Raw genomic sequence first — 42,329 nt, 5'->3', positions numbered from 1 at the left:
TGTCAATCCCCGACTTATATGAGTGTCATCGGTTCGTGGTCGGGTTTGCTCCCCGTAGCGTGCCGTAGCGGACCGGCGGTCTGACTCGTCAATCCCCTGTCACCGTTATCGGTTGACTCCTTCGAGGTGTGTCGCGCCGCCGGTCCGCGTTCGCGGCGTGACTGAAGAGAGGCATGACCACAAGGACGGGCTAGGTACTTGAAGTCGGGTTGTCCGCCGCGGATCCCCCATCCGGAACCGTGAGAAGGGACCCGTGCTCCATGATCGTCATCGGCATCGATCCGCACAAGCGCACCCACACCGCCACTGCTGTCGATCCGGTCAGCAACGCCGATCTCGGCTCGATCCGGATCGAGGCCACCCTCGACGGTTACAAGCGTCTGATCGCCTGGTCGAAGTCATGGCCGCAGCGTCGATGGGCAGTGGAGAATGCAGACGGACTGGGCCGGCATCTGGCGCGGTGGTTGCTCGGCGGCGGAGAAGCGGTGGTGGACGTGCCGGCCACGGCGACCGCGCGGGTGCGCCAGCTTTCCCGTGGAGGTCGCCGCAAAAACGACCGAATCGATGCCGCGGGCGCGGCGTGCGTCGCCGCGCTGCAAGGTGATTGCCGCCCGGTCGTCGGTAACGAGCACGCCGACGCGCTCAGCGTGCTCGATGAACGGCGAAACAACCTGTCTGTCAATAGGACTCGTACTGTCAACCAGCTGCATGCACTGCTGCGTGACCTGCTGGCCGGCGGTGCCCCGACCAGTCTGACCGCCACCAGTTCTGCTGCTGTGCTGCGCGAGTTCCGCCCCCGCACTGCATCGGATCGGGCTCGTGCGCAGGTGTGCAAGGACCTGATCGCCGACGTACGACGGCTCGACCAACAGCTGGCGGCCAACGAGAAAGAAGCCGAGACGCTGCTCGACGAGCACGGCACTCGGCTGCGCGATATCGATGGTGTCGGGCCGGTGCTGGCAGCTCGGCTGATCGGTCGCACGGGGACCCCTTCCCGGTTCCCGACCGCCGCCGCATTTGCCACCTATAACGGCACCGCACCGGTCGAGATCGCCAGCGCCGACCATCGGGTCCACCGGCTCAATCGATTTGGTGACCGGCAGCTCAATTCCGCGATTCACACCATCGCCATGGTTCAGATTCGCATGCCCGGCAGTGCCGGGCGCACCTACTACGACCGTCGTATTGCGGCCGGAGCCACGCCGCGGGCAGCAAGGCGCAACCTGAAACGTCACCTGTCCAATCACCTCTGGCGCACCATGATTCGCGACGAGAATCTACGACGATCAACACGACCAGACGAGACCGATTCCGGGGCTTGACAGACAGAGAGGCACCTCGAAGCGTGGAGGCTCCTTTATGCGGCCTTGTTTCGTGACATGGCCGCTGCCGAGGCCGCGCGGACGGCGGCCATGTGGATCTCGTAGTTGATCGGGGACATTCCACCGCACACGCTGTGGCGGCGGGTCGGGTTGTAGAAACCGGTGATCCAGGTGACGATCCGCAGCGCGGCCTCGGCGCGGGTGCGGAAGCGGTGCCGGTGGACGAACTCGACTTTCAGGGTGGAGTTGAACGATTCAGCCGGCGAGTTGTCCAGGGCCGAGGCCACCCGGCCCATCGACTGCACCACACCCAGGTGCCGGCACAAGGCGTTCGTGACCGCGGCGGTGTATTCGCCGCACAACAGTCCAGGGTCGTCGACATCGACGGACCCGAACGTGTTCCGAGGGCGGCAGTGCGCAGCAAACGCTGAGCCACAAGGATTTCCACCCGGACGGTATCCTCGCGCGTGCTCCAATGCGCCCTCGGGTTTGGGGTGATCTCGCCATCCAGCTTGGGGTGTGAGGTACCTGGTCGTCCGACTGTCGGGAATCGTAATGCTTTCTCGCAGAGCATTGTTCCAGTCAGGTGTATGCGTATCATGTTGACGCACTGCGATTTTCGTCGCACAATCGCCTTGTGTCCTCGATGCGGCCTGTCGTGCATCAGTGTGAGTACTGCTCTGAAGATGTTGTGTGGCTTGAGACTGCTTACGGCGGAAACCGTCTGTTCGACGCCCGCATGTATCCGGTTTCCGAGTCCGATCTCGGCAACCGGTTCGCGGCTCGTCGGAGCCGAAAGGTGATGAGTCTGGATGATATTCAGCCATGCCGCTGGCCCAAGGAGTGCCTGCATCTGCACATGTACTCATGCTTTGAGTACCACGAGGATGCGAAGGCTCGGATATGGACTGTCTCCAAGGCTCCTGGCCGAAACTCCCTGTAGTCGACTTCGGTCAGCTACAAGCTGAGCTACGACCTGCTGCTCGTGTGTGATTCTCCCGGTCGTCCCGCCGGTGTTCGCCGAGACCGGTGGGTGTTTTGGATCTGCACGTTCACCGTCGCTGAAGAGCTGTCGAGCTACTGGGTGCTCCGGGGTGGGATGGACCAACGTCGCGAGTACCGGTATCACACGCTGCGTGGGCATCGGCTCGCCGAGTGCGCGGCCGGAGGATCGAGCCGGTTCTCGAGACAACATGAGCGCACAGTGCATTACCCGGGTGAAACGGGCCCGCCGGGGCGAACGGTTCTCGCCAGGCTATTTCGCGACCGTCAGCAGCACCGCGGCATCCTCGATCGCTTCGAGACTGTGCCGGGCCTGCGGGACCACCAGCAGGTCACCGTGGCGGCCCTCCCACGACGCCTGCCCGGTGCGCAGCCGGACGCGGCCGCGCAGCACCAGCAGCGTCGCCTCGCCCGGGTTGTCGTGCTCGGCCAGCGCGGCACCGGCCGCCAAAGCGACCACGGTCTGGCGCAGCCGATGCTCGTGCCCGCCATACACCGTGGCTGCGGCACGGTGCGCCGGGACCGAAGCCGCTCGGTCCAGCAGTTCACGCGCCATCGCATCCACCGAGAACTTCTCCATCATCGCCCCTCGCTCGCGGTTCGGCATCGTGTCGAGCACAGTCTTGCAGCCTCATCGGATGCCCGAATCCGAGGCGGCGCTCACGGTGGCCTCGGCACACCCATCCCCTCACCCCCACAACGTCGAGGAGAGAACTGTCATGACGATCGCGGAACGCCCCGCCACCACCGTCTGGGAGGGGCCGCTGGCCGAAGGGCGCGGGGCTCGTGCACGCCGCCAGCGGCGCGTTCAGCCCGCTGCCGGTCAGGTGGGCCGCCCGTACGCAGCATCTGGACGGGGCAGACCAGTTCCGAAGAACTCGCCGCCGCCGCGCATTCGTCCTGTTGCGCGATGGCCCTGGCCCTGTGCCTGGACAACCACAACACCCCACCACAGCGCCTGGAGACCGCGGCCACCCTCACCCTGGACCGGGTGAACGCGGCACCGACGATCGTGTCCTCGGCGCCGCGGGCCCGGGCCCCGGTGCCTGGACTCGCACCCGCGGATTTCAAGACCATCGTCGACGAGGCCGCCGCCCTGTGCGCGGTGTCGCGGCTGTTCGCCGAGGTCGAGGTCACCGTCGATGCCGAACTCGACACCCAGTAACAGGCGCGCCGTGGCCAGGTGATGACCCGGCCACGGCTGCATCCGATATGGGCCCTGTGGAAGGAGATGCTCGTGTCCGACTCGTTGACCGCATTGACCGAGGCCGGGGTGTCGATCTGGCTCGATGACCTCAGCCGGCAGCGGCTGATCGACGGTAACTTGGCCCGCCTCGTGCACGATCAGCACGTGAGTGGGGTGACCACCAACCCGACCATCTTCGCCAGAGCCATCACCGGCAGCGACCACTACACCGACCAGATCCGCCGTCTGGCGTTGCGGCAGGTGGATGTCGACACCGCGCTGCGGGAGCTGACCACCTTCGATTGCTGCGCCCGGTCTACGACGCCACCGACGGCGTGGACGGGCGGGATAGAGAATCTCCACGACCTGCGCCGTCGGTCCCGGTGTCCGTTCCGGGGTCGACGCGACGCCCGCAGTTTGTCTATCACGAGGATGGCTCGGTGTCGGCATGCTATCGGGGCCAGGACTGGTCCGTGAGGGGCGCGACGCGGCAGGATCCGATCGACACGCTGATCGCCGAGCTCCAGCGCCGCCTTTGGGATCCGGCATGCCTGACCCGGTGGTGGCGCGATGACAACCCAACAGTGGACTGCGGCGATCAGGCGCAACCGCAGGCTCTCGGGGGAGACGAGGGGGATCGGAGCCGTATCCCCGGCTGTCGACGGTCATGCCCTTTATCGGGGACTCGGGCGGACTTCGGGGAGGTGTGGTAGTTCGATCGTGGGGTCGTCGAGGTCACGGCGCAGCCGGGTACAGAACGCCTCCAGTGATCCGTAGCGGGCCAGGATCTGCTCCATCAACCGCCACCCGGCCCCATCGGACCGGTCAGATGGTCTCGACTCCACCCGCTACCTCTCTCTGCGTGCATCGGCCGATCGGCGGGTGAACGAAGCTTGCGGGCGAGGAACTCCGCGCGGAACGGAACGGAATCCAGTCGCAAGCCCGCAGGGCGTGTCGAGCCCGCGCAGAGTCCTCGCTGTCCCACCGCGAGCAAGCCGAGTACCGGTCCGCGGTGGCGTCGATCACACTATCGCGCACTGTCGTTTTCCCAGAGGCGCCACGCCTGCTACCGGCCCGCGTCCATGCTGAGGCCGCTCGGGCTGCGAGCTGGCCGGACGACGACAGGCACATCGAAGTAGATCCCCTCGGGATCACCGCCCGTGCGGACGCGAGATGAAAGCCACAGGAATGGCCGACTTCTCGGAGAAGACTCGGTGGCAGCAGGCCCTGCTGCGCGAGACCCGCGCCGGCGTATGGATCGACTACCGCGATCAGCTCTGGCACGGTCGCGGCCTGTCGAACCTCACCGAGGAGGAGTTGGCCGCCCTGCGCGGCGATCGACCTTGATTGCGGCCCGCGATTCAAGGTCCTGTCCGTCATTCATTCGTCGGCCGATCCGGACTCGGTGACGTCGAGGAGTGTCGGCCGGTCGGGTTAGTCGTGTTTGTGGACCAGGATCCGGCGCAGCCAGCGTCCACGACAGTCGCCGTGACCCATTCGTGACATTGGGTGGGCGACCTGGCCGTAGGCGGGTAGCGTCCTGACCTGCGACAGCCCCCCGGCGACATCTTGGCGCCGCCGGGGGCTGTTGTCCAGTCCAGCCTGCGACTGCCTCACCAGGGTGAATTCGCATATCGACTCGGCCGATCCCCGACGAAGTAACAACTGTGTAGCCGTGGCGACGGCGTACGAGTTGCGTCGGCGAGGATACGGCGTGGAGGCGGGGCAGGTGCCGTTCCCGTTCGAGGCTGGGTTCGGGCACAGTATTACCGGGATTGCCTGGGCGCGCAGGTACACTGCAATGTTCGGGGTGTGTACTTTCGACAAAAGTCACGTTAAGCGGTTTCGCTATGACTGAGTAGGGCCGGCGGGGCGTGCGCCGGCCCGGCGTGGTGGCAGTGCGAGACGGAAGATCTTGAGCCATACCGATCCGATCTGTCTGCTCAGCGGTCCGGTGTTGTAGGGCAGCCGGTATTTTTCGCACAATGCCCGCACCTGTGGTGCGATTTCCGGATAGCGGTTGGCCGGTAGATCGGGGAACAGGTGGTGCTCGATTTGATGTGACAGGTTGCCGGACATGATGTGGAACAGCTTGCCGCCGTCGATGTTGGACGAGCCGAGCATCTGCCGCACGTACCATTCGCCGCGGGTCTCGTTCGCGGTTTCCTCCTCGGTGAAGGTTTGTACTCCGGAGGGGAAGTGTCCGCAGAAGATGATCGAGTGGGCCCAGATGTTGCGGACCAGGTTGGCGGTGGCGTTCCCGGCCAGGGTGGATAGGAACAGGGGGCCGCTGAGCAGTGGGAAGGCGATGTAGTCCTTGAGGATCTGTTGACGAGCTTTGCGCCATTGGCCCTCGAGTAGTGGTTTGATGTCCGACCATGTGCGTTTGCCCTGGATGATGTTGTCGAACTCCAGGTCGTGCAGCATCACACCCCACTCGAACAGCAGCATCGCCGCGACTGCGTATACCGGGTTGCCCAGGTAGTACGGATTCCATTGCTGGCCCTCGTCGATGCGGAGCACGCCGTAGCCGAGGTCGCGGTCGCGGCCGCGGATGTTGGTGTAGGTGTGGTGCACGTAGTTGTGCGAATGCTTCCACTGATCGGCGGGGCAGACGTTATCCCATTCGAACACACGCGAATTCAGGCCGGGTTCACGCATCCAGTCCCATTGGCCGTGCATGACGTTGTGGCCGATCTCCATATTGTCCAGGATCTTGGAAATGCTCAGTGCCGCGACGCCCGCCAGCCACAACGGTGGCAGGAAGCCCAGATACATCAGGCTGCGGCCGGCGATCTCGAAACCGCGCTGCGCGGTGATGATGGAGTAGATGTATTCACGATCGCGTTCGCCCAGGTCGGCGGTCAGGTGCTCGCGCAACTCGTCCAGCGCGCGCCCGAGTTCGGCCACCTGCTCGGCGGACAGCACGACCGGTCCGTTCTTCTCTTCGGTCACCATGGCCATGGGTCACTCCCTTCTCAGATTGCGCCTTTCTCAGATTGCGACCTCGACGTCGCCGACAGGAGCATTGATGCACAGCTGGATGGGCTGGTCGGGGTCGCTGTCGAGCCCGCCGGTGCGGATATTGCGGGTAGCGCCCGAGCGCCGGACCGCGGTGCAGGACAGACAGATCCCCATGCGGCAGCCGTATGCCGGCGTCAGTCCGGCGGATTCGGCCTGCTCGAGCAGGGTGGCGCCGGTGTTCTCGGCGGTGACACCGCTGCCGGAGAAGCGCACCGTCCCCCTGGCATCCGCCGGGTCCGCGGGGGCGGAGGTAACTGTGAATTCCTCGCTGTGCAGGCGGTCGTCGAGCTGTTCGGCCGTGTAGATGGTGCGTACCGCCGCCATCAGCGACGGTGGGCCGCACAGGTAGGTCTGTGCGTCGGCGAACCACGGCGCCACTCGTTGCAGCTCGTCGTAGCCGAAACGGCCGACGGCGGGCGCAGTGGCCGCGCAGGTCCACGGCGCAGCGCCGGCGGCCATCGGCTGCTGCGCTGTAGCATCCCGCGTGTAGCGCAGTGCGACACCGAAGCCGGCGTGCCGCCGCGTGAGTGCGTCGAGTTCGCCCCGATGCGGCACGACCTGCGGCGAGCGCGCGTAGTGCAGGAACACGACCTCACCGGCGTAGTCCTCGTCGGCCAGCGTGCGCAGCATGGACAGCACCGGGGTGATGCCGCTACCGCCGCTGATCAACAGGATCCGCTGCGGGCGTGGATCGGGCAGATGGAACACGCCCGCGGCAGGGGCGAGGTCGACCACCATTCCGGGCGTTGCATGACGATAAAGGTATCGTGACACCAGCCCGTTCGGGTGCGCCTTGACGGTGAGTTCGATGCGCCGGTCGCGGCGCGCTTGCGCGTTCACCGGCGAATAGCAGCGGGTGTGTTTGACGCCGTCGATCAGCACACCGATCTGCACGAACTGACCGGCCAGATGCCCGCTCCACTGCCGCGTCGGCCGCAGCACGAGGGTCACCGAGCCGGGAACCGGGCGGCGCACATCTGTGATTTCCGCACGCATGTCGCGCAGTGTGAAGGTCGGGCGCACCAACTCCAAGTACCGGTCCAGCGGATGCGGCGCTGTGAGGGTCTGCACCACATCGATGAGTCCCACCATACGATCGATTCTCCATATTGTACGGGCGGATCCACGGCATCGTCCGGGCCGCTGCGCGCTGATCGGCGTGTGGATGATCATCACTGCATCGGTTGGTCAGCGGCGATGTCCCCATCCCGCGACGATCGGGAGCAACGTGGTGGCCGGTGTACTCGCCCTGCTGCTCGGGCTGGGCTCGATTGTGCTCGGGATGCGGCGGACCGGATGAGCACGAACCGCCTTCCATAGTGCAAGCCGGACCGTCATCGGGTCCGGCTTGCACCTGACACTCCCGCGGACGAGGCAAACGCTCCCACACCTGCCGACCGTGTGGTCTCGAGATCTACGCGGTCCTCGAACCGCGGCTCGAGGACAAGGATTACCGAGCCGGGACAGGCCGATTCGACGGGATCGGCGACCGGCATGGACAGCGCCCTCCGCAGCCACCGGCCAGCGCGATGACCGGTTCGCCTCCGGCAGCCCACCAATCGGCTCGATCTCATTGCCCGGCTTGACATCCCGCACAACCCGCTGCGCGGCGTGCCGAAACCGCCCCGACTGCCGCTGACGCCGGCTGACATAGCCGAACCTGACCCGGCCGACGTGCCTGCTGTGCGAGTCCGCCTCTCTCGGTGACTTCGCCCGGTCGCCTGCATGGCGTCAGGTCGTGTCATCGGGTGCCCTCTTCGAGAGTGGTCAGGGCGGTGTCGAGGTGGTCCAGGAGGCGGTGAAGATCGGGGACGGTGCGGCGGCAGGCAACGACCCCGAAGTCGAGGTTGCCGCCGGTGCTGGTGACGGTGATGTTGAGGGCTTGGCCGTGGACGGGGATCGACAGCGGGTAGCTGGCGTCCAGGCGTGCACCGTTCCAGTAGCGGGGCTCGCGGTTGCCGGGAATGTTGGAGATGACGAGGTTGAATGGTGGGCGGGTCAGCGAAACCGCGGCCGCCGACAGCGTCAACGCCAGCGGGCTCAGCGTCAGTGCGGTCGCTGCGAACGCCTCGCGGTGGGACAGGCCGTCGTAGAGGGCTTTGCCGCGGCGCATCGCGGCACTGATGGTGGTGAGCCGGTCGGCGGGGTCGGGCAGGTGGGTGGCCAGCTGGCACAGCACCGCGGCGACCTTGTTGCCGGCGTCTGCGGGATCGTCATGATCGCGGACCGAGACGGGCACCATCGCGATCAGCGGGGTATCGGGCAGCGCGTCGCGGCTGTGCAGGTAGTCGCGCAGGGCGCCGGCGCACACGGCAAGGACGACGTCGTTGACTGTGGCGTCGGTGGCTTTGCCGATCTGTTTGATCCGTGCAAGCGGCCACGACCGCACACCACAGTGGCGGGCTTGCGCGATCGGTCCGTTGAAGACAGTGCGGGGGGCGGTGAACGGCAGCGCCTGCTGCTGGGCGCCCAGCACCATGCGCGCCACCCGCAGCACACTCGCCGCTGCAGCGGGCTGGGCCACGCCCCGCACGAGCGCGGTGACGCTGGGCGGGTGCGCTGGTTGGCGGGGGTCCGACGGCAGCTGCCAGGGCAGTGGTGGATGCTCGGTGTGTGGGTCGTCGGTGAGGGCGCGGTGCAGCAGGCGCTGGGCGCCGACGCCGTCGATGAGCGAGTGATGGATCTTGCCGTACAGGGCCACGCGCCCGTCGCGCAGGCCCTCGATGATGTGCATCTGCCACAGCGGGCGGTGCCGGTCCAGCAGGCCCGCGTGCATCCCGGACACCAACTCGAGCAGCCCGCCCAGCTCTCCCGGCGCGGGGACCGCCCAGTGCTGGACGTGGTGGCCCAGATCGACGGTGGCGTCGTGGGCCCACAGCAGTTGCGGGATCCCCAGCAGCCGCGACGGGCGTTTGCCGAACACCGGATGGATCACCTCGTCCGCGGACATCAGACGCTCATAGGCATGGCGGGCGAACTCGGCGCCACCGACGCCCTCGGGTGGTTCGAACAGCGCCAGCGTGCCCACATGCATCGGATGCTCACGCGATTCGGCGATCAGGAACAACGCATCCGCCGGAGAAATCAACTGCACGGTTACCTCCTGGAAACGAATCGGGTGACTCGCCCATACCGAGCGAACTCACCGAATGGGCCGTTACGGGCCGCCCGCACCCTGGGCTACGGTCTGGCGGCCCGAACCGGTGTGGTGACCGGCAGGCTGTGCCGGGCGGTGGATCGCGCGTGATCGCCGGGGTGCGCAAGAGAAGCAGGCCCGCGAGGCATCAGGGAACGGGCGGTACAACCGGTAAGTAGAGCGTCGTCGAACGTGTCATGCACAGACGCGCCGCCCAGGGCCTCGTGCGTGGCTGCCGGTGGGCCCTGGGCGGGCGATTTCACACCTTCATCCCGTCGGCAGCAACCAGGGGGAGGAACGGTTTGCCGACGATCTGACGTTAACACTGGACACTGGCGATTTCTCGTCGATCACATGCGATTTCTCTTCGATTACAGTGAGTTCCGAGAAATTGCTGGTGTCGCCCGCTGGGCATCGCAGCCCTGATCAACAGCCAGTCGATCATTGTCCGTAACCCGGACTCCCGCGGACTTTTCGCCCGGGTGGGTGTCTTCTATCATTGTTCCGGTCCGGTGGTCACCGGCTCGTGCGGCTGGTCACCGGTTGCGAGCGTGGTTCGGCGCGTCCTTTCGCCGGTTTACCTGGGGAGGCGGCGCAGTTCTCGGATTGTTTCCGGTGGTTCGTTCGTACTCACCCGTAGGAGGGTTCGATCATGGCCGTCAAGAGCAAACCGTCGCAGGACTGGACACTCGATAGCGGGGGCACCGCGTGGGCATACCTGGTCTCGGGACCACAGGTGAGCGCCCCGGTCGTTCTGGTTGCCGAACGCGGCCGGGACGCCGCATCCCTGGAAGCCTTCGCCGACACGGTGAACGGTCCCAACTATCTGCTCGGTACGAAACTCGCCGAGCGCGGCCGGGACACGATCCTGGTCAGCTACGGCCCCGTGGCGGATTGGGACACCGCGGCCAGCGTGGTCAGGTCCGCGGTGCTGGAAACGAAAAGACGCCGCTCGGGCGACAAGCCCGCCATCCTGGGCGGGCTCGGCCGGTCCGCGCTGGTGGCACGGTATGTGCTGGCGTATCTGGAGTACGAGGGATTCGACCACGGTGTCGGTGCCTACTTGTCCCTCGACAGCACGAGACCGACCCCGGCCGAACAGACCGCGCTCATCGACGTCGGCTTCATGCCCCGCATACCCAGGAACCTGAAGATCACCACCGCCAGCACCACCGACGTGGAAGGCCTCACCGCGCAAGATGATCCGGGCCTGTCGATGTTCGATGACGTGCTGTACACATCCACACCACCGGCGGAATCCTCATGGATAGGCCAAGAAGCTGGATGGTGGCTGCTGGACCGCCTTCCCTGACACCTCGACGGGGTGGGCGCGGCCGGACTCACGGGCCGCGCCCATTCCTGAACCCGGATGCGCCGGGGCCGTGGAATCGGTTGTGCCGCGTGCCGGACCGGCGTGTTCATCGGGCAGGTTCCTGTCAGCGACGAGGCATTCACCGTCGAGATGCCATGACGGCCGGGAGGGAACGGGGGTTTACCGTGCCGAGCTCCTGCTGCGGGCCCGGTATTCGGCCTAAGGTCAATCTCGGCCATCGGACCAGGAGTCGCGCAGATACCGAATACCGCTCCCGCGCCAGTTGGCGCGGTTTCCGTACTGTGGCCCTCACCGACGGATGGCCTTCCAAGAACACAACCGCCACCTGGTGTTCGAGGAGTTCCTCGCGCGACGACTTGCTGTTCGAGGGCGACGATCTGCTGCTGGAGCCGGTCGATGTCGGTGGGTGCGCCGAGTCCGGTTGCGCGCCAGGCTTGTTCAACGAGTAGTTCGGACAGTCGTGTTTCGAGTTGCTGGTTGCGGGCGGCCATGCGGGCGCAGCATCCTCGAGCGGCTGCTGTGGATGGCGTTATCGAGGACCGAGATCGGCGCTATCGTCGAGGAGATCCGCCGGGTACTGCGGCCCGGCGGCGTCCTGTTCGACACCATCCGCCACCCCGGCGACGCACACTACGGCGCCGGTATCGACCACGGCGATGACATCTACGGGCACGGTGGTTTCGCGGTGCACTTCTTCTCCCGCCGCTTGGTCGAGGACCTCGCCCACGGCTGGGACCTGCAGCACGTCGGCGAGTTCGAGGAAGGCGCGCTGCCGCGCCAGCTGTGGAGCGTGGTCAAATCCGCCGCTGACCACGCTGATCGCGCCTGCGGAACGGCGGTGACCGGGTAGCCTACCGGGCCGCGGTCCACGCGGCCCGCACGTGCTCGTGGTGGCGGGTGCGCGCAGCCTCGGGAATCCGTGGCATCGCAAGCCCTTTGGAGAACCTGGGGGTGTGGGGTCTGCCGGTGACAGCGGATGTTGCGCATGTCTTCAAAAGACGGACACCAGTACTAGATTTGCTATCGAGGAATTCATTCGATTTGCTCTGCGATGGTCATCGCGATCAACGACGGGGGAACCGAGGGTCCTCACCCATTACCTACGTGAAGAAGAAGGGAGGTGAATCCGTGAGCGACATTGAGCAGGAACGCCCCGAGGAGGCGGAGGCCGGCGCCGGCGAGCCCGAAGTGCCGACCCCCGAGGCGGCGGAACCGGAAGCGGCTGCCGAACAGGCAACGACTGAGGAGGCGGAGGCCGGTACCGGCGAGCCCGAAGTGCCGACCCCCGAGGCGGCGGAACCGGAAGCCACCGTGCGGATCGAGAGCGGTGCTGAAGAGTGATGCGACCCTGGCCGGCGGTTGCTGATCGTGACCGTCCCAAGGGTGCGTGTCTGTGCGGCAGTGGCACATCGATGATTGCCGTGTTCTGACTCAACCCCCAGGTCTGAACAATCGGTTTCGTGTGGGGTGGGCGGCGCTTACCGGCCCGCCCCGCCCCACGGTCGGCGGCCAGCGCGCAACTGGCCGATGACACTCCGCGGCCCGCGGAGGGTGTCTGCTCACTGGTACCAGAGGGGCCACTGCCGAGCCACTCGATCAGGTCACGGTCGTACGAGAAGACGTTCTCGGGAGCCAGGCCATACCGCACATGAGCTGGACCACGTCTTCGGGGGTGTAGGCGCGTTCGACCTCCACGTCGCGCACGGTGACGCGGCGCGACCCGTACATCAGGGGGTGCACGACGACCGCGTTGCAGTGTCCGCTGCAGCCGTGCCCGCGTCGACTACGCTACGGCGCATCACCGAAATTCCGCTGCAAGTGGCCGGGTCAGCACTTCAGCCCGGGTGCAGGGTCCCCAGGGGCCGAGGCGGCTGTGAGGCATCCTCGACATGACACCTCGACTCCGAAGCGAGGTGGGGCGAGGGTATCGCGGGTCGCCCGCTGCAAGGGGTTTCACCGACCGGTGTCGATCTGTCGGACTATCAGGCAGTTCGACGGGCGCCCGACGAATTCGAAGGCCCCCGCAAACCGCACACCGCGCGTCAATCACAGCAGGCGTACTTCCTCGGACAGATGTTTCACCATGCGCCGGCACCGCTGCGCGATGTGGTCCTGGACCGCACGCCGCTGCTGCAGAAAGTTGTGGGCGAGTCCAGCCCCCCGCGAGATCCTGACTCAAATAGACCTGATCGACAAGGTCGAGAACTTCTTCCGTGCCACCATTGAATAACCTCGGCGGCCTATCGCGGCGGCTTCACCTTACGAAGTAACCTCGAGTTTCTAAATAGATGACAAGTGGCCGCAGGTCAGACGGTGCCGTTGGTGTCGTGTCGTGCGGCCATGCATTCAGTCAGTAGATGGGTAACTCCATGTACTCGCATCGAACTAGCTTGCGGTTGGTGTGGTTGTCAAGGCTAGACGATGTTGAGTGTCGTTGGCCAGCTTGACCCCTGAGCTGCGACGATACCCAAAATATCACCCGGCCGAGTATGTGTTATGCAGCACTACCGTTGGTGCGCTTGGGTGCTGTTGGCTGACGTCAGTCATTAAATGGCGGAATAGATGACAACCCGGGCGGTTGATCGGTGTCGACGGAACGTGAAAACTGGATCTGGCACAAATTTCGTGATTCGTTCGATCGGGTTGTTCACTCGCTCAACAGGATTCGCTTTCGTAGGAGGTCGGTCTTCGCGCGCCCGAACATTTGGCGTTTGAGCATTTTGATGCGGTTGACATGGCCTTCGACCGGTCCGCTGCTCCAGGACATGCTCAGCCCGGCGGTCACCGCGTCTTGATCACGGCGCAGGCCGCGCACGAACGAGTGAAGTGCCGGTTGGTCGTCGGCGTCGACGGAGGTCATCCACCGTTCGAGATCCCGGCCGCGGCGCTGCACCATCATCTCGGCGAACTCACGGACGTGCCCGGCCAGCGCGGTCAGGTCAGGGCTGACGGCCAGGATCGCTTCGAGGCTCGCGCGGTGTTCGGCAGCGAGGGCGTCGGGGTTGGTCATGATCCAGCCGACAACCTGGCGGACGGTCGGCGGCTTCGGTGGTAGCGCGACCGGGACGTGCGTGAGGACGCGGAAGGGCTGCAGGTAGTTGCGCACCAGCTTCTCGCTGCCTCGGTAGCCGCGCGCCTTGATCTCTTCGAACAGCTGGGTCGCGTTGGTGCAGCCCTCGTTCCAGCGCCGATTCAAGTCGGGTTTGTAGGGCTCGAGAATGCTGACGCGGTATCCGGTGCGATTGCTGACCAGCAGCTCCTCGGGCGAAGCGGCGCGGGCGAAGCGGCGAGTGGTGCCACGAGCCAGCCCGAGCTCGCGGCCGATCGCAAGGATGCTCGCGCCCTGGGCCAGCAGCTCGTGGACCTCGCTCCAGCGCTGACGGGTCCGCACCGCGGTGCGATCCTGCCGTTGACCGGGTGCGACCGGCCCGCAATGTATCTCGGCGACGGCCGCGGTGATGTCGGGCCGCTCGGGCGGTGCGGGTTCGGTGGCCGCAGCAGACAGGCTGGCACGGTGGCGTGCCACAGTGCGTTCGACTGCCTCGCCGAGGTTGTGCCAGAGGTGCCAGCGATCGGCGACCTGCACCGCGTCCGGCGCTCCCGCCGCGGTGCCTTCGGCGTAAGCGCCGGCACGGTCGCGGCAGACGATTTCCACGCCCGGGTGAGCCCGCAACCACGCGGTAAGAGTGTCCGCGGTCCGGTCTTCGAGGACCTCGATCGGGCGGCGAGTCTGCATATCGATCAAGATCGTCCCGTAATGATGCCCGCGACGCAGCGCGAAATCATCGACTAATCCCGATCTCGGGATTAGTCGATGACTTCGGCATGCGCGAGCTGACCGCGCCCCAGGCCGACGACCTCTACGAACTCATCTCCGAACGATCGACCTCCGGCGGCTCCCTCGTCCTGACCTCGAAAGGATCACCCGTCGACTGGTACCCACTGTTCCCCAATCCCGTTGTCGCCGAATCACTTCTGGACCGGCTCATCAACACCAGCCACCAAGTGTTCATGAACGGACCCTCCTACCGGCCCAACAAACGACCCGGCGGCAAGGACCAACCCCAGACACAGAACAAGGAGGTCGGGTAGAACATCAACCAGGACCCACCACCTGCCCAATTACGTGAATTTCGGGCTGGGGAGAATCGTGAACGTCGACACTGTTGCGGACTGGCACCTTCACTCGCACGCCGATTGGAACTTACGGCTCGCTGGGCGGGGCAATAGCGTCTTTACCACACATCCACTCTTGATAGTGAAGGTAGGCAGATGACAGACGAGACGAGCCTCTACTACCGGCTGGGTGGCCTGGACACCGTCAAGTTCCTGGCACGGACCTTGGTGCAGCGGGCCATGCTGAATCCGACGATCGGCCACATTTGGAACCACAAAACGCAGGCCGAGGTGCAGGAGGAGATCGCAGGCTTCGTGGAGTTCCTCGGTGAGCACTGGGGTGGCCCGCATACATACACCGGCCCGGATATGGCCACAGCGCACCGTGGCATGGGCATCACCGAGGAATACTGGGATGCGCTCTTCGACGAGATCGTGACGCCTGCCTATACCGAGTTCAACCTGCCCGCGAGAGAGGCGAAGGAGATCGACGAGTTCCTCCGCTCGTTCAAGTCGGTGGTCGTCGGGAGCCCCTCGTTCAAAGACGTTCTGAAGGCCAACCCCGAGATGGACGTGATGGCGGGCATGGAGAGCGTCGGGGTCCACTGGCCGGCTCCCAAGAGCGCCGGCGCAGCCGGGTGAGCCTGATGACCGGACGTTGCCGGCGGGGGAGTCCCGGTTCGTCCAGTCGGGCTCCAATCCGGGCTCATGGGAGCCGTTTCTCGTCGGCGACGTGGTTGTGGGTGAACTCCACCACCTTCGGCAGTCGGGGTCCGATGGGAGCTCACTCGTGGTCGCGTTCCGGCGGTCGAAGCCGCAGACCTTCTCCTACACGTTCGACAGTGATGAGACGCTCTATCTGATCCTCGGCTCCGTCGAGGTCCAGTATCTCGACGGAGCCGTGGTGGAGATCCGGCCGGGTGAGGTCGTCTCCTTCAATCAAGGGGCGACAATGACCTGGCGGATCCTCGAGGACTCCCATGAGCTCTTCGTGGTCGCCAGCTGAGCCGGGTCCGGCAGCCCGCACATGCTGTGGGCGGCCGGACCGTTCGCTGTCGGGCCTATTCCTCGATCACTGAGATCGCTCCGACCGGGCAGTCGTCTGCGGCGTCCATGAGGAGCGCGGCGTGCTCGGCGTCGTGGACCAGGCCGGCCGTCGGCCGTGCGCGGACGCCGACGAACTCGAAGTGGCCGGGCGCCACCCCCAGACAGATCCCTGACGAGATGCAAGCCTTCGACACCTCCACATGCCACGTGGGGGAATCCTGGGCAGATTCGGTTTCGGTCATGTGTCTCCTTCTTCAGTCATCTCTCTTCTTCGGACCCCGCAGAACTTCCGCGAGTACGCGCACTGCTCCGGCCATGTGGGACGGTCTGACGCCGGCGTAGCCCAACAGCAGCGCGGGAGCCTGCCGGTTCTCGATCGCATGGGTCGACAGTGCCCAGGCGTGGATGCCGCGTGCCGCAGCCGCGTGTGATGCCGCAACGTCGTCATGGTCATTCGGGAGCCGGGCCACCAGATGAAGCCCGCCGTGCGAGGGCAGGACGGTGAGCTCCGGGAGAAGCCGTGCGAGCTCGGAGAGCAGGAGTCCTCTCCGCTCGCCGTGGACCTTGCGCAATCGCCGTAGGTGACGAGCGAAACCCCTGCGCGCCATGAACTCGGCCATGGCGACCTGATCTACGGTGCCGCGGTGGACGTCCGTGCTGAGCCGTACTGCGACGAACGCGTTCATCAACTCCGGCGGCAGCACGAGGTAGCCCAGCCGCAGGCCGGGAAACATCGTCCTGCTGAACGTTCCCACGTAGATGACGCGATGGTTTTCGTCGACGGACTTCAACGCGGCCAACGGGCGGCCCTCGTAGCGGAATTCGCAGTCCTGGTCGTCCTCGACGATCCAGGCTCCGGTCCGCGCCGCCCACTCGTGCAGCGCCAGCCGACGCTTCAGCGACATGGTGACACCCATCGGGAACTGGTGGGACGGCGTCACGAACGCCATCCGCGCGGTCGGCCTGCGTGCCATTCCGGTCGCGACGTCGATTCCGTCGGCGTCCACCGGGACGGGGACGATGTCGGCGCCGGCTGCTGCGAGAGCGGCCCGGGCGCCGAGGTCGCCGGGGTCCTCCAACCACACCGCGTCGCCGGGATCGAGTAGGACGCGCGCGGCCAAATCGAGGCCGTGCTGGGAGCCGCTCACGACCATCACCTGATCCGGGGAACAATCGATTCCCCTGACAGTGGCCAGATGGGCAGCGATCTCCTCACGCAAACGGCGATCGCCCAGCGGATCGTGGTAGCGCATCATCCGGACCGTCGGGTACCGCGCAGCGGCGGCATGGATGTCGGTCCATCCGACGACGGGGAACTCATCCAAGGCCGGCAATCCGATCCGGAAGGCGGTTCCCCCGGCGACCTCGACCGGCAGCTCGGCGATCGGCATCCGCGGCAGGTTGGTCAGGAGCCGTCCCCTCTCCGAAAGGCCGGTCGGGACCGGGGCGGCTCGGGGTGGGGGTGCGGAGAGCCGGGAGAGTTCGGCGTGGGTCGGCCAGAGGGTGGGGGCGATCCTGCGGGGCCTGGTGATGTGGTCCGGGATGGACCGGGCGACGTAGGTTCCCGATCCCTGCCTTGTCTCGACGTATCCCTCAGCGATCAGCTGGTCGTAGGCGGCCAGGGCGGTGTTGCGCGATACGCCCCGGTCCTCGGCCAACTGTCGACTCGACGGCAGCCTGCAGCCCGGCGACAGTTGGCCGTTGAGAATGGCCGAGCACAGCTGCTCGTAAAGCCGGACGTACTCCGGCTTGAACACGCTCCGGTCCTGAACCTCAGTGATCTTCCTGGCCTTTCCCATCGAGAACTGACGCTTCCGACTGTCAGGGAGCCGGCGCGATGCGTCAATGTCTGTAGACGCAATGACAAGAAAGGCAACCTCGAAGAAACACCGCGACGGAGGTCACATGGTTGACTCTTTATATGGACGTTGACACGCGTGTCGTCCCGGCCAACGAGCGATACGACTACTGGCACGAGAGCGTGTGTGATCACTTCGTGCCGCTGCTCGTCACGCCCGCGAGCCGCAACCTGCAGGGGCGCATCCAGGCCGTCAAGTTCGCCGATACCCACGTGCGTCGCATCGCCGGCACCGAACACCGATTCCAGCGCCGGGAGCAGGACATCCGGCGAGGCGGCGATCCCGAACAGCTCAACATCGTCTTCGTCACCCACGGGAGCACGGTGGTCGAGCAGGACGGTCGGAGCGCGGCGCTGCACGCCGGCAGCTTCGCCTTCTACGACAGCAGCCGCCCCTTCGACTTCCGCACGCGCGAGAACTTCGACTACACGATCGCGCTGCTGCCGAAGAACCGGCTGGATCTTCCGGAGGCCACCCTCCGCGGCTGCACCATCAGGCCACGGTCGGCCCGCACCGGTGTCGGCCGCGTCGCTCGACGACTGATCAGCTCCTTCGCAGTGCCCGGTCGTGAGGCACTGGGGCCGAGTCAAGCGAGCGCGATCCAGGATTCGCTGCTGGCCACCGTCCGGCCCCTGATCGCCGTCGACGAGCCGTCCATCGATGCATCCATGTTCCGCGTGATGGCGCGCGCCTACATCCAGCAACGTCTGGCCGATCCGGACCTTTCTCCCCGGGCGGTCGCCGCTGCCTGCGGGATTTCTCCGAGTTACCTGCATCGACTCTTCGATACCGAACCACAGACCGTGGCAGCGTTCATCCGCGAACAGCGACTGCGCACCGCGGCGGAGCTCCTCACCTCCCCGGCTCACCGGCGCGACTCCATCGCCAAGATCGGGGCCGCCTGCGGCATTGTCGATCCTGCGAGCTTCAGCCGGATGGTCCGCAGCCGGTTCGGTGCGTCGCCGCGCGAGCTGCGGCGAGGTGCTTCTGTTCGGTTCATCTGAGCACCGAACCCGGTCGCGAAGGCCGGATCGGTTGAGTTGCACCCGAATCTCGAAGCCGGGCCCACTCGCCCCGTCATGGCAAATATTCGAATCCGGCCACGACTTTCGGGAATTTGGAGAGTCTCACCGTCTCTGGTGGTTCATTCACTGGGCCGTAGCGGAAGGACTCTGTCTGTCGGCAAGTCCGGTCGATGAGCCAATCACTGCTCTGCGAGGTGATAGCCGTCTCCGGCTGCCTGGCCCACGTGGATTCGCTGACGCATGACTTGGGGACCGTTCGCTGATACGTGACCGCGTGGGAGGTCTGCGGTGACTCGCCGGAGGCTGCGAAGGATGTCGTCCTCGGCACGTGCGGCCGAGGCGTATAGGAGGATCGCTTCGTAGACGGCTTCGGAGAACGACGATATCGGAGGTGCCCAGCGGCCGTAGGTATCTCGATACCGGCGGGTGAGGTCGTGGTTGGACTGTGAATCGAGGGTGTTGAAGTAGCCGAATGCGGTCCAGATGCCGTTGGCGGCCGGTGCGCCTATGCGTTCGCGGGTGGAATCTTCCAGGACGAGAGACAGAACCGAGCAGCGTTCACGCAGTCCTGATTGCCACAGTTGGCGTTCGAAGGACACCTCGTCCGCGCCGACCAGGGAGGACAGGACCCGGCTGGCGTCGCTGGCCCGGATCTTGTCGATGAGTGGTGCGAAGTCGGTTGTGCCGAGCGGGGTGAAGGCGTACCGCAGGATGCTGCCGCCATCCTCCTCGATCACCTGGGTGGCTGCTCGGTGCGCGCCGTGCGACCAGGAGTAGTCGTTTCCGATGTGGAACCAATTCGGTCCCGTGCCTTCGCGTGTCAGCGACGGTGCGGCGGCGCGCATCTGGGCGAATGGGCGCTCGCCCCAGCGGAAGACGTTGGGCTCGCCGCGCCCGCCTTCGTTGAGTACGGGGTGGATCAGCGGAAGACCGGCCGTGGCGACCGTGCGCCGGACGGCCTCGAAACTGGCGCTCGTGACGCTGGCAATGATTGCGCGGCAGCCGGATTGGACCATTCGCCGGGCTTCGAGCGCGGCGCGCCCACTGTCGGTGGCATCGTCGTGGATGACCAATTCGACGCGACGTCCGGTGATTCCGCCGTCGGCATTGATTTGTTCGACGGCCAGGCGAGCGAGGTATTCGCAGGTGACGGCGAAGATGGCGCCCGGGCCGGTCTTGCTGGTCAGCAGTCCGACCCGGTGAGTCCCGGGGTCCGCGACCGCAGTGGTGTTCCAGCCGCGTTGCTCCATCCACCAGGCCAATCCGGCGTCGTCCAGCTCTGCGCTGACGCGTAGCCGTGAACCTCCTGGTTCGTTGGTGAAGCGCAGATGGATACGGCCTCGCCACGGCTGGTCGTGGGTGATGGTGATCTTGGAGCCGGGCACGCAGCTGCTGATTCGCCCGAGCAGCACCACATCGGCGCTGTCGGATCCGAGTGGGATGCTTGCGGAGACCGTGGCACCCGGGCGTACGGCATCGCAGGTGGCTCCCAGTAGCCAGCCACCGGTGGCGCCGCAACCGAAGGAGGCGAAGAGTTCCTCGGCGGGGATGGGGTAGTGCTCGCCTGCTATGAGAACCACAGTCTGCATTGCGTAGTACTTCCGACGGATTTACGCGACGTCGCGGGTGGTGAGGTTTACGAGGCGCGGTGCGATCGATCACGGGGGGCTTCGTCCGCCCGTCCCGGAGTTGGTACCTCGGTGACGCGATCACGATCCGGCTCGCCTACATCACTGCGAACCAGCCCCTGAGCGAGGATCGACTGGAGGAAACCGAGCGCATCCTGCACCGGGCCGTCCGGGTGCAGCGAATAGTACCGGAATCGCCCTTCGCGCCGCTCGATGACGAGATCCGCGTTACGCAACACCCGGAGATGACTGGAAACCGCGGTGCGCCCGACCTCGGCGATCGCATCGGCGAGGGCGCCGGCAGTGGTTTCCTCGCACTCGGACAGCAGATGCAGGATTCGCCGACGGGTGGGATCCGAGAGCGCTTCGAATGCCGACTGGGCGGCGCTTCTGCTCATTCCCTGCCCTCCACGTCGCCGAATGTGTCACCGATTCTTGACATGTTAACACGCTGGCTTGCCACATGCGGGCTCTGGAAGTGGTCGTCCATGAGGTGTCGCTCCGTGTTTCGCCGATATTGCGCACCGTTACGCGTCCGAGTCGATTTCGGCTCACCTCTTGACGTGATCCGCGCCACCGGTCCATCCTTCAATACGCCAACACTGATTGACATATTGGAGGATTGACATGGTGCAACCCTCGCGGCGGGCCGTCGAGGACATCGCCGACGAGTTGCGGCTCGGCATTTCCGCGGAAGACCTGGACGCGTACCACTCGGCGGCATCGGGACTGCTCGGCTCCTGGAAGGTGGTCGACGAGCTGTATGCGCGTGACGCGGCTCCGAGAGCGCCCGTGCGGCGGTGGTCCGAGCCGTCGGACAATCCGCTCGGTGCCTGGTACGTGACCACCGATCTGTCCGCCGGTGTCGACGGGCCGCTCTCGGGCCGCCGCGTCGCGATCAAGGACAATGTCGCGGTCGCCGGCATTCCGATGATGAACGGTTCGGAGACCGTCCGCGGCTTCGTTCCCAGCGCGGATGCCACCGTGGTGGCTCGCCTCCTGGACGCGGGAGCGACCATTGCGGGCAAGGCGGTCTGTGAAGACCTCTGCTTTTCCGGTGCCTCCCACACCTCCAAGACGGGTCCGGTCCGGAATCCGTGGGATCGCGAGCGCACGACGGGCGGATCCTCGAGTGGCAGCGCCGCCCTCGTCGCCTCAGGTTCTGTCGACTTCGCGATCGGTGGTGACCAAGGGGGATCCATTCGAATCCCGGCCTCGTTCTGTGGCGTCGTCGGGTTCAAGCCCACGTTCGGGTTGGTGCCGTATACGGGAGCGTTTCCCATCGAACAGTCGCTGGATCACCTCGGACCGATCGCATCGACCGTCGCCGATGCCGCGGCGATGCTGACGGTGATCGCGGGCGCGGATGGTAAGGACCCTCGCCAGCCCGCCGGCATCGCCGGCACGGACTACATCGCCGCACTCGAGCAGGTCGATCGCGGTCTGCGGATTGCTGTGGTCTCCGAGGGGTTCGAGCAGTCCAACTCGGATGCGGGCGTGAACTCCGTTGTGCGCCAAGCGATCGAGAAGCTGACCGCTGCGGGCCACCAGGCAGAGGAAGTCTCCGTCCCGTGGCACAAGCACGGTGCCGCGCTGTGGGACGTCATCTCGGTGGAGGGCGCGACCTGGCAGATGGTGCATGGCAACGCGTACGGCCTGAATTGGAAGGGCGCTTACGATCCGCAGCAGATGGCGTTCTACGGGCGGCAGTGGCGGCGCGACCCCTCGGCGTTCCCCGAAACCGTGAAGCTGGTCGCCATCGGCGGAACCTATGCTCTGCGTGAGGGGTTCGGCGCCGGTTATGCCAAGGCGCGCAATCTGGAGGGCGTTCTGGCTGCCGCGTACGACTGCGTGCTGGACTCCTACGACGTCCTGGTGATGCCCACACTGCCGATCACTGCCAGCAAGATCCCGCCTGCGGACGCTCCGGTCGAGGAGATCCTGGGCCGCGCCCTGGAGATGCTGTCCAATACATCGCCCTTCGATGTCACCGGCCACCCTGCCTGCACGATCCCGGCCGGGCTCAGCGCGGGCCTGCCCGTCGGGCTGATGGTCATCGGCAAGAGGTTCGACGACGCGGCGGTATTGCGCGCCGCCCATGTTTTCGAGCAGACGCTCGGAACGCTCACCGCACCCGACTACAACAAGGAGCTCACCGCATGAATGGAGTGTTCGATCTCGCCGGTACCGATGGTGTCGGCCCGGTCATCGTCCCGGACCAGGAGCCGGTCTTCCGCGCCGAGTGGGAGAAGGCGGTATTCCCGATGTTCGCCATGTGCTTCCGGGCAGGCTTCTTCGGTGTCGACGAATTCCGCCACGGCATCGAACTGATCGACCCGGCCGTCTACCTCAGGTCACCGTATTACGAGCATTGGGTCCACACGGTCGAGCATTACGGTGCGAAGCTGGGCAAGCTCGACATGGCCGAACTCGACCGGCGCACCGAGTTCTACCTGGCCAACCCCGAGGCCCCGCTGCCGCAGCACGAGTCGGACCCTGAACTGCTCGCCTTCGTCGAAGCCGTCGTTCCGGCCGGCGCCACCGCCGAACGAGAGTCCGACAAGGTGGCCCGCTTCGGCGTCGGGGACATCGTGCGCGTTGACCGCTCGGCCCCGAAGGGGCATACCCGCCGCGCGCGGTACATCCGGGGCGCGGTCGGGGAAATCGTGCTGGCCCACGGCACTTTCATCTATCCCGACACGGCCGGCAACGGCCTGGGTGAGAACCCCGAACACGTCTACACCGTCCGTTTCACCAGCACCGAACTGTGGGGTGCGGACTACGCCGAACCCAACCAATCCGTCTATTTCGACGTCTGGGACCCCTACATCGAGCTCGTCACCCCCACCGCCACCACCGAAGGAGCCCCCGCGTGAGCGCGAAAATCCGCACCCAGGAAGAAATCGCCGCCCGAGTCAAGGCCCTGGAGTCCATGCTCATCGAGCAGGGCGTCATGACCACCCAGGCCATCGACCGCATGGTGGAAATCTACGAGCATGAAGTCGGGCCGCAGCTCGGCGCAAAGGTTGTCGCCAAGGCCTGGAGCGACCCGGAATTCAAGGCTCGCCTGGTCGAAAACGCGAGCGCGGCCTGCAAAGAGCTGGGAATCAGCGGTTTGCAGGGCGAGGACATGGTGGTCGTGGAGAACACCGACACCGTGCACAACATCATCGTGTGCACACTGTGCTCTTGCTACCCGTGGCCCGTGCTCGGCCTCCCACCGAACTGGTACAAGGACCCGCAATATCGCGCCGCCATCACCCGGGAACCGCGCAGGGTTCTGCGCGAAGCCTTCGGCTTCACCGTGCCCGAGACCGTCGAGGTCCGCGTATGGGACTCCAGCAGCGAAATGCGGTACTGGGTGCTCCCGCAGCGTCCGGCCGGTACCGAGGGTTGGTCGCAGGAGCAACTCGTCGGACTGATCACCCGCGACTCGATGATCGGCGTCGGGACGGTCGGGAGCGTCGCGTCATGACCGGCTCGATCGTGCTCCCAGCCCCCTATACCAGCTCGTCAGACCTCGCTCGCGCTCGTCATGAGGTCGAGGAATTGGTCTGTGGCATGCCTGGGGCTGATCCCGCTCAGCTGGGATTCGAACACCCCTGGGAGATCCGGGCATTCGCGATGGCGGTCACGGCACACAACCAGCTGGGGTTCGACTGGTCCCGATTCCAGGCCGCGCTCATCGCGTCCATTCAGCAGTGGGAGGGCGCAGACGATACACCGTGGTCCTACTACCAGCACTGGGTCGCGGCGCTCGAGGCTGTCCTGACCGACCACGGCGTGCTGAGCGGAGAGGCGGTGGACCGGCAGACCCGGGACGTGCTCGCCCTCCCGCCGAATCGCAACCACCACCAGGCGCACACCGAGCCGATCGCGATCGATCGGGCCCGCGCCTGAACCCGGATCACGCTGAGAAGGAACCCTATGGAATCTGCCATCGATACCCACCTACAGTGCCCGCGCACTCTGTCCCGCCGCGTCCCGGACGACTACGAGCCACCGTTCCCGATGTTCGTGGCCCGCGCCGACGAATCTCTGGAGCAGGTCGTCATGGCCTATCTCGGCGTCCAACACGCCCAGCAGTCGCAACGTCCTGCCGCACTCGCGGCTCTGCGTGACATCGTGGGCAGTTTCGAGAGCCCGGACGGCCCGATCCAGCACGACCTGACCCACCACATCGACAACCAGGACCACCACAACCTCATGGTGGTCGCCTACTGGGCCGACGCGGCCGCGTTCTGCCGCTGGCTGCGCTCGGACGCGGTCACCGGCTGGTGGGAATCCGAGGATCGCCTCACCGAGGGCCTCGGCTACTTCCGGGAAATCCTCGCCCCGAGGGCCGAGCAGCTCGAGACGCTGTACGCATTCACCGAAGACTTCCCCGGTGTGGGCGGCATCATGCGGGAAAGCAGCGGCGAGATCAGTGAACACGGCTACTGGGGGTCCATGCGCGACCGCATCCCCCTGTCGCAAACCGACTGGCTCAAACCCACCGACGAACTTAGTCGTCTCGGGCGATCCGGCCCAGGGCGGTCGCGTGATCATCCGTGGCCACGACAACATCGCGCTGATCCGATCCGGTCAGGACTGGCGCGCAGCCGAGGCCACCGAGCGCGCACTGTACTTCGAGGAGATCCTGCCGACTCTGCAAGCAGGTATGGACTTCCTGCGTGACAACGGCGAGTCCGTCGGTTGCTACAGCAATCGTTTCGTCCGCAGCATCGACCTGGACGGCAACGAACTCGACGAGAGTTACGACATCGGGCACTGGCGCTCGCTCGACCTGCTCGAACGATGGGCCGAATCGCACCCGACCCACCTGCGGATCTTCGTCACCTTCTTCCGCGTCGTCACCGGGCTCGAGAAGCTGCGGCTCTATCACGAGGTCTCCGTGTCCGACAGCAAGCACCAGATCTTCGAGTACATCAACTGCCACCAGCACACCGGGATGATGCGCGACGCGCGAGTTTCCTCACCGGTCTGATCCGAACTGCGCGAGCGGACGCGCTGCTGAAGACCTGCCGGGTCGAGATTCCCTTCAGCCTCTCGGCCCGGCAGAAACCAATGACACCAACGCATTTCGACCTTTCGGAGAAAGCTCACGATGAGTGCCCCCACAGCGGCCTTGCGGGCCGCGCGCGACCACCTGCAGTTCACGCGCACTTCGTACGAAGAGGCGCTGGCTACGTTCGCATGGCCCGAAGTCGGGGCAACGTTCAACTTCGCGCACGACTGGTTCGACTCGTTCGCGCGCGGCAACGACCGGCCCGCGTTGGTCATCGTCGAAGAAGACGGTGCCCGCGGCTGCCACAGTTTCGATGAGATGGTGACTCGCTCCGAGCAGGTCGCCGCCCACCTGGCCGCGCACGGAATCGGGCGTGGCGACAGCGTCGTGGTCATGCTCGGTAATCAGGTCGAGCTGTGGGAGAGCATGCTCGCGCTCATCCGGCTCGGTGCGGTACTGATGCCCACCACCACAGCGGTCGGAACCGCAGAGTTGATCGACCGGCTCGAGCGAGGCTCGGCCAAGGCGGTGATCTGCAACGCCACCGATGCGCCCAAGCTCGACGGTGTCCCGGGCGGCTACCTGCGCTTCGCAGTGGGCAATGCCGCGACACCTCAGGGCTGGCTCGACTATGTTGCCGCGTACGACATCTCACCCACTGCAGCCCGCATCGCGACCCCCCATCCGGCAAACGCGAGTTCCGATCGGCTGCTGCTCTATTTCACCTCCGGCACCACGAGCCGACCGAAACTCGTCGAGCACACGCACCTGTCCTACCCCGTCGGACATCTTTCGACGATGTACTGGCTGGGACTGCGACCGGGTGATGTGCACCTGAACATCTCGAGTCCCGGATGGGCGAAGCATGCCTGGTCGAACTTCTTCGCACCCTGGCTGGCCGAAGCGACGGTGTTCGTCTACAACTACACCCGGTTCGATGCCCGCGCACTGCTCGAGCAGATCCGCACCGAAAGTGTGACCACCTTCTGCGCACCTCCCACGGTGTGGCGAATGCTGATCAACGCCGACCTCGGCGCCGGCCCGGGCGCCTTGCGCGAGGCGATCGCCGCCGGCGAACCACTCAACCCCGAAGTGATCAATCAGGTCCAGCAGCGCTGGGGCCTGACCATCCGCGATGGGTTCGGGCAAACCGAAATGACCGCCGGCATCGCGAACACACCGGGACAACCCGTCAAGCCCGGGTCCATGGGACGCCCGCTGCCCGGAGTGCCGGTAGTACTCATCGACCCGGACGGAGCAACCGTTCACGGCCCGGGCGAGGGCGAAATCTGTATCGACCTACAGGCAGCTCCGCTGAGCCTGATGACCGGCTACCAGGGCGACCCCGACCGCAACGCCGCCGCCATGGCAGATGGCGTCTACCACACCGGTGATGTCGCTGCCCGCGACGATGCCGGCTACATCACCTACATCGGCCGCACCGACGACGTCTTCAAAGCCTCGGACTACAAGGTCAGCCCATTCGAACTCGAGTCGGTGCTGATCGAGCACCCCGCGGTCGCCGAGGCCGCCGTCGTCCCGGCGCCCGACCCCGTCCGGCTCGCGGTGCCCAAGGCCTACATCGCCCTCGTCGACGGGTACGAACCCGACCCCGATACCGCGCGAGCGATCCTGCTGTACGCCCGCGAGCACCTCGCACCGTACCTACGCGTGCGCCGCCTCGAATTCTTCGAGCTACCGAAGACCATTTCCGGCAAAATCCGGCGCGTCGAGTTACGTCGGCGCGAGGACGAGTTCGAGGGGCACCGACCGGCCGGGGAATTTCGTGACGACGACTTCCTGGAGCGCTGACCCCATGACCGAAACCATCCTTCCCGCGATCGATGTCGTGACCGCGGCACCTGAGACCCGGCGGCGGCGTCACGAGGACGCCTGGCGTACAGCCGGTCTCATCGCCCTGATCACAGCTTTGCATCTGATCGCATTCGGAATCCTGGCGATACTCGTTGCGCCGCACCACTTTCGGGTCGGCACCCAGGTCTTCGGGCTCGGCTTGGGCATCACCGCATACACTCTCGGAGCTCGGCACGCCTTCGACGCGGATCACATCGCCGCTATCGATAACACCACCCGCAAGTTCATGGCACAAGGCAAGCGGGCGGTCTCGGTCGGGTTCTGGTTCGCCCTGGGGCATTCCACGATCGTGATACTGCTGGCCGCGGGCATAGCCTCGGGCATCAGGTTCGCCACGACGCTGACCAGCGGTGGTTCCTCGGCGCGCCAGCGGCTGGAGATCACCTCGACGCTGGCCTCGGGAGGTTTCCTGTATGTCATCGCCGCGGTGAATCTGGTTTCGCTGGCCGGCATCTGGCGCGTGTTCCGCGCCATGCAGGCGGGACATTTCGATGAATCCGAACTGGAGCGGCACCTCGACAGCCGAGGCTTCATGAACCGCATTCTCGGGCGGCTCACCCGATCGATCCGGCGCCCCGGGCAGATGTATGTCGTCGGCTTCCTCTTCGGCGTCGGGTTCGACACCGCGACCGAGGTCACCCTCATGGTAATGGCCGGATCGGGAGCCGCGGCCGGTCTACCCTGGTATGCCATCGTATGTCTGCCACTGCTGTTCGCGTCCGGCATGAGCCTGTTCGACACACTGGACGGCACCTTCATGAACGTCGCCTATCGCTGGGCGTTCTCGAACCCGGTTCGGAAGGTCTACTACAACTTCACGATCACGGGTCTGTCCATCGCGGTCGCGTTCCTGATCGGAAGCATCGAACTCACTGGACTGATCCACCACCAATGGAACCTCAGTGATCCTGTGACCACCTGGATCTCGAACATCAGCCTCGACAACATGGGCTTCGTCATCGTCGGCCTGTTCGTGCTCGTCTGGGCGATCGCGATCACCTACTGGCGGATGGCAGGAGTCGGCCGAACCCATCCCCATCCAATCCAGCGGGCGAATTGACAACAACGCGCCCCATCATTTCCCAAGGGGATACCCGCTGGCACTCACCGCGAGGTTGTCAACTCCTCGCCCTGCCGGCCAGCATGGCAAGTCCTCGGTGGGCGTGGTGCAGGAATGTTGCAAGTCGTTGCCCTTGGAGCAGTAGGTCGTTCAGCGACGAGTCATCAGTTCTTCAGGGGCAGAACAGCTGTGGCGGAGCTGCGTCAGCTGCGCTCCTGCATCGACTGCGAGCGTGCAGGCGATGCACGGAAAGGCTTGATATAGCCGACACCGGGCCGGGACGAATAGCGCTCTCCCGCAGTGGCGCGGTCACAGGCTCTCGCACATGCTGTAACGGCCCCGTCCCTCCGCGGCTGGTGCCAGCTCGGTGCTGCCGCGACGTCGAACCCGCACAGGTGTGTCGGTGTAAGCCTCTATCGTCGAGTCGTGGCGATGGCAGACATAACGGCTGATGATGTTTTGCGGGCGATTCAGGAATACGACCTGCTCGGCCAGTCCGGCTTCCTCGCGAAATACCGGTTCGGTCCGGCCCGCAGTTACCGGCTGTCCTCCGGTGGCCGCCTCTACGATTCGAAGGCCATCCTCGGTGTTGCCCACGGCTTGGCAACCGGGACCTTCTGGACCGCAAGTGATTTCACAGGCGGGCAGGCATCGGTGGGTCGGGTTCTGACTCGCTTGGGATTCGTTGTCACCGTCGATGGCCAGCCCTCCGAACCAGGTTCGGTCGACGAATGGCTCGACGCGCTGCGGGGGCTACGGGTTGCTGTCTACAACGGTGAGCGGGCTCCGTATCAATACGTAGTGCTGCTCTGGGCGATCGCACGGGCTCAGAGCCACGAGGACCGGATGATGACTCTTGCAGACGCCCGCAACGAACTTGCGACGCTGCTGGCTCCGTTCAGCCTCGGGAGCAGCAGGCCGGACCCACGGGATCCGTGGTTCGCGCTCGACAACTCGCCATGGTGGCACCTGGATACCCAAACCGACTTGACCAAGGCCGATATCGACATGAACACGGTCGTCCTGCCCGAATGGGATCAGCGCGGCGGCCTGGCCGTCGAGGCCTACGAACGAATCGCCGTCGACGCCGCCTTCACGACTCACGCTATCGATACCATCACACAAATTATCGGCCATCATCCAGCCTATCCTGATTTACTGACGAAACTGAAGCTGACAGTCGAAAATTCTGTCGGTTCCGGAATTGTCATCCAGCGCCCCGTCGAACGTAGGATAGCGTCGAAATTTTCCGTCGGAAACACCCCCGATGAGACTCGAGAACGACAGCGACGCGAATCCGAGCTACAGAACGCGTACCACAAATACCTGATCTCGATCGGTCGTAACGTCTGTCGGTACAGTATATTTCTGAAGGAAACTCCAGCAAGCATACTGTGGACAGATCTGCATGACATCACGGATGACGAGCTCATCGAGGTCAAGGCGTCCTCCGATCGTGAAACTGTACGCCTGGCCCTCGGGCAACTGCTCGACTACGCCCGCTACGTACCCCATGCAACGAAAGCCGTATTATTTCCAATCCGCCCAATCGACGATCTCATCGGCCTCCTTGTCGCGCATGGTATTTCTGTGATCTGGCAGACTTCCGACCGAGTATTCGATCGCATAAACGCATCCACTTGAGCGTTGGCTGCAAAGAATCGAAGGTTCGAGGCATAGATGATATTCTGGCTAATCTCCGCGGACATCAAGAGCATCACGGAGCCTGCCTAACCTAAGAACGGGCCAACGCCGCAGCGGGTCCTCTTGCGCGACGCAACGCCAATCCCTTGTGCCAACTGGTCAAACCGTCGCAGTTCGTCTTGGGCCACATGCCGTGCCGTAACGATTGGGCATCATCGAGCCGGAGCGCCTCCGGTCCTTGTGTCGGCTCGTAGCCAGCGCTTGTTGGCACGGCTTCTCAACCGGCACGAAACGGGTGCTTGTCGGTGGGCGATGTTGTACTGAGATGGCAAGTCGCTCAGGACAAGGGGGATCGAGTGGCCGAGGTGACCGCAGAACAGCTTTTCCACGAGTTCCGCACGAACGCAGTAGCGGACGTCTCGTTGTCTCTGTTGCGGTCGAGGTATGCGCTGGTCGATCTAGCTCTGATGGCGGCGCATCTGGGAGACGGGCAGATCGTCGAGGGGCAGACGCTTACCGCCGCGATGGACGCCGATCTGCCTGTGCTGCTGCGAAGTTGTCCTGCTGACGATCGCGACGATGAACTCGCGTCGTCGGCAGGTGCGGACGCGGTGCTGACCAGATGGCGAAAGAAGAAGTGGGTGCATCGAAGTGCTGATCCTCGTGATCCGCGGATCGAGCGGTACCAGTTGACGTCGGGAGCTCACTCGGCAGTGCGTCAAGTGCGTGATCTGCGGCGGCGTACCTCGATCGCGACTGGTTCGGCTCTGACGATCGTCATGTCGGAGTTGCATCACATCGCTACCGAGGCGAATCCGGATCGCGTTGCCCGGCGGCAAGCCATCGACGACCGTATTGCGGTGCTGGTCGCCCAACGCGACGCACTGGACGGTGGCGAGGATCTGGAGGTGGACCACGGCGAATTGGTGGATAAGGTTGCTACGCTCGCCGAGCTCATCGATCGGATTCCTGCCGACGTCGCAGGCTACGGCGAGCGGATGCACGCCAATACCGCCGCCTTGCTGAGGCAAAGCCTCTCTGATGACGCGATGGAGTTCGCCGAGTCCCTGCAGCGGATGTTCGACGGTCACGATGTGATCGCCGAATCGCCTGAAGGACAGGCATTCCGGGCGTTCGCTACGCTCATTGCGACGCCCTCGCAGCGTGCGCAGCTCGAACGCGACATCACCGAGATCGTGGATCGGGTCGAGGGCCTGCCCGCGCATCTGAAGGGATCGCTCATAGGTTTCATCGACGCGATGTGGCAGCGGGTGCGTGAGGTCGAAGAGATCCGTGGCGTCGCATTCCGCCGGATGAGCAATTTCGTACGCGGCGGTGACCTCACCCATTACCGCAGTATGCGCACGCGGATCAGCGAGGCACAGGCTTCTGCGGCCCTCGCTTTCCAACACACACACGCCAGCCGTGACATCGGTTTCGTGGTACCGATGAGCGGGGTGGACACGAACTCGGTCGGCCGGCTTCGGCTCGATCAGGGCACGGCCACAGTCCCAGCACAGGTGCAGGACACCAGTGCGGAGTTCGCTATCGACCCAGCCACGCTGGTGGGTCGTGAATCGATCGATTGGAATGCCTTACGCGAGGCCGTGCACGCGGCGATGGACGCGCATTCGGGTTTCGCCACCCTGTCCGAGGTGCTGGAAATGCTGCCGGCGCCACGCACGGGTGACATCATCGGTTTATGGTCGCTGGCAACACGTTACGGCGAAGTCGACGACGACGCGACCGCCTCGGTGTGGGCGGCAACTGCTCGCGGCTATCGCGAAATCGACGTCCCCTATGCGATATTCGGTGAGCGCATCCCCGCTCCGGCCGCACCTTCTCGTGGGCCCCGCAGTCTTGACCGGCAGCTGACCCTGACCGAGGAGCTGGGTGATGAGTGACGCGACTGACCCGATGTTCGCAGAGGTGTTCGGCGACGAGGTTTCCGCCGAGGACGGGAGCATGGTGTTGCATCGCGACACCGTGCGGCTCACTCCGGAGACAGTGTTCACCGGTGACGATGACACCGTCGGCGCTCACCTGGACGATGGTGACCAGACGGCGCGTTTCGACGGCGACACCAGTGAACTGCCACCCGAATTATGCTGGACGCTACAAGAGTTGGTGTCCGCGCCGCACATCACGGAGAAATCCAGAAGCTGGCCGGTGGTCCTGCAGTATGAGCAACGGTTGCGATCACGGTTGTCGGAGCTGGGCCTGCTGCTCGAGGTGAATCGCGAGTTCCGATACGCGTTCACGCGCCAGGCCGACGATCCCAGTCCGCGCAGCCGAACGATCCTGCGCGCCAAGACGCTCAGCCTGGCGGCCAGCGCGCTGGCGCTGTACTTGTACCGGCTGTACGTGGTCTCACCCGACGCCCCAATCGTGGATCGCGCCGACATGATCGATCACATGATGGCCTACCGACCGGCTGACGACACCGACGAAGTTCGGTTTCGGGACAGGATCAATGCAGCGATAAAGTCGCTGGACGACACCGCGATCATCAAGCCCATCAAGGGAAACAACGATCGATTCACGATCTATGGAGTGATCACGGCCATCCTCACCGCTGATCAGGTGACAGCTCTCGAGGCGAGGTATCGGGCGATCGCGTTGGGTGAGTCGGCGGCGGTGGACCGCACCGACATGGGGGAGGGGATGGCCGAATGACTCGGTCCACGGCTCGTTCTGTGCATATTGGGCAGTTCCGTCTGACGCGGCTGCAGGTGGTGAACTGGGGAACGTTCTGCGGTTACAAGGACTTTCGCATCGATGATCGTGGTGTGCTACTGACCGGTCCGTCGGGATCCGGTAAGTCCTCGCTGATGGATGCGCATTCGCTCGTGCTGCTGCCGACCTACGACCAGCGGTTCAACGCCTCGGCGGATCTCACCGCGCGCGGGTCGAAACGAAATACTCGCACCGTCGCGGACTACGTGCGGGGCGCGTGGTCGGAGACGAACGACGAGAATGAACACTCGCAGGTCCGCTACCTGCGTGGTGGTGAACCGACGTGGTCGGCGGTCGGGGCAACCTACGAAGACGGTCGCGGAGCGATCACCACGGCCGTGGTCGTGAAATGGTTCACTGGCGTCGAGAACGACGGAGCCGGGATGAGCACCCTGCACCAGTTGAATGACGGAGCCTTCGATCTCCATGAGCTCAACGCCTGGGCAGAACGCAAATTCGACACCCGATGGTGGAAGCAGACGCATCCGGCAGCGCAATACCCTGGGACACAAGAGCAGTACATGCGGGAGTTGGCCAAGCGCATCGGCTTGAGCAAATCGCGAACCGCCCTAGCGTTGCTGGGCAAGGCCAAGGCGATGAAAAATGTCGGCGACCTCAACCTCTTCATACGCGACAACATGCTCGACCGGCCGGACACATTCGACGACGCTCAGCAGATGCTCGCCGCGTTCACTCCACTCAACGAGGCATACGAGACCGCAAAACGAGCCAACGCACAAGCGCAGGTGCTGCGCGATCTTCCCGAAAGCTGGCGCACCTACCAGGAATCCGGACAAACGATCGACCGGGCGACCGAAGTACGAGGACCAGCGCTCGACAGCTACGTGCGAAATCTGCATCTTTCAGCGATCGGGCGCGAACTCGACGCGATCGACGACGAGGTAGGGCGCCTCGATGCGGCGATCGGTGGTCAAAAGGCGCGCAGTGATGCGGCCAAGGACGACCTGCTCAAATTGGAGATACAGCTCGAGAACGAAAATCAGAGCCTGCACGGGCTGGAGCAACGCCGTGACGCGCTGAACACCCGAGCCGAGGCTGCACAACAGTTGCACCGCCGGTACAGCGGATCCGTAATGAAGCTAGGGGAAACCTGTCCGCAGGACGCGGACGCCTTCGAAAATCTGCGTGGTCGTCTGCCGGCCCTGCGGTCGGCGGCCGCTGCTCGTTCGGAAGAGCTCACTCCGAAAACCCATGCCGCAACCGCCGCCGAGTACGCGGCCGCGGCGACGCACCGGGAACGCGAGGCCGAACTCATCCGGCTCCGTTCCGCGAGATCGCTGATACCCGGTCCAGCAATCGACCGGCGAGCCTGGATCAGCGGCGAGACCGGAGTCCCCGTCGTCGAGCTTCCTTACGCCGCGGAGTTGATCGATATGGCCGAGGGGCACGAACGCTGGCGGCCGGCGGCGGAGAAGGTGCTGCGCGGTTACGGCATGCGGATGCTGGTCCCGGAACGCCACAAGGAGGTCGTGCGCCGGTTCATCGACCAGCACGATATGCGCGGCGTGCTCGAATACAGTATTGTCACAACAGTTTCCGCGTACGGGCCCCGTCCGATGCCGAACACGCTGGCAGGAAAGCTGGACGTGGATCGCGAGCATCCGCACGGTGGATGGCTGGCCGATCAGCTGACCCGGCGCTTTACCCACGTTTGTGTCGAGTCCGCACGGGAGTTGGACGATCATTCGGTGGCGGTCACGGTCAACGGCACCGTAAAGCTGCGGGGGAACCACTATCGCAAGGATGACCGCCCCGAGCTGACCAGCAAGTCGACGTACATTCTCGGCGCCAATACCGTTGCCAAACGCAAAGCGCTGGAAGCAGAGGTCCAGCAACTCGCGGAACAGAAGAAGATCACTGCCGACGCCGCTCTGCAACTGCGAGATCATCTGGACGAGGCCCGAAGGCATCTCGACGCGACAGCGCAGATCGCCGACTTCGCCAGATGGGATGAAGTGGACTACTGGACGCCGGGCCACGCTGCGCGTGAGTTGGACGAACGGATCCAGGAGATCCGGTCGGGAAACACCGACTTGCAGCGCCTCGAGGCGAAAAGAGACGAGGCAGAAGCCGAATTCCAAAAGGCCTACGGAGTTTGGCACGGAACCGCGCAACGCATCGCGGAAGTGACACAGCGTCAGACGATGCTGGTCGACCTGCAGTCTGATGAAGAGCAGCGCCCGCACACGCCACCGCCTGATGACAAGGACTACCTCGACGCCGTGTTCGTATCCATCGGCGCCACCGTCACGGTCGATGCCGTGGGAAGCCTTCGGCATCAACTGGATTCGGCTCTCGACAAGCGTGTTGTCACCGCCCACGGCGACCGGCGAGCCGCACACGAGAAGGTCCGATCAGCAATCACACGGTTCCTCGACCAGTGGCGCGACAGTGCACCCGACGACAGCGGAGATGTAGATCGCAGCGGCCAGGACTTCGCCGATCTGCATGCCGAAATCGTTCGACGTCGGCTGCCGGAGGCGATGCAGAGGTTCGAGAAGATGATCAGTGAGGACATGGTCCCCTCGATTGCGATGCTGCAGCGCAGTATCGAGAACGCGGCGAACGAGATCGAGCGGCGTATCAAGATGGTCAACGCAGGCTTGCAGCGGGTCGAATTCAATGCCGGTACTCACCTGCAGATCTCGCACACAGCCAGCCAGTCCGCCGACATCAAGACGTTCCGCTCCAGCGTCGACACTTTGATGCGCAAGGCCGCCCAGCTGGGGGACGATCCCGAGAGGTATGTCGAGCAGTTCAAACGGGTCAAAGCGCTCATGGCCCAGTTCACCGCGACCGACCCGGCAGCCGAACGGTGGCGCCGCAACGTTCTCGACGTCCGCAACGGGTACGTCTTCTACGGACGGGAGGTCGAGGGCGAGATCACCAGGCACACCTACCGCAACACAGCATCCAATTCAGGTGGGGAACAGGAGAAACTGGTGGCCTTCTGCCTCGCCGCAGCACTGAGCTACAACCTGGCCGACGATGAAACCGACGCTCGCCCACGCTTCGGAACCCTCATGCTCGACGAAGCATTCAGCAAATCCGACGAAAACTTCTCCGCACAAGCCCTGTCGGCATTCGACGAGTTCGGATTCCAGCTCCTGATCGCAGCACCCATCCGGCTCTCCGGCATCGTCGAGCCCTATATCGGCCAGGCCATCCTCGTCGAAAAGCGAACGTTTCCAGACGGCACCCGATCGCATGGCCGGTCGGCAACCTTCGGGGAACTCGCCGCTCAGCGATTCGCCGAAAACGACGGGGCTACTCGTGCTTCGGCCTGACGAGGTTCTCGACCGACTCCACCGGCGCTTCGCTGACCACTACTCGGACTGGGCTCGCGGCAAAGGCACATGGCCGCTACGAATCTCGCTGCGGCCACCGAGTACGGCTGAGCGGTCCGGATCGCCGATCGCCTGCCATGAATGGGCCCGGCACTGGGCCACCTACGCCGGCCCCGGCACACTCGAGTACGCGAACCTGCGGTTTCCCACCGGTACTCACCGCATGCCGAATTCGCTGGTGCTCGGCCGCCCTGGTGAGGTAGCCGCGGCACACCCCGACGACCTGGAGGTATGGCAGCGATGCGGGCGGCGACTCACATTCCTGCAGAACGAGTTTCCCGGGGCACGCTTCACCGGCCTGATTCGCCGCATCACCGGACTTGCCGAGGCCGACTATGAGCGCCTGACCCGCACCGTGCAGTGGCTACGGGCCAATCCCACGTCGGGATTGTTTGTCCGACAGCTGCCGATCGAGGGAATCGACACGAAGTGGTTGGGAGCTCACTCAAACCTGGTGCTGGCACTACTCGGCAGCGATGCCGACACCGAATCTCCCGACAGTGAGCCCTCCAGATCCAGGAAGCGGACTCTGCACAGTCGTCTCGGCCTCAAAGTCGTCCCGGAACTTGTACAAGTGACAGTCTGTGATCCGCTCCTGCGCGAGCAGCTGGCCGGCATGCGCCACCTCGCGGCAACAGTCGAGGATCTCAATCGCTGGCCACAGCATCCCACCGCCGTTGTGATCCTGGAAAACAAGGAAACCGCTTTCGCGGTCACCAACGACCATCCTGGAACGGTCATCCTGCACGGCCATGGCTTCTTCGTCGACCAGTACGCGCGAATCACGTGGGTGCAGAAAGCGAATCGAGTGATCTACTGGGGCGACATCGACACGGCCGGCCTGCAATTCGTCAGCGACCTGCGCAGACACGGCATCCCTGCAGCCACGATACTCACCGACACCGAAACCTTCGAACGGTACAGACACTTGGCCGTCGAAGGTGCAGTGCCGCAGCGCAAATCGATTCCGCCGCACCTGACAGATCCCGAACAGCAGCTCTACCACCAACTCGCCGAGCACGTTGCCGACACTGGAGCGGGAGTGCTGCTCGAGCAGGAACGAATCCCATGGGAATCGGCCTATCCGCAGTTAATAGACGCTCTTGCGCCGGCTGCGGATGAGTAGAGAGGCTGCGGCTGTCTCCGATTTGGAACAAACGGGCCTGAAGAACGCTTCCGTGGTGGATTCAGTCCTTAATCGGTTCTTGTCTGAACCGGAAAATCCCGAAACTGGGTGAGCGGCACGAGCCTTCCGCCAGCCTGAGTCTTCCCGAGCCACTCGACCACCTGGTCGGACTCCCCGGGAGCGAGGCCGACCTCTCGGCACTTGGCGTGCGGCGAAGGGGCTGAGACCCGGTGGATACCGGTTACGAATGTTCATCATGTGCGCGTTGGTCTTGCCCTGTTCGTTCCACTCCAGGTGTCCGTTTGCCGCTCAAGCCTTGCCAATGTAGTCCATGATGTCCGGGCTGCTGCACGATCAGATGTGGTGTGACCTGCCCCGCTGGAGAGTTCTAACGTGATCTCACGTGGGCGCCTACAGACCGTCGGCGAGGCCTGCTTCTACCGGTTCCTTCTCGCTGGCTGGGCATCAGCCGGCGAGCTGTCCATCAGTTGTCGGTGTCCCGCAGGACGTCATCGAAGGCTTCGTCGACGACGGCCGGTGCGGTGCCGTGCGGTCCGGAGTGACCGGACCGCTTCGGATTGTGTTCTGCCGGTTGGGGTCACATCAGTGCCTGGAGGCCGCTGGTCAGGTCCGAGTTCACCAGTTCGTCTCGTTCGGCGGCGGTGAGCCAGTGCGCGGTGGATCCGGTTGTCTCGCGTTGAACCCACAGGACGTCGTCGACGGCTTCGGCAACTGCGTGGAGGTGGCTGACGACCATGACGAGGCGGTCGCTGCCGGCCTGGGTACGAAGGATGTCCAGGGCCGAGTCGAGGGCATCGGTGTCGAGGGTGGCGAAGCCTTCGTCGAGGAACAGCGATCCGAGGCGGGGGCCATTGCGCGAGTGCAGTTCCGCCAGAGACAAGGCCAAGGCCAAGGACGCGAGGAATTTCTCGCCACCGGAGAGTCGGCCCGCGCTGTGCGCGATACCGCTGCCGCGGCTGACGATGTCGAAATTTTCGGCGAAGCCGAATCGGTCGCCGGTTAGCTTGCCCAGCAGGTCGCTGGCTATACCCAGCAGCGCGCGGGTGTTGTGGGTGATGAGGTGGCTGAGGAATTTGGCATCGACGAGGTGGACTCGTAGTATCTCGACCGCGTCACGACGGGCCGTTCCGGCGGCGATGGCGAAGTCGAGGTCGGCGGCGGGCCGTACCTGAGCCTGCGCGGCCGACTCGGTGATGCGCATTTCCTGGGCTTGTCGGCTCGCGGTCGTTTTGGCTGCGACCAACGGATGCAAGGCGTTCGGAGTGGTCAGATCAGCTGACGGGTCGAACCCGTCGACATCGCCGAGCGCGCCGGCGACCTCACGCAGCTGCCTGGCGGCGGCGTCGGCGGCGTGCTGGTGCCCGGTGCTGATTTCGGTCAGCTCGCGGGTCACGGTGTCGGTGAGCTGTGCCAGTGCGACAGCGAATGCCCGGATGCCGGTGGTGTCCTGTTTCGCCGGTTGGTCCGGAACCTGAAGGTTGAGGTGATGTTCGGTGAGGGTGGATGCGACGGTGTCCTCCCATACGCGTAGGCCTCGGTACACCTCGGCCAACGGACTGTCGATCTGGGTGCGGATTGCCTGGTCGAGAATCCTTTGCTCGGAAAGGATTTCGTTGATCTCTTTGCGGGCCTCCTCATGCTGCCGGACGAGTTGCTGCACCTGAGAGAGTCTGTCCGCGATCGCTGCTGCTGCCGCGGTCGTCTGCTCTGGCCCGATATCGCCGATCTCGGCGGGCAGGTGCACACGGAGGTGGCTCGGCAGTGCTTTGATGTCGGCCGCGGTGCGTTCGAGAGCTGCCGTGAGGCGCTGGGAATTCTTCTCGGCCAGCTCGTGTCCATACGCGGGCGGCAACGGTCGCTCACCCAGGCGCAATTCCAACCCGATCCGCTGCAGAGCCGTAGCGTTCGCTGTCCCGACGCTGGCGTACCGGTGAGTCCATTGCACGTCGGCGTTCCATGCCGAGGCGGGAACGCCTGGCAGCGCGGGAGCAAGTTGGGGGAGATCCGAACTCGCCCGCGGATCCGGTGGCGTCACAACAGTCGCCCGAACCGGGCCGATATAGGATTCGAAGCGCGAGTCCAACACGTCGTAATCGACCCAGATATGGCGTGGCAATTGGTATTCAGCGGACACGATGACCACGGATCCTCCAGTGCGTGCGGGTATGCGAAGCCTTCCAGAATACGAATCTTCGCAACCGGATTTTCCTTGGCCAGAGCGAGATACAGCAGGTGCAGCCACACCCACCACCCCGCGGCCTGCAGCATCAACTGAATCTGGATCGAATTGTCAACAGCACGCGAACCCGGACCATCTGACGGAATCTCAATTTGGACCATCTGGTCGGCTGGGTTTGATGGTTCATTCTTCAGTTGTGCCGGCGGCGGGGACGCGGCCGAGGTCGCGGTTCTTGAGCCGGTAGCTGTCGCCTTTGAGGGCGATGACCTCGGCGTGGTGGACGAGGCGGTCGATCATCGCGGCGGCGACGACGTCGTCGCCGAAGACCTCGCCCCAGCGAACTGGGGTGGATGTTGCTGGTCACCGCGATGGAACGACGCTCGTATGCGGCATCGATGACGCGGTAGAACGCCTCGGCGGCTTCGGGGCCGACGGGCAGCATGCCGATGTCGTCGCAGACGATCAGGTCGCAGGAACAGATGCGGGCGACCGCGCGGGCGATCGATCCGTCGGCTTTGGCTTTCCCGATCGTGTTGGCGAGAGATTCGAGGGTGAACCACGAGACTCGCAGGTCGTTCTCGATTGCCGAATGCGCGAGCGCTTCGACGAAGTGGCTCTTGCCAGTGCCGGAGGCTCCTGCGACCACCAGATTCTCGTGTCGCCCAACCCATTCCAGCGTCGATAGGGCGTTCTGAGTGGGCTCGGGAATGGTCGATTCCTCCGGCAGCCAGGACGAAAACGTCTTGCCGGTGGGGAAATTCGCGGTCTTGCGCCGCTGGCGCCGCGTCGCGGAATCGCGGCCGGAGACTTCTTCGGACAGCAGCACCCGTAGCACCTCGGCGGGGTCCCAGCGTTGGGCCCGCGCGGTCGCGAGCACGTCGGGCGCGGCTTTGCGCAGATAGGGCAGCCGCATTCGGCGGCAGATCTTGTCCAGCTCTTCCGGCAGGACCGGGGCTTTCGGGGAACTCATGCGCCGAACCTCTCCCAGCCGGCGGTGCCCGGCTGGACCGAGTGCGCCTCGTCGGCGCGCACGACCTCGGCCAAGTGCGAGAACCGCGCAAGGTGATCGAGGATCGAGGCCAGATCACCGTCATCGAAACGGCCCGCGACCGCAGCGACACCGAGCGCCTCCTCGACCGCGTCCGCGCCGGTCAACGCCGCGAGCTCGAGCGCGCGGGTCATCTTCGCCCGAATCCGCGACACCCCCGCCGCGGACGCCTCGGTCAGCCAGCGGCGAGCGCCCTCACCGAGATCGAGGAACGCGATCTCCTCGACCGTCCGCGGCCGTAGTTTGCGCACCCGCGGCAGATCCCCACCCTCGTGATGGGGGTAGTGCTCGTCGAGGATGCGCGGATTGCCCGGCGTCGAGAGCGCATGGCGGGCAATCTCGGCCAGCCCCAACGGATTTGCTCCGGTCACCACCAGTTCCTCACCGGCGACACGGCACCACACCTTCTGCCCCTGATATCCGTCCGGGGTCGAATACCGCACCGATCCCCACCGGATCGTCTGATCGTCACCGACCAGGCGTTCCTCACCCAGGGCGATCGCATGCGGCTGCGCGGGCAGCACATGCAGATGTTCACGCTCGAGGCCGAGCCGCACGATCGGCGCGACACCGGTTTCGCGATGCGGGCGCGAGTTGACCCGCTCGCACCACGACCAGCACGCGTCAGCCAGCTCGGCGAACGAGGAATACTCCGGCAGCAGGTTCGCCGTCGTGGGCACCAGATCGGCTTTCGCGATCTTCACCGTGTGCTCGGCGCCGCCCTTGGACTCCGGGTCGAACGGCTCACACGTTTCCACCTTGCAGCCGTAATGCCGCCCCGCGGCAACGATTTCCGGATGCCGCACCGGCAACCCGGCGATCCGGTCCACCGTCACCGTTTTCGCGTTGTCGGTCAGCACATACGTTGGCGCGCCACCGATCCGACGCAACGTCACATCGATGCCCAGTACGAGCGAACCCAGGGTTTGATCCCACGACGGGATCACCACCCGATACCGCGACCACGACAGCCACCCACAGAACAACTGCGTCCGGCGACCATTCACCCGCGGGCCTTCGCCCCAATCGAATTGCAGCCACATGCCCGGCTCGGGCAGCCACGGCCGATATTTCCTGCGGCGCCCGGCCCTCCATACCGCCTTCGCTTCGGCGACCGCGCGCCGCGTCGAGCGGTCAGTCCCGCCGAATCCCATCGCCACGAGGCGCTGATGCACCACATCAGCGCGGATCTTGCCCTGGGACTTGTCCACCAATTCCTCGATCTTGCCCATGAACGGGTCGATCGACCGCGCCCGGCGCTGCCGGGCCAGCGGATCACACCCCTCGTCGCGGATCGCGACATACCGGGCCACTGTCTTCTCATCCACCCCGGACAACACCGCGGCCGAATGCGCGCAGCGTGTCAGATCGAATGCTTCCAGAATCTCCATGATCTTCCTGTCAGACTTGGTCAACGGGAGCCCTTCGACGCAGTTGACGAGCGATCACACACCGCCAGCCAACTCGCCCGAAGGGGTCCCGTTTCGCATTTATTCAGGCGTGTCCCGGAGATCCAGATGTCCACCGATCCGGAGAAATCATGTCCGCCAGCCCGGAGCCACATGTCCGCCCAGCCGGATTATCAC

Annotated in this window: 35 protein-coding genes and 4 pseudogenes; 24 read left to right on the top strand and 15 right to left on the bottom strand. The window is 64.8% G+C overall.

Annotated elements, in window-relative coordinates:
* The first annotated feature begins 260 nt into the window (after positions 1-260).
* Positions 261-1,322 (top strand): IS110 family RNA-guided transposase, encoded by a 1,062-nt coding sequence (locus NM2_RS41655; protein ID WP_067681853.1) that lies wholly within the window; start codon positions 261-263, stop codon positions 1,320-1,322.
* A 35-nt stretch (positions 1,323-1,357) separates the two neighbouring features.
* Here NM2_RS41655 and NM2_RS49835 read toward each other — a convergent pair whose 3' ends face one another.
* Both NM2_RS49835 and NM2_RS41645 read right to left on the bottom strand, forming a co-directional pair.
* Positions 1,358-1,684, bottom strand: a complete 327-nt coding sequence (locus tag NM2_RS49835; protein WP_157121752.1) for an integrase core domain-containing protein — start codon at positions 1,682-1,684, stop codon at positions 1,358-1,360.
* Between the two features lie 893 nt (positions 1,685-2,577).
* The gene (locus NM2_RS41645; protein WP_439956977.1) at positions 2,578-2,907 is read right to left on the bottom strand and encodes a cupin domain-containing protein; all 330 of its coding nucleotides are present in this window, start codon (positions 2,905-2,907) and stop codon (positions 2,578-2,580) included.
* A 327-nt stretch (positions 2,908-3,234) separates the two neighbouring features.
* On the opposite strand from NM2_RS41645, the gene NM2_RS52235 reads away from it, so the two are divergent.
* On the top strand, positions 3,235-3,489 hold the full coding sequence (locus tag NM2_RS52235) for a hypothetical protein (RefSeq protein ID WP_245718496.1): 255 nt from the start codon (positions 3,235-3,237) through the stop codon (positions 3,487-3,489).
* A 72-nt stretch (positions 3,490-3,561) separates the two neighbouring features.
* A complete protein-coding gene (locus NM2_RS51110) occupies positions 3,562-3,987 on the top strand; it encodes a transaldolase family protein (protein ID WP_218026097.1) in 426 nt (141 codons plus the stop codon).
* 197 nt (positions 3,988-4,184) lie between these two features.
* On the opposite strand, the gene NM2_RS52750 is transcribed toward NM2_RS51110, so the two are convergent.
* Positions 4,185-4,307 carry a hypothetical protein gene (locus tag NM2_RS52750; RefSeq protein WP_281182827.1) on the bottom strand — a complete coding sequence of 41 codons (123 nt, stop codon included), beginning with the start codon at positions 4,305-4,307 and terminating at the stop codon, positions 4,185-4,187.
* A gap of 376 nt (positions 4,308-4,683) precedes the next feature.
* On the opposite strand from NM2_RS52750, the gene NM2_RS49830 reads away from it, so the two are divergent.
* Positions 4,684-4,857: a hypothetical protein gene (locus NM2_RS49830; RefSeq protein ID WP_157121750.1), complete on the top strand. Its 174-nt coding sequence runs from the start codon at positions 4,684-4,686 to the stop codon at positions 4,855-4,857.
* A 501-nt stretch (positions 4,858-5,358) separates the two neighbouring features.
* On the opposite strand, the gene NM2_RS41625 is transcribed toward NM2_RS49830, so the two are convergent.
* From NM2_RS41625 to NM2_RS41615, 3 genes are all read right to left on the bottom strand, one after another.
* Positions 5,359-6,474 carry a fatty acid desaturase family protein gene (locus NM2_RS41625; RefSeq protein WP_067681844.1) on the bottom strand — a complete coding sequence of 372 codons (1,116 nt, stop codon included), beginning with the start codon at positions 6,472-6,474 and terminating at the stop codon, positions 5,359-5,361.
* 30 nt (positions 6,475-6,504) lie between these two features.
* Complete coding sequence (locus tag NM2_RS41620) at positions 6,505-7,626, bottom strand: ferredoxin reductase (RefSeq protein WP_067681841.1); 1,122 nt, start codon at positions 7,624-7,626, stop codon at positions 6,505-6,507.
* Positions 7,627-8,275: 649 nt separating this feature from the next.
* Complete coding sequence (locus NM2_RS41615; protein WP_067681838.1) at positions 8,276-9,628, bottom strand: WS/DGAT/MGAT family O-acyltransferase; 1,353 nt, start codon at positions 9,626-9,628, stop codon at positions 8,276-8,278.
* Between the two features lie 694 nt (positions 9,629-10,322).
* On the opposite strand from NM2_RS41615, the gene NM2_RS41610 reads away from it, so the two are divergent.
* The 3 genes from NM2_RS41610 to NM2_RS41600 all read left to right on the top strand — a co-directional run bounded on the left by NM2_RS41610 (position 10,323) and on the right by NM2_RS41600 (position 12,344).
* Positions 10,323-10,982, top strand: a complete 660-nt coding sequence (locus NM2_RS41610) for a hypothetical protein (RefSeq protein ID WP_067681835.1) — start codon at positions 10,323-10,325, stop codon at positions 10,980-10,982.
* Positions 10,983-11,526: 544 nt separating this feature from the next.
* Positions 11,527-11,853: a hypothetical protein gene (locus NM2_RS41605; RefSeq protein WP_174575745.1), complete on the top strand. Its 327-nt coding sequence runs from the start codon at positions 11,527-11,529 to the stop codon at positions 11,851-11,853.
* 278 nt (positions 11,854-12,131) lie between these two features.
* Positions 12,132-12,344, top strand: coding sequence for a hypothetical protein (locus tag NM2_RS41600; protein ID WP_157121748.1), 213 nt, complete (start codon positions 12,132-12,134; stop codon positions 12,342-12,344).
* A 255-nt stretch (positions 12,345-12,599) separates the two neighbouring features.
* Here NM2_RS41600 and NM2_RS49825 read toward each other — a convergent pair whose 3' ends face one another.
* Positions 12,600-12,743 (bottom strand): hypothetical protein, encoded by a 144-nt coding sequence (locus NM2_RS49825; RefSeq protein WP_157121746.1) that lies wholly within the window; start codon positions 12,741-12,743, stop codon positions 12,600-12,602.
* A gap of 907 nt (positions 12,744-13,650) precedes the next feature.
* On the bottom strand, positions 13,651-14,811 hold the full coding sequence (locus NM2_RS41595; RefSeq protein WP_067681828.1) for an ISL3 family transposase: 1,161 nt from the start codon (positions 14,809-14,811) through the stop codon (positions 13,651-13,653).
* Between NM2_RS41595 and NM2_RS41590 the strand changes: the two are divergent.
* The 3 genes and pseudogenes from NM2_RS41590 to NM2_RS50500 all read left to right on the top strand — a co-directional run.
* Positions 14,811-15,095 (top strand): annotated as a pseudogene (locus NM2_RS41590) (ATP-binding protein); the annotation flags it as partial. The gene NM2_RS41595 and the pseudogene NM2_RS41590 sit on opposite strands and share 1 nt — an antisense overlap.
* Positions 15,096-15,275: 180 nt before the next feature.
* Positions 15,276-15,761, top strand: coding sequence for a group I truncated hemoglobin (locus NM2_RS41585; protein ID WP_040831238.1), 486 nt, complete (start codon positions 15,276-15,278; stop codon positions 15,759-15,761).
* Between the two features lie 91 nt (positions 15,762-15,852).
* Positions 15,853-16,125 carry a cupin domain-containing protein gene (locus tag NM2_RS50500; protein ID WP_369690364.1) on the top strand — a complete coding sequence of 91 codons (273 nt, stop codon included), beginning with the start codon at positions 15,853-15,855 and terminating at the stop codon, positions 16,123-16,125.
* A 55-nt stretch (positions 16,126-16,180) separates the two neighbouring features.
* Here NM2_RS50500 and NM2_RS41575 read toward each other — a convergent pair whose 3' ends face one another.
* Both NM2_RS41575 and pdxR read right to left on the bottom strand, forming a co-directional pair.
* Positions 16,181-16,408 (bottom strand): ferredoxin, encoded by a 228-nt coding sequence (locus NM2_RS41575; RefSeq protein ID WP_067681817.1) that lies wholly within the window; start codon positions 16,406-16,408, stop codon positions 16,181-16,183.
* Between the two features lie 12 nt (positions 16,409-16,420).
* Positions 16,421-17,923, bottom strand: coding sequence for a MocR-like pyridoxine biosynthesis transcription factor PdxR (gene pdxR / locus NM2_RS41570; protein WP_245718494.1), 1,503 nt, complete (start codon positions 17,921-17,923; stop codon positions 16,421-16,423).
* Positions 17,924-18,087: 164 nt separating this feature from the next.
* Between pdxR and NM2_RS41565 the strand changes: the two genes are divergently transcribed.
* A complete protein-coding gene (locus NM2_RS41565; RefSeq protein ID WP_067681812.1) occupies positions 18,088-19,029 on the top strand; it encodes a helix-turn-helix domain-containing protein in 942 nt (313 codons plus the stop codon).
* A 200-nt stretch (positions 19,030-19,229) separates the two neighbouring features.
* Here NM2_RS41565 and NM2_RS41560 read toward each other — a convergent pair whose 3' ends face one another.
* Complete coding sequence (locus tag NM2_RS41560) at positions 19,230-20,639, bottom strand: substrate-binding protein (protein WP_067681809.1); 1,410 nt, start codon at positions 20,637-20,639, stop codon at positions 19,230-19,232.
* Between the two features lie 47 nt (positions 20,640-20,686).
* Positions 20,687-21,076 (bottom strand): ArsR/SmtB family transcription factor, encoded by a 390-nt coding sequence (locus NM2_RS41555; protein WP_067681807.1) that lies wholly within the window; start codon positions 21,074-21,076, stop codon positions 20,687-20,689.
* 229 nt (positions 21,077-21,305) lie between these two features.
* Here NM2_RS41555 and NM2_RS41550 point away from each other — a divergent pair, with 229 nt between their 5' ends.
* The 13 genes and pseudogenes from NM2_RS41550 to NM2_RS41495 all read left to right on the top strand — a co-directional run bounded on the left by NM2_RS41550 (position 21,306) and on the right by NM2_RS41495 (position 37,495).
* On the top strand, positions 21,306-22,841 hold the full coding sequence (locus NM2_RS41550; protein ID WP_067681804.1) for an amidase: 1,536 nt from the start codon (positions 21,306-21,308) through the stop codon (positions 22,839-22,841).
* On the top strand, positions 22,838-23,554 hold the full coding sequence (gene nthB, locus NM2_RS41545) for a nitrile hydratase subunit beta (RefSeq protein ID WP_067681801.1): 717 nt from the start codon (positions 22,838-22,840) through the stop codon (positions 23,552-23,554). The genes NM2_RS41550 and nthB overlap by 4 nt, the downstream gene beginning before the upstream one ends.
* A complete protein-coding gene (gene nthA, locus NM2_RS41540) occupies positions 23,551-24,153 on the top strand; it encodes a nitrile hydratase subunit alpha (RefSeq protein WP_040831246.1) in 603 nt (200 codons plus the stop codon). The genes nthB and nthA overlap by 4 nt, the downstream gene beginning before the upstream one ends.
* A gap of 86 nt (positions 24,154-24,239) precedes the next feature.
* Positions 24,240-24,578 carry a nitrile hydratase accessory protein gene (locus tag NM2_RS41535; protein ID WP_245718493.1) on the top strand — a complete coding sequence of 113 codons (339 nt, stop codon included), beginning with the start codon at positions 24,240-24,242 and terminating at the stop codon, positions 24,576-24,578.
* A 27-nt stretch (positions 24,579-24,605) separates the two neighbouring features.
* A pseudogene (gene oxdA / locus NM2_RS52745) lies at positions 24,606-25,665 on the top strand (aliphatic aldoxime dehydratase).
* A 120-nt stretch (positions 25,666-25,785) separates the two neighbouring features.
* Positions 25,786-27,498, top strand: a complete 1,713-nt coding sequence (locus tag NM2_RS41525; RefSeq protein WP_067681796.1) for an AMP-binding protein — start codon at positions 25,786-25,788, stop codon at positions 27,496-27,498.
* A 4-nt stretch (positions 27,499-27,502) separates the two neighbouring features.
* Positions 27,503-28,621 (top strand): Nickel transporter NicT, encoded by a 1,119-nt coding sequence (gene nicT, locus NM2_RS41520; RefSeq protein ID WP_067681794.1) that lies wholly within the window; start codon positions 27,503-27,505, stop codon positions 28,619-28,621.
* Positions 28,622-29,053: 432 nt separating this feature from the next.
* Positions 29,054-30,265: a ScoMcrA-related endonuclease gene (locus tag NM2_RS41515; protein WP_501193640.1), complete on the top strand. Its 1,212-nt coding sequence runs from the start codon at positions 29,054-29,056 to the stop codon at positions 30,263-30,265.
* Positions 30,266-30,732: 467 nt separating this feature from the next.
* Positions 30,733-32,169, top strand: a complete 1,437-nt coding sequence (locus NM2_RS41510) for a DUF3375 family protein (RefSeq protein ID WP_245718497.1) — start codon at positions 30,733-30,735, stop codon at positions 32,167-32,169.
* The gene (locus NM2_RS41505; RefSeq protein ID WP_084532081.1) at positions 32,162-32,941 is read left to right on the top strand and encodes a DUF4194 domain-containing protein; all 780 of its coding nucleotides are present in this window, start codon (positions 32,162-32,164) and stop codon (positions 32,939-32,941) included. The genes NM2_RS41510 and NM2_RS41505 overlap by 8 nt, the downstream gene beginning before the upstream one ends.
* Positions 32,938-33,147 (top strand): annotated as a pseudogene (locus tag NM2_RS53190) (ATP-binding protein); the annotation flags it as partial. The gene NM2_RS41505 and the pseudogene NM2_RS53190, both read left to right, overlap by 4 nt.
* 60 nt (positions 33,148-33,207) lie before the next feature.
* On the top strand, positions 33,208-36,309 hold the full coding sequence (locus NM2_RS41500; protein ID WP_245718492.1) for an ATP-binding protein: 3,102 nt from the start codon (positions 33,208-33,210) through the stop codon (positions 36,307-36,309).
* Positions 36,230-37,495, top strand: a complete 1,266-nt coding sequence (locus NM2_RS41495) for a Wadjet anti-phage system protein JetD domain-containing protein (RefSeq protein ID WP_084532080.1) — start codon at positions 36,230-36,232, stop codon at positions 37,493-37,495. Before NM2_RS41500 ends, NM2_RS41495 begins: the two co-directional genes overlap by 80 nt.
* Before the next feature lie 598 nt (positions 37,496-38,093).
* Here the strand turns inward: NM2_RS41495 and NM2_RS41490 are convergent.
* From NM2_RS41490 to istA, 3 genes and pseudogenes are all read right to left on the bottom strand, one after another.
* On the bottom strand, positions 38,094-39,650 hold the full coding sequence (locus tag NM2_RS41490; RefSeq protein ID WP_157121742.1) for an SbcC/MukB-like Walker B domain-containing protein: 1,557 nt from the start codon (positions 39,648-39,650) through the stop codon (positions 38,094-38,096).
* Between the two features lie 228 nt (positions 39,651-39,878).
* Positions 39,879-40,665, bottom strand: a pseudogene (gene istB, locus NM2_RS41485) (IS21-like element helper ATPase IstB).
* Complete coding sequence (gene istA, locus NM2_RS41480; RefSeq protein WP_067681779.1) at positions 40,662-42,134, bottom strand: IS21 family transposase; 1,473 nt, start codon at positions 42,132-42,134, stop codon at positions 40,662-40,664. Before istA ends, istB begins: the two are co-directional and overlap by 4 nt.
* Between the last annotated feature and the right edge of the window lie 195 nt (positions 42,135-42,329).

It is taken from the genome of Nocardia miyunensis NBRC 108239, from assembly GCF_001613065.1.
Classification (GTDB): Bacteria; Actinomycetota; Actinomycetes; order Mycobacteriales; family Mycobacteriaceae; genus Nocardia; species Nocardia miyunensis.
Note: the sequence above shows the minus strand (reverse complement) of the source record. Positions and strands in the feature narration are given on the sequence as shown.

Coding starts and splice junctions, on each gene's coding strand:
- NM2_RS41550 (WP_067681804.1), top strand. CDS start 21,306: ATGGTGCAACCCTCGCGGCGGGCCGTCGAGGACATCGCCGACGAGTTG.
- NM2_RS41645 (WP_439956977.1), bottom strand. CDS start 2,907: ATGATGGAGAAGTTCTCGGTGGATGCGATGGCGCGTGAACTGCTGGAC.
- NM2_RS41655 (WP_067681853.1), top strand. CDS start 261: ATGATCGTCATCGGCATCGATCCGCACAAGCGCACCCACACCGCCACT.
- NM2_RS41525 (WP_067681796.1), top strand. CDS start 25,786: ATGAGTGCCCCCACAGCGGCCTTGCGGGCCGCGCGCGACCACCTGCAG.
- NM2_RS41585 (WP_040831238.1), top strand. CDS start 15,276: ATGACAGACGAGACGAGCCTCTACTACCGGCTGGGTGGCCTGGACACC.
- NM2_RS41505 (WP_084532081.1), top strand. CDS start 32,162: ATGAGTGACGCGACTGACCCGATGTTCGCAGAGGTGTTCGGCGACGAG.
- NM2_RS41535 (WP_245718493.1), top strand. CDS start 24,240: ATGCCTGGGGCTGATCCCGCTCAGCTGGGATTCGAACACCCCTGGGAG.
- NM2_RS41515 (WP_501193640.1), top strand. CDS start 29,054: ATGGCAGACATAACGGCTGATGATGTTTTGCGGGCGATTCAGGAATAC.
- NM2_RS52750 (WP_281182827.1), bottom strand. CDS start 4,307: ATGGAGCAGATCCTGGCCCGCTACGGATCACTGGAGGCGTTCTGTACC.
- NM2_RS41565 (WP_067681812.1), top strand. CDS start 18,088: ATGGACGTTGACACGCGTGTCGTCCCGGCCAACGAGCGATACGACTAC.
- NM2_RS41560 (WP_067681809.1), bottom strand. CDS start 20,639: ATGCAGACTGTGGTTCTCATAGCAGGCGAGCACTACCCCATCCCCGCC.
- NM2_RS52235 (WP_245718496.1), top strand. CDS start 3,235: ATGGCCCTGGCCCTGTGCCTGGACAACCACAACACCCCACCACAGCGC.
- NM2_RS41510 (WP_245718497.1), top strand. CDS start 30,733: ATGGCGGCGCATCTGGGAGACGGGCAGATCGTCGAGGGGCAGACGCTT.
- nthB (WP_067681801.1), top strand. CDS start 22,838: ATGAATGGAGTGTTCGATCTCGCCGGTACCGATGGTGTCGGCCCGGTC.
- NM2_RS41575 (WP_067681817.1), bottom strand. CDS start 16,408: ATGACCGAAACCGAATCTGCCCAGGATTCCCCCACGTGGCATGTGGAG.
- NM2_RS41620 (WP_067681841.1), bottom strand. CDS start 7,626: ATGGTGGGACTCATCGATGTGGTGCAGACCCTCACAGCGCCGCATCCG.
- NM2_RS41555 (WP_067681807.1), bottom strand. CDS start 21,076: ATGAGCAGAAGCGCCGCCCAGTCGGCATTCGAAGCGCTCTCGGATCCC.
- NM2_RS41605 (WP_174575745.1), top strand. CDS start 11,527: ATGGCGTTATCGAGGACCGAGATCGGCGCTATCGTCGAGGAGATCCGC.
- NM2_RS41625 (WP_067681844.1), bottom strand. CDS start 6,474: ATGGCCATGGTGACCGAAGAGAAGAACGGACCGGTCGTGCTGTCCGCC.
- NM2_RS49830 (WP_157121750.1), top strand. CDS start 4,684: ATGAAAGCCACAGGAATGGCCGACTTCTCGGAGAAGACTCGGTGGCAG.
- NM2_RS41495 (WP_084532080.1), top strand. CDS start 36,230: ATGGCCGGTCGGCAACCTTCGGGGAACTCGCCGCTCAGCGATTCGCCG.
- nicT (WP_067681794.1), top strand. CDS start 27,503: ATGACCGAAACCATCCTTCCCGCGATCGATGTCGTGACCGCGGCACCT.
- NM2_RS41610 (WP_067681835.1), top strand. CDS start 10,323: ATGGCCGTCAAGAGCAAACCGTCGCAGGACTGGACACTCGATAGCGGG.
- istA (WP_067681779.1), bottom strand. CDS start 42,134: ATGGAGATTCTGGAAGCATTCGATCTGACACGCTGCGCGCATTCGGCC.